Genomic DNA, 57044 nt, shown 5'->3' on the forward strand with positions numbered 1-57044 from the left:
GCGTCGCGCGCGGCGGTGGACGCCGGTTTCGTGCCCAACGACTACCAAGTCGGGCAGACGGGCAAGATCGTGGCGCCGGAGCTGTACATCGCCGTCGGCATCTCGGGCGCCATCCAGCACTTGGCCGGCATGAAGGACAGCAAGGTCATCGTCGCCATCAACAAGGACGAAGAAGCGCCGATCTTCCAGATCGCCGACTACGGCCTGGTCGCCGACCTGTTCAAGGCCGTGCCGGAACTGACGGCCGAAATCTGAGCCCTTTCAGGGTTCAAGGAATAACACCGTGAACTGGCCGGGCGCTCGCAAGGGCGTCCGGCCAAATTTTTATTCCGCAGCGTGGTGCAACACCTGCACGGCCGACAGGTCTACGCTCTGATGGGCGCGGGCCAGGTTGTGGGTGGTCTGCAGGTTCAGCCAGAACTGCGCCGTGGTGCCCAGCGCCTTGGCCAGACGCAGGGCGGTATCGGCCGTCATTTCCGTCTGTTCGCTCGCCACCCGTTCGATCCGTGTGCGGGGCACGCCGCAGGCCTTGGCGATCTTGCCCGCTGTCAGGCCCAGGGGCTCCATGAACTCCTCCCGTAGGACTTCGCCGGGATGGACGGGGCGCATGGCGATCAGGGGATCGATGGTCACAGGTGCCTCCGTTCAATGATAATCGACGATTTCAACATCATGGGCATCTTGGCCGTCCCAGCGGAAACACACGCGCCATTGATCGTTGATGCGGATGGAATGCTGGCCTTCACGGTCTCCCGACAGCTTTTCCAAGCGATTGCCGGGCGGAACGCGCAGATCGTCCATGGTGGTCGCCGCGTGAAGGATCGCCAATTTCCGCTGCGCCGCGCGCACCAAGTCCGCAGGAAAACCTTTCGTCAACGTGCCCGTGAGCACTGCCTCACTGATCTTGCCCTTGGTGCTTTTAATCATCGCAACCAGTCATTCATTGAGATTATTCACGTATCATGAAACGATACACATAACAAGTGGAACTGTGTCATGTTATGATACGCTATGCCCCGCCGCCCTCAGCAGGGACAGGGTGCGGTCCCGGTTCTCCGCCTGGATCATGAGATGGTCGGTGTTGAAGGTGGAGGTGACGAAGACGCCGATGCCATTCTCCGACAACGGGCGGATGACGGACAGCAGGATGCCCGCCTGGTCGAAGGCGAAGGGGCCGATGAACTTCAGGCACACCCAGTCGCGGTCGGCCTTCACGTCCTGCGGCACCCGCTCTTCCCGGCAGATCAGCGTCAGTTCCTCGTCGTCCCGGGCCAGGGCGGTGAAGCCGTCGCCCTCCCACCAGTTGGGGACGGGGGTATCGGGCGGGAATTGGACGAGGGCGTAGCGGCCGTCCAGGTGCCGCAGGGTGATGCCCATGGGGTGCTTTCCATAGAATGACGCCGTGGCGCCGATGACGGCGCCATCTTACCGGAAAGTTCCCCTATTGGCGCATGGTGGGGATCGCGGCGGCCAAGATCCGGCCGCCGCGATCCCCTGGGCCTTATTCCACCGTGTCCACCGGGGTGGCGGAAACCACCACCGGCGCTTCGGCCAGCAGGTCGCCCACGGCCGCGCGGAAGGCCGTGTAGTGCGGGCTGGTGCGGTGGGCCTCGACGGCCGCCTCGTCGGTGTAGATCTCGAACACGTGGAAGCGGACCGTGGCGTCGGTGCCGCGGAACAGGTCGTAGCGGCGGGCGCCCGGCTCGGCCCGCGAGTGGCCGGTCAGTTCGCGCATCAGCGCTTCGACCTTGTCCACGGCCTCGGGCTTAGGCGTGACGGTGGCGATCAATGCAATAGTCATTAAGAATTCTCCTTAAGCTTCGACGGCGTAGCGTTGCAGCCAATGGGCGTAGGGGGCGGCCAGCACCCAGGCGGGGCGCTCCACGCCCAGCTTCAGGGCGGCGGCGTAGGGCCAATGCGGGTTGGCCAGGTGATTGCGGCCGACCAGCACCTGGTCCAGCTGCCCCTCCCGCACCACGCGGTCGGCGACCTCGGGATTGGCGAAGCCCCAGGCGGAGGAGACGGGGATGCCGGCCTCCTTGCGCACGCGGGCGGCGACCGGCGCCAGGAAGGCGGGGCCCCAGGGCACTTTGCCCTTGGGCGTGGAGAAGCCGACGCTGACGCTCAGCAGATCCAGCCCTTCCTGGCGGAAACGGCGGGTCAGGGCGATGGATTCGGCCAGCGTCTCCTCATCCCGTCCGTCATACTCGATGACGCCGAAGCGGGCGGTCAGGGGCAGGTGCTCCGGCCACACCTGGCGCACGGCGGCCAGTGTTTCCACCAGGAAGCGGCCCCGGTTCTCCGCACTGCCGCCGTACTGGTCGGTGCGCTGGTTGGCGTCGCGGCTGAAGAAGCTTTGGCCCAGATAGCCGTGGGCGAAGTGCAGTTCCAGCCATTCGAAGCCCGCGTCGCGGGCGCGCTTGGCGGCGGCCACGAAGTCCTCGCGCACCCGGGCGATGTCGTCCAGGGTCATGGCCTTCGGCACCTTGGGCAGGGTGCCGCCGAAGGCGATGGCCGAGGGGGCGATGGTGTCCCAGCCGCGCGGATCGCCCTCGGCGATGTGATCGTCCCCTTCCCAGGGACGGTTGGCGCTGGCCTTGCGGCCGGCATGGCCGATCTGGATACCGGGCACGGCCCCGGCCGCCTTGATGGCGCGGACGATGGGCACGAAGGCCTGGGCCTGCGCGTCGTTCCACAGGCCGGTGCAGGCCGGGGTGATGCGGCCCTCCGGCGCGACGCCGGTGGCCTCCACCACCACCAAGCCGGCGCCGCCCCGGGCCAGGCCGGCATAATGGCTGAGGTGCCAGTCGTTGGGCAGGCCGTCGGTGGCGCTGTACTGGCACATCGGCGGCACGGCGATGCGGTTGCGCAACACGACGTCTTTGATCTTCAGCGGATCGAACAAGGTGGGCATGCGAAACTCCGAATGAACGGGAAGGGTATAGGATTGGTTGGGAAGGATCAGGGCAGGGTGGAATAGACCAGTCGTCTAGATGTTCGGTACGGCAATGCCGGCCTGGCCATGCGCGCCGACAGGCCGGCGGGTTGCGGTTGGGCCTTAAGAAGGGGTGCTGCAGGGCGTGTCGAGGTGCAGCATCATGCGGGTGGCGCGCATGGCGGCCTCCAGCGGGGCGGCGCTGCGGGAAATCTTGGCCATCAGGCTGGCGCCCAGCCAAGTCTGGTACAAAGTTTCCGCCGTGGGGCAGGCAGGGCCGGATACCTTCAGGGAACCGTCGGCCATGCCGTCCTCCAGCGCCTGGCCCAGGCGCCTGATGATGGCCTTGGTGCCGCGGTCCAGCACGGCGCGCATCGCCTCCGACAGATCGGCGACCTCGGCCCCCAGCTTCACCGCCAGGCACTTGCCCTCTGGATCGCAGCCACCCTGGGTATCGATCCAGTTCTGCCAGTAGGCCAGCATGCGGTCGACCACCGGCTTACCCGGCACCGACAACTGCCGGTCCAGATCCGTCAGGTAGTCCTCGAAATAGCTCTCCAGCAGCGCCGTGCCGAAGGCGTCCTTGGACTCGAAGTAGTGGTAGAACGACCCCTTGGGCACATTGGCGGCGCCCAGGATCTCGTTCAGCCCAACCGCGGCGAACCCCTTGCCGCCGATGATGCGCTGGGCGGTGTCGAGAATGTGCTGGCGCACGTCGATGCTGTGGGGCTTGGCAATCATGGGCGCGATATAGGCACAATTAGACCAGTCGTCTAGTGACGGTCGTCACCCGGTGCGGACTTTTGTTTGCGGGCGATCAGGTCCAAGACGTGGGGCCAAGGATAGGCCGCTGCCCGGTCCACGGGGCGGATACCCTCGGGATCCGGCCGGTTGAAATCGGCGCCGCGCTCAATCAGCAGCAGGGCGCTGTCCTCATCGCGCACGGTGTCCAGGGGCGCATAGCCTTGCTGGTTGGGCCGGTTGGGATCAGCGCCCCCATCCAACAAGGCGCGCTCCACCATCAGGTCGTCCGTCAATTGCAGCGGGTCCTCGTAACCGACGGCATTCATGCTGACATGGGCCGCGCTCAGGGCGTGGAGGATGTGAACGACATTGTCCGATGAAGCTGGATTCAAGGCTGGCGCTAATACCGCCGCCACTACGGGCGACCGCGTGCGTAACGTTTCCATTTCCGGAAGCGCTTGTGACAGCGATGACAGATCCGGGTGGTGGCGCAAAATCAGCTCGACCAGCTGGGGCTTGCCCGACCAGGCCGCCGCCGTGATTACAGGCCGGCCAGACCATTTCTGCACGCCCCCCGGGTCGGCGCCCGCATCAATAAGCCTGGCGGCGATGGTCACCCATCCATGCTCCGCCGCGGCATATAAGGCGTCCGTCCTGGCTTGGGCGTTGCCAGCCCCGACGCCGTGTGCCAGCAGATGTTCCACCACCTCAATTTGACCCTTGCCGGCGGCCCATCCCAGGGCCCATTGGCTGACCTTGTCATCACGCAGGGTCGCGCCGGCGGCCTCAAAAGCCAGGATGGTTTCGAGATTGGTGCTGCCAGCCAGCCGGGCGAGGAGTTGTGAGGCTTGGGGTGTCGTGAAATCATATCCTTGCTGTTGCAGGTTCCCGACATCCTCGGATGTGCCATTGAGCCACTTACTGGTATCGGCGACATGATCGATCATTTCTTCCAGCGCCGTCATGGACGGTGGCATGCCAACTTCCCTGCCGACATAGTCCACGACCGTCTTGCTTTGGCCGTTGATGGAGACGGTGACGGAATAACTGGGCATGTCCGTGACCGATCGCGCGTAGCGGTCGGCCAGATTGTAAAAGTCCATGGCTCGCAGCATGGACAGCAGTGTGTCGATGCCAGCCTGCGATGCCATGCCAGTTTGCAGTCCGAGAACTTTGGCGTAGACCTCTCCTTGGTAGCTCACCGTGCCGTCGCCCCGAATTTCGACCGTGTAGCTGGGGCAGTGGCCATAGCAGGCACCCCGCTTCAGGGTAATGGACAGGCCGGATCGGTCCTTTACCGTTGGGAAGGGACGTGCTTTGGCCGGCAGCGCTGGGGTGATGACGTAGTCCTCCAGGCGGGCCAGCGCCCATACCGGGGCACCGTCCTTGATGAAGGGTTTGAAGCGCAACTCGTCCAGGTTCTTCCGCGCCCTGTCGACGTATGCCGGCTCGCCGTCGATCGGTGTGACTGAGATCGCTTCGCCCCTAGGGTCGACAAGGACATCGAAGGAAACGGTGTGGATTTGGTCGCGGCTGAGGCCAACATCCGTCAACGGCTGTTTGGGCAGGGTCAACAGATGACGCATGGCCTGCCATCGCTCCACCTGAAGGGGCGGGCCATCAGGCTTTGAGACGCAGCCTGATAATAGGGCGCCAAACGATACACAAACGACGACCCCGCCTTGCCATACCCGAATCCCCATCCGCTTCCCCAACACTATTACAAGCGGTCAGCGGACGGTGGCGCCGGATTGTGGCGGCGGTGTGATAGCGCGCGCCGGTGAGGCCTCACCCCACCTCCACCACGATCTTGCCCACGGCCTGACGGGCGCCCAGTGCCACCAGACCTTCGGGCGCGCGGTCGAAGGGCAGGCGCAGGCCGATGTGGGGGCGGATGGTGCCGTCGGCGAGCCAGCCCATGATCTCCCGCAGGTAGGTCTGGTTCAGGGCCGGGTCACGGCGGGTGAACTCGCCGTAGAACACGCCCAGCACGGCGGCGTCCTTCAGCAGGGTCAGGTTTAGGGGCAGCTTGGGGATGCCGGCGGTGAAACCCACCACCAGATAGCGGCCCCGCCAGCCCAGGGCGCGGAAGGCGGGCTCGGCATAGGCGCCGCCCATGGGGTCGTAGATCACGTCGGCCTCGCCCTTGGGCGATACGGCCTGGCAGGCGGCGCGGATGTCGGCGGTCAGGGCCTTGGCGGCGGCCGGGTCGTCCAGGCGGGTGGGGTAGACCACCACGGCGTCGGCGCCGTTGTCCTTGGCGATGGCGGCCTTCTCCGGCGAGGATGCGGCCGCGATGACGGTGGCGCCCATGGCCTTGCCCAATTGCACCGCCGCCAGGCCCACGCCGCCAGCCGCGCCCAGCACCACCAGCATCTCCCCCGCCGCCAGCCTGGCGCGGTCGCGCAGGGCGTAGTGGCTGGTGCCGTAGGTCAGGCGCAGGGCGGCGCCGGCGTCGTCGTCCACGCCCTCCGGCAGGGGCAGGCAGTCCGATGCCGGTATGGCCAGTTGTTCCGACAGGCCGCCATGCGGCACCACGCCGATGACGCGGTCGCCGATGGCTAGGCCCTGGACGCCCTCGCCCACGGCCGTCACCCGGCCGGCCACCTCCAGCCCGGGGGCGAAAGGCCGGGGCGGGCGGGCCTGGTACAGGTCTTGAATGACCAGCAGGTCCGGATAGTTCAGCGCCGTGGCGCTGACGGCGACCACCACCTGGCCGGGGTCCGCCACCGGTGGGGCCAGGTCCGTATCCAGAACCAGGGTGTCCGGTCCACCCGCCTGATGGCTGCGCCAAGCCCGCATCGCTGTCCTCCCATGATCCTGTCGTTCATTGGGCACCAGAGTGGGGGAGGCGGCGGGGCCGGTCCATCATTCATATTGACCGGTCCCCGGACCCTTCCCAGGATCGCGGCCGTGCCGGGCGGCGCGCAGTGCGCTGGCGGGCCGGGTTTTCGAAAAGGGAGTGTCCACGCATGATCGGCCGTCTGAACCATGTCGGCATCGCCACACCGTCGATCGAGGACGCCATCGCCGTCTATCGCGACCTTTTGGGCGCCACGGTGATTCGCGAGCCCTTCGACCTGCCGGCCCAGGGTGTGCGCGTCTGCTTCATCGACACGCCCAACAGCCAGATCGAACTGATCGAGCCCCTGGGCGAGGCCTCACCCGTCCACGCCTTCCTGAAGAAGTTCCCCCAGGGCGGCCAGCACCATGTCTGCTTCGAGGTGCCGGACATCCACGCCGCCGCCGCCGACATGGCGGCCAAGGGCGCCACGGTGTTGGGCCAGCCCCGCATCGGCGCCCACGGCACGCCCGTCATCTTCGTGCACCCCAAGAGCATGGGTGGCGTGCTGGTGGAGTTGATGGAAACGCCGAAGGGCGACCACGCCTGAAGGACCGGCGGGGCCGGTTCATTATCCCCCGCTCAGGATGGTCTTGATGCGGTTGGCCAGGGCCTCCATGGCAAACGGCTTGGTCTGCACATGCATGCCCGGCGGCAGGCGTTCATTGCCGATGACGGCGTTCTCGGCATAGCCGGTGATGAACAGCACCTTCAGGCCCGGGCGCAGGGCCCGGGCGGCGTCGGCCAGCTCGCGCCCATTCATGCCCTGGGGCAGGCCGATGTCGGTCACCAGCAGGTCGATGGCCGCGTCCGATTCCAGGATGCGCACGGCCTCGGGACCGTCCATCGCCTCCAGCGTGGTGTAGCCCAGCTCATCCAGCACCTCCGTCACCAGCAGGCGCACGATGGGCTCGTCATCCACCACCAGCACGGTCTCGCCCCGCTTCGCGCGGGGTGCTGCCGGGGCGATGGCCAGCATTTCGGCCGCCCGCTCCTCGCCATCGTGGCGGGGCAGGTAGAGCGACACCGTGGTGCCGTGCCCGACCTCCGACCGGATGCGGACCTGGCCGCCCGACTGGCGGACGAAGCCGTAGATCATGGACAGGCCCAGGCCCGTGCCCTGGCCGATGGGCTTGGTGGTGAAGAAGGGGTCGAAGGCGCGGGCGATGACGTCGGGCGGCATGCCGATGCCGGTGTCGCTGACGCTCAGCAGGACGAACTGGCCGGCGGGTATGTCCTGGACATGGGCTGTTTCCTCATCGATCTCTCGGTTGCTGGCCTCGATGGTGATGTGGCCACCCTGGGGCATGGCGTCGCGCGCGTTGATGCACAGGTTCAGCAGGGCGCTTTCCAGCTGGTTGGGATCGATCAGCGTGGTCCACAGGTCGGGTGGCGTGTCCACCACCAGGGCGACGGCCGGCCCCGCCGTGCGCCGCACTAGGTCCTCCATGTCGCGCACCAGGCGGCCGACGTCGGTGGGCCGGGGGTCCAGGGTCTGCTGGCGGGAGAAGGCCAGCAGCCGGTGGGTGAGGGAGGCCGCCCGGTCCACGGCACCGCGCGCCGCGCTCATGTAGCGGTCCAGGGCCCCCAGCCGGCCCTGGCGGACGCGCTGGTCCAGCAATTCCAGGCTGCCGCTGATGGCGGTCAGCAGGTTGTTGAAGTCATGGGCCAGGCCGCCGGTCAGCTGGCCGACGGCCTCCATCTTCTGGGCCTGGCGCAGCTGCGCCTCCGCCAGGCGCAGGGCGTCGGCCTGCCGCTTCTCCGCCGTGATGTCGCGGCCGTAGCCGTAGACCACGTCCCCCTCGGCGAAGGAGTTCCAGGAGATCCAGCGGAAGCCGCCGTCCTTGTGGCGCAGGCGGTTCTCAAAGCCCAGCAGCTGGCCTTCGAGCAGCAGGCTTTCATGGGCGGCGGCCGTGGCGCGGGCGTCGTCCAGCCAGATGACCTCCAGGAAGCCGTGGCCGATGATGTCGTCGGGGTCGTGCCCCAGGATGGGCTTCCAGGCAGGGTTGGCGTCGCGGAACACGCCGTCCCGCCCCACCACCAGCAGCAGGTCGCGGGAAAAGCGCCAGACGCGGTCGCGCTCCGCCGTGCGCTCCGCCACACGCTCCTCCAACTCGGCGTTCAGGCGGGCCAGCTTCTCGGCGGTGACGCGCAAGGTCCGTTCCGCCCGCACCTTGGCCGTCGTTTCCACCACGATGGCGATGACCCCGGCGGGCTTGCCCGCCTCATCCAGGATGGGGGAGTAGTCCAGATTCATCCACACCTGTTCCGGCCGGCCGGACCGGTGCAGGGTCAGTTCCTGGTCCCGATAGGCCAGCGTGCCGCCGGCCAAGCCAACCTTCATGACATGGTCGTTGAAGTCGGCGACCTCGTGCCAGCCTTCACGGACCTTGGAGCCCAACAGCATCGGGTGGCGCCCGCCGGCGAAGACGGAATAGGCATCGTTGTAGATCATGATGCCGTCCGGCCCCCACAGCGTGACGATGGGGACGGGGGAGCGCAGGATGAGCGCCACGGTGGTCCGCAGGCTTTGCGGCCATCGGTCCAGCGGGCCCAGGGGCGTGGCAGCCCAGTCATAGGCGGCGATCAGGTCCGCCAGCTCGCCGCCGCCGTTCAGGAACACCGGTACCGCTTCCTGCGTCATCTGCCGCCGCGTCCCGTTCACCCGCATTCCCCGCCATCATGCCAATTTCCTAAGACTGTTGTTATGTCACGGCAGCGTTGAGGCCACATCGCCAACCAAAGCCCATGTCGCAGCGCGATATACCCCCCCAAAAGACAGAGGCCCGGGACGGACGGGTCAACGCTGGTGGTGCAGGTCCATCATCTCCAGCGGCATCATGTTGGCGCTGAGGTTGGCCATGATCCACAGCGAGCCCGCCACCACCAGGAAGACGATCAGCACGCCGAAGGCCAGGGCCAGCACGTTGTTGGTGTTGTCGGGGCCGGTGGTGATGTGCAGGAAGAACACCAGGTGCACGCCCATCTGCGCCACCGCCAGCACGGCCAGGCCGATGGGCACGCCCGGCTGCCACAGCACGTGCGTGCCGGCCGCCCAGAAGGAGGTGGCGGTCAGGATGATGGCCAGGGCCAGGCCGATGACATAGGCCTTGAGGCTGGACAGCAGCTCTTCCCGGCTATCGCCTGGGGCCGTATCGCCGCCATGGGTGTGTTCTTGCGTGGTGTCCGCCATGTCAGCGCGCTCCCATCAGGTAGACGATCGTGAACAGGGCCACCCAGATGATGTCCAGGGCGTGCCAGAACAGGCTGAAACACATCAGCCGGTGCAGGACGGTGGCGCGCCAGCCCTTATCCGCCACCTGGGCCACCATGACCGCCAGCCACAGCAGCCCCACCGCCACGTGGGCACCGTGGCAGCCCACCAGGGTGAAGAAGCCGGAGAGGAAGGCGCTGCGGTCGGCGGTGGCGCCCCGGGCGACCATGTCGGCGAACTCGCGCATCTCCAGGACCAGGAAGCCCAGCCCCAGGATGAAGGTGATGGCGGCGCCCAGATAGAAGGTGCCGCGATGCCGGGCGTCCATGGCCAGCGACATCATCCCGCAGCTGAAGCTGGAGAACAGCAGCAGCGCCGTCTCCACCGCCACGTTCCGGGCGTCGAACAGCTCCGCCCCCGTCGGGCCGCCCGCCGTCGCCTTCCCCAGCACCGCGAAGGTCGCGAAGAAGGCGGAGAACATGACGATGTCGCTCAGCAGGAACAGCCAGAAACCGTAGGCGATGATGATGCGCTTGGGCGCCGGGCCGGCGGCGCTGGCGCTGGCGGGCATGCCGTGGTGGGTGTGCGGGGGCTCATGGCCGCCGAGGGTGGTGGCGGTCATGGCGTGCCCCCCACCCAATAGGCCTGGTGGTGGGCGCGGTCGACCCGCGCCAGTTCATCCGCCGCGATCTCGAACTCGCTCTCATCCCGCCAGGCGAAGACCAGGGTGGTGATCAGCGCGCCCACCAGGCCCAGGATCACCAGCCACCAGATGTGCCAGATGAGGGCGAAGCCGGTGACGACGGCGAAGAAGGCGGTGACGAAGCCGGTGGGGCTGTTGAGCGGCATGTGGATGGGGGCGTAGGCCAGGGCCTCGGCGGCGGCGATCCGTTCCTCGCGCGCCCGGCGTTTCATGTGCCAATAGGCGTCCTCCCGCTCCACCTGGGGCAGGACGGCGAAGTTCCAGGCGGGCGGGGGTGAGGGCGTCGACCACTCCAGGGTGCGCCCCTGCCAAGGGTCGCCCGTGCGGTCGCGCCGCCGTTCCCGCGTGCGGATGGACACCACCAGCTGGATGATCAGGGCCAGGATGCCGGCCAGGATGAAGGCGACGCCCACGGCGGCCACGATCAGCCAGGGCTGCCAGCCCGGATTGTCGTAATGCTGCAGCCGGCGCGTCATGCCCAGCATGCCCAGGTAATAGAGGGGCATGAAGGCCAGGTAGAATCCGACGAACCAGCACCAGAACGAGACCTTGCCCCAGCCCTCATCCAGGGTGAAGCCGAAGGCCTTGGGGAACCAGTACATGTAGCCGGCCAGCACCCCGAACACGACGCCGCCGATGATGACGTTGTGGAAATGGGCGATCAGGAACAGACTGTTGTGCAGGATGAAATCGGCCGGCGGCACGGCCAGCAGCACCCCCGTCATGCCGCCGATGACGAAGGTCACCATGAAGCCGACGGACCACAGGATGGGGGCGTGGAAGCGCACCCGGCCGCCATACATGGTGAACAGCCAGTTGTAGACCTTCACGCCCGTGGGCACGGCGATGATCATGGTCATGACGCCGAAGAAGCCGTTGACGTTGGCCCCGGCGCCCATGGTGAAGAAGTGGTGCAGCCAGACGATGAAGGACAGGATGCAGATGGCCATGGTGGCCGCCACCATGGAGCGGTAGCCGAACAGCGGCTTGCCCGAGAAGGTGGACACCACCTCGGAAAACACACCGAAGCACGGCAGGATCAGGATGTAGACCTCCGGATGGCCCCAGACCCAGATGAGGTTCACGTACATCATCGGGTTGCCGTCGCCGTCGGCGGTGAAGAAATGCATGCCGAGGTAACGGTCCAGCAGCAGCATGGCGAAGGTGGCGGTCAGGACGGGAAAGGCCGCGATGATCAGCAGGTTGGACGCCAGCGAGGTCCAGCAGAACACCGGCATGCGCATGTAGCTCATTCCCGGCGCCCGCATCTTCAGGATGGTGGTCGCCAGGTTGATGCCCGACAGCAGCGTGCCGACGCCGGAGATCTGCAGCGCCCATAGGTAATAATCGACGCCCACGCCGGGGGAGTATTTCAGCTCGCTCAAGGGCGGGTAGGCCAGCCAGCCGGTGCGCGCGAATTCCCCCACCACCAGCGACATGTTGGTCAGCAGGATGCCCGAGGCGGTCAGCCACAGGCTGACGGAATTCAGCGTGGGGAAGGCGACGTCGCGGATGCCCAGCTGCAGGGGCACGGCGAAGTTCATCAGGCCGATGACGAAGGGCATGGCCATGAAGAAGATCATGATGGTGCCGTGGGCGGAGAAGATCTGGTTGTAATGCTCCGGCGGCAGATAGCCGGCGTCCGGACCCACCGAAACGGCCTGCTGCAGGCGCATCATCACCGCGTCGGTGAAGCCGCGCAGCAGCATGACCAGGGCCAGGGCCACATACATGACGCCGATGCGCTTGTGGTCCACGGAGGTCAGCCATTCCCGCCACAGGTAGGGCCAATAACCCTTCACCGTCACCCAGGCCAGCACGCCCAGCACCGCCAGGATCATGAGGCCCGAGGCGATCATGTCGATCGGCTCATTGATGGGGATGGCGCTCCAGCTCAGCTTGCCGAACATGCTCGATCCTTCTCGGGTCTTTGTTCAGGGGTGGCCGTCAAGGGGCGGATAATCGTGTCCGGGCCAGTGCGGGTTGGTTTGGGGCAGGGCGGGATTGTGGCCGGGGTTGGCGAGGGCATCGAACAGGCCCGGCATCACGCTGCGGAAGGTGCGGGGGCGGTCCGCGCGGCTGGACTGGGTCAGCCGGGCCCAGGCCGGGGCGTCCAGTGCCTCGCCCTGGGCGCGGGCGGTGGCGACCCAGCTGTCGAAGGCGTCGCGGGGCAGGGCCTCCAGCGTGAACAGCATGTCGGGGAAGCCGGCGCCGCTGAACTGGGCGGAGATGCCGGAATAGCGGCCGGGCCTGTCGGCCTGCAGGTTCAGCCGGGTGATCATGCCGGGCATAGTGTAGATCTGGCTGCCCAGCTGGGGCACGAAGAAGCTGTTCATGACCCCGTCGGATGTCAGCTGGAAGCTGACCGGCGTGCCGGCGGGCACCACCAGGTGGTTGATGCTGGCGATGTTCTGGTCGGGGTAGATGAACAGCCATTTCCAGTCCAGCGACACCACCTGCACCGTCACGGGCGGGGTGTCGGCGGGCAGGGGCTTGGGCGGGTCCAGGTCGCGTGAGCTGACCCAGCCGATGCCGCCCAGCAGCAGCACGGTCATGGCGGGAATGGCCCATACCACCATCTCGATGCGGCCGGAATATTCCCAGTCGGGACGGTAGCGGGCGCGGGTGTTGCCGGCGCGGAACCACCAGGCCACGCCCAGGGTTGCCAGGATGGTGGGGATGACGATGGCCAGCATGATGCCCATCGAGTCCCACAGGATGGTCAGTTCCTGCACGGCTACCGGCCCTTGCGGATCGAGGATGCCGCCGGAACAGCCGGCGAGGCCGAGCAGCATCAGGCCCAGGGCGGCGGCCAAGGCGATGGCTGTGGCGGGGCGGGCCATGGCTTTCCTTGGTTTGGCAGGGGTTGCTTTGACAGCGGGGTGCTTTGAGGCGGGGTGCGCGGTGGGTCAATGCCCCCCCGCCGCATTAGTTCCCGGGCCATGCGGGGAAAAAATGCCGCACCCTTCCCATATCGTATGAATGACCCTTTTCCCGGACCGTCGTTCCATGTCCATCCAGGCCAGCCTTTTCCCCGACGTCCCGCCGCCCGCCGCCCATCCGCCAGGCTTCCGCTACACCCCGGATCTGATCGATAGGGAGGATGAGCGCCGGCTGGCGGCCGGCATCGCCGCGCTGCCGCTGAAGCCATTCGAATTCCACGGCTACCTGGCCAACCGGCGGGTGGTGTCCTTCGGCTACCGCTATGACTACGCCCGGCGGGCGGTCGCGGCGGCGCCGGAGGTGCCGTCCTTCCTTTTGGATTTGCGTGCCCGGGTGGCTGCTTGGGCCGGCGTGGCACCCGATGATTTCCGCCAGCTGCTGATCAATGAATACGCGCCCGGCGCCGGCATAGGCTGGCACCGGGACAAGCCGCAGTTCGGCCTGGTGGCGGGCGTGTCGCTGCTGTCCCCGGCCACCCTGCGCTTCCGCCGGCGCGAGGCGGGTGATTGGCGCCGCGCCGCGGCCCCCGTGGCACCCCGCTCGGTCTACCTGCTGGCGGGGGAAGCGCGCTCGGAATGGGAACACAGCATCATCGAGGGCGACGCCCTGCGCTATTCCGTGACCTTCCGCACGCTTGCGTAAGCGTGGGGGGCGTGGATGTGGGCTGGCATCAATGGAACGGCGTTTGTACTGACATGAACCTTTAACCCCCATTTCGGCAAAGGCGGCGGAAAAAGACAAAACGCGACGTAGCCAGCCAAGCCAGGGGTCCGGCGTCCCCATAGTGTGGTGGGAAAACTGCGCCCAGGCGCGGCTTGTCTACCTTGGCCCGGATGCCGCGCCCGCGCGGACACCCGAGCCTGAGCCTGTGTTGGGGGGAGGATGCTGTCCACCATGCCGTCGCCGGTCCGCCGGTTGTATCCCTTGGTCTTTGCCCTGGCGCTGGCCGCCTGCGGCGACAAGCATCCGCCGGCCGCCAACGCCGGTCCGCCGCCGGTGACGGTGGCCCAGCCGCTGCCCCACAAGATCGTGGATTGGGACGAATTCACCGGCCGGTTCGAGGCGGTGCAGACGGTGGAGCTGCGCGCCCGCGTCTCCGGCTACCTGGACCAGATCAAGTTCCGCGACGGCCAGCTGGTGCAGAAGGGCGACCTGCTGTTCGTCATCGACCCGCGCCCCTTCCAGGCCACGCTCGACAAGGCCAACGCCGACCTGCAGCGGGAAAAGACCCGCCAGGCCCTAGCCGTTTCGGAACTGAAACGAGCGGCCCAGCTGCTGGCCGCCCGCGCCATCAGCCAGGAAGAGTACGACACCCGCGCCCAGGCGGAGCAGGAAAGCCAGGCGGCGGTGGCCTCGGCCACGGCCGCCGCGCGTTCGGCGGCGCTGGACCTGGAATTCACCCAGATCCGCTCCCCCATCTCCGGCCGCATCGGCGACCGCAAGATCGACATCGGCAACCTGGTCAGCGGCGGGTCGGCGCAATCCACCCTGCTGGCCACCGTGGTGACCCAGGACCCCATCTATTTCGTCTTCGACGGCAGCGAGGCGGACTACCTGCGCTACAACCGGCTGGCGCTGGAAGGCAAGCGCGCCTCGTCGCGCGACAAGGCCAATCCCGTCTTCGTCCGCCTGATGGATGAGACCGCCTGGACCCACAAGGGCGAGATGGATTTCGTCGACAACCGGCTGGACCCCAACTCCGGCACCATCCGGGGCCGCGCCGTCATTCCCAACACCGACAACTTCCTTCAGCCCGGCACCTTCGGCCGCATGCGGCTGCTGGGCTCCGGCGAGTACGACGCCCTGCTGGTCCCGGACGAGGCCATCGCCTCCGACCAGTCGCACAAGATCGTCCTGACCGTGGCCGAGGACGGCACGGTGACGCCCAAGCCGGTCGTGCTGGGCAACCTCGCCTACGGCCTGCGCGTCATCAAGTCCGGCCTGGCGCCCACCGACCGCGTCATCATCAGCGGCCTCATGCGGGCGCGGCCCGGCACCAAGGTCACGCCCCAGCCCGGGACTGTCACGCCCGCGGCCGAGCAGTAAGGGGCCGCGCCATGAAGTTCTCCCACTTCTTTATCGACCGGCCCATCTTCGCCTGCGTGATCTCCATCCTGATCACGCTGGTCGGCGGCCTGGCCTATTTCGCTCTGCCGGTGGCCCAGTATCCCGAGGTGGCGCCGCCCACGGTGGTGGTGACGGCCACATACCCCGGGGCCTCGGCCGAGACGGTGGCCAACACCGTGGCCGCACCGCTGGAGCAGGAGATCAACGGCGTCGACGACATGCTGTACATGGTCTCCCAGAACACGGGCGACGGCGGCCTGTCGCTGACCATTACCTTCAAGCTGGGCACCGACATCGACAAGGCCCAGGTGCTGGTGCAGAACCGCGTGTCGGTGGCGCAGCCGCACCTGCCGGACGAGGTGAACCGCCTGGGCGTCACCACGCGCAAGAATTCCCCCAACCTGATGATGGTCATCCACCTCTATTCCCCGGATGACAGCCTGGACCAGCTCTACATCTCCAATTACGCCACCTTGCAGGTGCGCGACCCGCTGGCCCGTCTGGACGGCGTGGGCGACGCCCGCATCCGCGGCGCCGGCGACTATTCCATGCGCGTCTGGCTGGATCCGGAGAAGGTGCAGGCCCGCGGCCTGACCACGGCGGAGGTGGTGCAGGCGCTGCAGGGCAACAACGTGCAGGTGGCCTCGGGCCAGCTGAACCACCCGCCCGTGCCCAAGCCCAGCGCTTTCGAGGTGCAGGTGCAGACCCTGGGCCGTCTGACCGACCCCAGCCAGTTCGCCGACATCGTCATCAAGTCCGACGCCCAGGGCCGCGTTACCCGCGTGCGCGACGTGGGCTGGGTGGAGCTGGGGGCGCAGGACTACAACACGTATTCCTACGTCGACGGCCAGCGGGCCGCCGCCATCCTGATCTACCAGCGGCCGGGATCCAACGCCCTGAAGACGGCAGCCAGCGTGCTGTCGTCCATGGAGACGATGAGCCACGACATGCCCAAGGGCATGGCCTACAAGGTGGTCTACAACCCCACCAACTACATCGCGGAATCGGTGAAGGAGGTCTACCACACCATCTTCGAGGCGGTGGTGCTGGTGGTCATCGTCGTCATCGTCTTCCTGCAATCGTGGCGGGCGGCCCTGATCCCCGTCATCGCCATCCCCATCTCGCTCATCGGCACCTTCGCCGTCATGGCGGCGGTGGGTTTCTCCCTCAACAACCTGTCCCTCTTCGGGCTGGTGCTGGCCATCGGCATCGTCGTCGACGACGCCATCGTGGTGGTGGAGAATGTGGAGCGCAACCTGGCCCAGGGCTTGTCCCCGCGCGAGGCCGCGCACCGCACCATGGACGAGGTCGGCGGCGCCCTGGTCGCCATCGCCCTGGTGCTGACCGCCGTCTTCCTGCCCACGGCCTTCCTCACCGGCATCGCGGGCGAGTTCTACCGCCAGTTCGGCGTCACCATCGCCGCCGCCACCGTCATCTCCATGCTGGTGTCGCAGACGCTGAGCCCGGCCCTGGCCGCCCTGCTGCTGAAGCCGCACGTGCAGGAGCATGCGGCGCCCCGGCGGGGCTTCCATCCCGTGGCGCGGTTCTTCGGCGGCTTCAATCGCGGCTTCGATTGGCTGTCGGACCGCTATGGCCGGCTGACCGGCCACCTGGTGCGCCTGGCCACCGTCGTGCTGGTGGTTTATGCCGGGCTGATCGTGCTGGGCGGCGGCCTTATTTCCCGCACGCCCACGGGCTTCATCCCGGCGCAGGACCAGGGCTATTTCATCACCGTCATCCAGCTGCCGCCAGGCTCCTCCCTCGCCCGGACGGACGCCATCCTGCGCCATGTCCAGGATTTGCTGAGCAAACGGCCGGGTGTCGCCCACACCGTGGGCTTCGCCGGCTTCGACGGCGCCACTTTCACCAACGCCCCCAACGCCGGTGCCGTCTTCGTGGCCACCACGCCGTTCGCGGAGCGCGGCAGCCTGACCACCCAGGGCATCTTCTCCGACCTGCAGAAGACGATACAGCAGGTCGATGGCGCCCTGATCCTGCTAATCCCGCCGCCCACGGTGCCGGGCATCGGCTCGTCGGGCGGGTTCAAGCTCTATATCGAGGACAGACGTTCGCGCGGCCTGCAGGCCCTGGCCGACGCCACGCAGGACATGATGCTGGCGGCCAACCAGACGCCGGGCCTGGCCAACGTCTTCAGCCTGTACAACACCCGCACGCCGCAGGTGTACGCCGACATCGACCGGGTGAAGGCCGACATGCTGGGCGTGCCGCCGTCCCGCATCTTCGACACCCTGAACGTCTATCTGGGGTCGGCCTTCGTCAACGACTTCAACCTGCTGGGCCGCACCTACCGGGTGACGGCGCAGGCTGACGGCGCCGACCGCACCAGTGTGCGCGACATCGCCTACCTGCGCACGCGCTCCAACAGCGGGGGGCTGGTGCCCCTGGGCTCCGTCGCCACCTTCCGCGACGTGACGGGGCCCTACCGCGTGCCGCGCTACAATCTGTATCCGGCGGCGGAACTGCAGGGGTCGCCCGCGCCGGGATATTCCACCGGCCAAGCCATCGCCGCCGTACAGCAGCTGGCGCAGCAACGCCTACCCGACGGTTTCGCCATCGAGTGGACGGAACTGACCTTCCAGCAGATCATCGCCGGCAACACCGCCCCCATCGCCTTTGGTCTGGCCGTGGTGTTCGTCTACCTGCTGCTGGCCGCCCTGTATGAAAGCTGGATGCTGCCGCTGTCGGTCATCCTGATCGTGCCCATGTGCCTGCTGACCGCCATCTCTGGCGTCAATCTGCGGGGCATGGACAACAACATCCTGACCCAGATCGGCCTCGTCGTGCTGGTGGGCCTGGCGGCCAAGAACGCCATTCTGATCGTGGAATTCGCCAAGCAGGATGAGGAGGAGGGGATGGACCGCTTCCAGGCGGCGGTGCGCGCGGCCCGCACGCGCCTGCGCCCCATCCTCATGACTTCCTTCGCCTTCATCCTGGGCGTGGTGCCTTTGGTGAACGCCTCGGGCGCCGGGTCGGAGATGCGGCAGGCCCTGGGCACCGCCGTCTTCTTCGGCATGCTGGGTGTCACCTTCTTCGGCCTGCTGTTCACGCCGGTGTTCTACGTCGTCTGCCGTTGGCTGGCGCTATGGGGCCAGCGGCGTTTCGGCAAGCGGGAAGAAACACCACCGCCGCATGTGGGGCCGCCGCATGCCGGGTCACCGGGCCATCATACGGCCTGACGGGGAAGGGGGATCAGTTCATGCGCACCTATCGCACCCTGTTGGCCCTGTCGGTCTGCCTGCTGCCGCTGGCCGGTTGCATCACCGTGGGGCCGGATTACCAGGCGCCGGCCAGCCCGGCCGCCGCCGGCACCTCCTTCACCCGCGCGGGTGCGGCGCCCGGCAGTGCGGAGGTGAAGGCGGCCGACATGCTGAAGGCGGAGGAACCGCTGGAGGAATGGTGGCGCCAGTTGGGCGACCCGGTGCTGGACCAGCTGGTGGCCGACGCCGTCAAGGCCAACCTGGACCTGAAGGCGGCCGACGCCGCCGTCCGCGCCGCCCGGGCGGAAGCGGAGGCGGTGGGCGCCCGCAACCTGCCCTCCCTGGGCGCCAGCGCCAGCTACAGCCGGGCGCGCGCCGCCGCGGCCACGCAACAAGGCCAGCCCAACGCGCAACTGCCCGACAGCAACGTCACCACGGCCGGCGGCAGCCTGTCGTGGGAGATCGACCTGTTCGGCCAGGTGCGGCGCGCCATCGAGGCGGCGGAGGCGGACAGCGCGCGGGCGGAGGCGCTGCGCCACCAGGTGCTGACCGTCATCATCGCCGACGTGGCCAGCACCTATGTCGACCTGCGCGGCGCCCAGCTGCGCCTGTCCGTCGCGCTGCGCAATGCGGAGAACCAGCGCGGCACCTTCGACCTGACCCACACCCTCAGCGATGCCGGCCGGGGCACGGACCTGGACATCGCCCGCGCCCAGGCGCAGCTGGAAACCACCGTGGCCTCCATTCCGCCCCTGCGCGCCACGGTGGCGGCGGATGAGCACATCCTGGCCACCCTGACGGGGCGGGAGCCGGGGGCGCTGCTGAGCCTGCTCGACGCGCCGGCCCCCCTGCCCGACCTGCCCGACAGCGTGGCCGTGGGCACGCCCGCCACCCTGCTGGGCCGACGGGCCGACGTGGCGGCGGCGGAACGTGCCCTGGCCGCGGCCACGGCCCGCATCGGTGTCGCCACCGCCGATCTCTATCCCAAGATCTCCCTCATCGGGTCGGTGGGGGTGCAGGCCCTGCAGCCGGGGGACCTGGGCGCGCGGGGCGCCTTCACCTACGGCATCGGGCCCAGCATTAGCCTGCCGCTGTTCGACGCCGCCCTCTATGCCCGCATCCGCGAGGCCAACGCCAACACCGACCAGGCGGCGGCCAATTTCCAGAAGGCGGTGCTGACCGCCTGGCAGGAGGCGGAGACGGCGCTGGCCCGCTATGCCCAGGAAAGGTCGCGGCGTGCCTCGCTGGACACCGCCGCCATGGCCAGCACCCGGGCCGCCAGCCTGGCGGCGACGCGCTACCGCTACGGTGCCGACAATTTCCTGACCGTGCTGGATGCCCAGCGCACCCAGCTGGAGGCGGAGGACCAGCTGGCCCAGAGCCGTATCCAGGTGGCGCAGGATCTGGTGGCCACATACCGCGCGCTGGGCGGCGGCTGGACCATCGCCAAGGACGTCGCGGACGCGCGGTGACGGCGTTTATCCGGCGGTCGCGAACAGGTCGCCCGTTATTGCCGGGCGGCGGGCGGGGCGGCGTCCTTCCAGCGTCAGCAGATAGTCCTTGGCCTCCAGGCCGCCGGCGAAGCCGGTCAGAGTGCCGTCCATGCCCACTACCCGGTGGCAGGGTGCGATGATGGAGATGGGGTTGCGTCCATTGGCGGCCCCCACCGCCCGCACTGCCGCAGGCTTGCCGATCTGCCGGGCGATGTCGCTGTAGCTGCGCACCTCGCCATAGGGGATGGTCAGCAGCGCCCGCCACACCTGTTTCTGGAAATCCGTGCCGGCGAAGGACACTGGCACGTCGAACACCGTCAGTTTCCTGGCGAAGTAGGCCCGCAGCTGTCGTTCGGCCTCAATCAATACCGGATGGTCGGGCGCCGGAACCAGCGGACCCAGCCGCACCCGGCCCGGCCTGTCATTCTCCCAGAGGATGGCTGCCAGACCCTCATTGCCGGCCACCAGGGTCAGCCGCCCGATGGGGGAGGGCAGGTATCTGAACGCAAACGTGGCAGTGCCGGTCATGGCGGCAAGCTCCTCATCCGGGAAGGGCACAGGGTGGCAAAACGATGAGGTCAGGGGCAAGGGCGGTCATCACAGGCCCCGGGCCTTTGCCTTTCCCGACTTGAGGGCCCGGTCTGGGGAAAGGTATCGTTATATCCATTTAAATATAGCGCATTAAAGCCCCGCGTTTCAGGTAGCGGACATGGAATACCTTTGGTTGGGTAATAAACTTTGCGCATGACGCAACCACTTTTCTGAATTTAGTTAATGAGAACGGTTATCAATAGGGTCGTCTTCATTCGCTGCCCGAGAAATTCACCGCCAATAACTTGACGGGCTGCGGCCGCGTCTTATGATGCGTGTATCCGTCTGCCGGCGTCTGCTTGCCCTTCCCGGGCGGCTTCGGCGTTTTGGCAGGGCCGATTTTCACGGGAGCGTGTGAGACATGGATCTCAGTCGTCGCGGCTTTATCAAGCTGACCGGCGCGGGACTGGCGGTCTCCAGCATGGGCGCGCTGGGCTTCGGCTCTGCGGGCACCGCGCTGGCGGCTTCGGTCCGGCCGTTCAAGCTGACCGCCGCCACCGAAACCCGCAACACCTGCACCTATTGCTCGGTGGCCTGCGGCATCCTCATCTACAGCCAGGGCGATCGCGCGAAGAACGTGAAGTCCTCGGTCATCCATATCGAGGGTGATCCGGACCATCCCGTCAACCGCGGCACGCTGTGCCCCAAGGGCGCCGGCCTGCTGGACATCGTGCGCGCGCCGGGCCGCCTGACCGTTCCGAAGTACCGTGCCGCCGGTGCCACGGAGTGGAAGGAAGTCTCCTGGGACTTCGCGCTCGACCGCATCGCTACGCTGATGAAGCAGGACCGCGACGCCAACTTCATCGCCAAGAACGGCGCCGGCACCACGGTGAACCGCTGGAACACCACGGGCATGCTGGCGGCCTCGGCGGCCTCGAACGAGGCGGCCTATGTGACGTTCAAGTGGGCCCGCGCGTTGGGCATGGTGACGTTCGACAACCAGGCGCGTGTCTGACACGGACCGACGGTGGCCAGTTTGGCCCCAACATTCGGTCGCGGTGCGATGACCAACACCTGGCAGGACATCAAGAACGCCAACGTCGTCATCGTCATGGGCGGCAATGCCGCCGAAGCGCACCCCTGCGGATTCAAATGGGTGGTCGAGGCCAAGATCGAGAACAAGGCCAAGCTCATCGTTGTCGATCCGCGTTTCACCCGCACGGCCTCCGTGGCGGATGTCTATGCCCCCATCCGGCCGGGCACCGACATCGCTTTCCTCAGCGGCCTCATGCGCTATTTGCTGACGAACGATGCCATCCAGCACGAGTATGTGCGGGCGTACACCAACGCCAGCCTGATCGTGAAGGACGGCTTCGCCTTCGAGGACGGCCTGTTCAGCGGCTATAACGAGGAAAAGCGCAGCTACGACAAGTCCAGCTGGGATTATGAGCTGGATGAGCAAGGCTACGCCAAGTCCGACGACACCTGGCAGAACCCGCGCTGCGTCATCAACCTGCTGAAAAGCCACGTCGATCGGTATACGCCGGAGATGGTGTCCCGCATCTGCGGCACGCCCCAGGACAAGTACCTGGAGATCTGCAAGCTGATCGCCACCACCTCGGCACCGGACAAGGCCCTGACCAGCCTGTTCGCGCTGGGCTGGACGCAGCATTCGGTGGGCGCGCAGAACATTCGCGCCATGGCCATGGTACAGCTGCTGCTGGGCAACATCGGTGTCGCCGGCGGCGGCATGAACGCCCTGCGCGGTCATTCCAACATCCAGGGACTGACCGACATTGGCCTGCTCTCGGCATCGCTGCCGGGCTACATGAACATGCCGAAGGACAGTGAAGTCACCTTCGACAAGTACATGGAGACCAAGCTGTTCAAGCCCCTGCGCCCGGGGCAGACCAGTTACTGGCAGAACTACCGCAAGTTCTTCGTCAGCTTCCAGAAGGCCATGTTCGGTAGCGCCGCCACGGCCGAGAACAATTGGGCCTACGACTACTTGCCCAAGCTGGACGTGGATGGCTACGACATCCTGCGCGCGTTCGAGATGATGAACAACAAGCAGATGAACGGCTACATCTGCCAGGGCTTCAACCCCATGCAGGCCTTCCCCGACCGGGGCAAGATCCGCCGGGGCCTGTCGAACCTGAAGTACCTTGTCGTCATGGACCCGCTGGATACCGAGACGGCCAATTTCTGGCAGGACTACGGTCCGCAGAATCCGTCCAAGCCGACGGAGATCCAGACCGAAGTATTCCAGCTGCCCACCACCTGCTTCGCGGAGGAGAACGGCACGCTGGTCAACTCCGCCCGCTGGCTGCAGTGGCACTGGAAGGCGGCCGACGCCCCCGGCCTGGCCAAGACCGACCTGTGGATCATCGCCGGCCTCTACAACCGCATGAAGGCGATGTACGCCAAGGACGGCGGGGCCTTCCCGGATGCGCTGCTGAACCTCACCTGGACCTACGCCGACCCGCACGAGCCGGAGCCGGAGGAAGTCGCCAAGGAGATGAACGGCCGCGCGCTGGCGGACGTCAACGACCCGGCCACGGGTGCCCCGCTGTTGAAGGCGGGGCAGCAGCTGGACGCCTTCGCCCAGCTGCGCGACGACGGCACCACCATGTCGGGCTGCTGGATCTTCGCCGGCAGCTTCACCGACAAGGGCAACATGACGGCCCGCCGTGACGCGACGGACCCGCGTGAGGCGGGCATCGCCCCCAACTGGGCCTGGGCGTGGCCGGCCAACCGGCGCATCCTGTACAACCGCGCCAGCGCCAACCCGGAGGGCAAGGCCTGGAACCCGGCTAAGCCCGTCATCGAGTGGAACGGGTCCAAGTGGGTGGGCGTGGACGTGCCCGACTACGGCCCGACGGTGAAGCCGTCGGACAGCGTGGGCCCCTTCATCATGAACCAGGAGGGGCAGGCGCGCCTGTTCGCCCGCGGCCTGATGAACGAGGGTCCGTTCCCCGAGCATTACGAGCCGTTCGAAAGCCCGTCGGAAAACGTGCTGCACCCCAAGGTGAAGAACAACCCGGCCGCCCGCGTGTTCGCCAGCGACAAGGAACACATGGGCGCGTCGGCCGACTTCCCCTACGTCGGCACCACCTACCGCCTGACCGAGCACTTCCACTATTGGACCAAGCATTCGCTGATCAACGCCATCCTCCAGCCGGAGGAATTCGTGGAGATCGGCGAGGCTCTGGCCAAGGAGAAGGGCATCGAGCAGGGCGGCTGGGTCAAGGTGTCGTCCAAGCGCGGCCAGGTGATCTGCAAGGCCTTCGTGACCAAGCGCATCAAGCCGCTGATGGTGGACGGCAAGCCGACCCACGTCATCGGCTGCCCCATCCACTGGGGCTTCACCGGCGTGGCCCGCAAGGGCTACGGCGCCAACACGCTGACGCCGTTCGTGGGGGACGCCAACACCAACACGCCGGAGTTCAAGGCCTTCCTGCTCAACATCGAGAAGACCAGCGCGCCCCCCGCGGTGGACGTGGCCCAGGGGCCGCGTGACGCCCAAGGGGTGCCGAAGTCGCTCACCAAGGTGGGGAGCCTGTGATGGCCGACCTGCAATCCCAAGACTACATCCGCCGGTCGGCCACCAACCTGACGCCGCCCTCGGCGCGCCACCATGAGCTTGAGGTGGCGAAGCTGATCGACGTCAGCCGCTGCATCGGCTGCAAGGCCTGCCAGTCCGCCTGCATGGAATGGAACAACCTGCGGCCGGAGATGGAGGAGTTCCAGGGCGCGTACGAGAACCCGCACGACCTCAACCCCGGCACATGGACCCTGATGCGGTTCGCCGAGTACGAGGACGAGCAGGGGAACCTGGAATGGCTGATCCGCAAGGACGGCTGCATGCACTGCGAGGATCCGGGCTGCCTCAAGGCCTGCCCGGCCCCGGGCGCCATCGTCCAGTACGCCAACGGCATCGTCGACTTCATCAGCGAGAACTGCATCGGCTGCGGCTATTGCGTGAAGGGCTGCCCCTTCAACATCCCGCGCATCAGCGCCCAGGACCACAAGTCGTACAAGTGCACCCTGTGTTCCGACCGCGTGGGCGTGGGGCTGGAGCCGGCCTGCGTGAAGACCTGCCCGACCGGCGCCATCATGTTCGGCTCCAAGGACGACATGAAGGACTGGGCGGGCGAGCGCATCGCCGAGCTGAAGGAACGCGGCTTCCAGAACGCCGGCCTCTATGACCCGCCGGAGGTGGGCGGCACGCACGTCATGTACGTGCTGCACCACGCCGACAAGCCCTCGCTCTACTCCGGCTTGCCGGACAAGCCCCACATCAGCGCGCTGGTGGGGGCGTGGAAGGGCTTCCTGAAGCCGGTGGCCCTGGCGGGCCTGGCCTTCGCCGCCGTGGGCGCCTTCGTACATTCCATCGTCGCCGGCCCCAATGAGACGACGGAGGAGGATGAAGCCCACGCCCGGCTGGAGATGGAGAAGGCCAAACGGGAAGGGAGTGCGAAGTCATGAGCTATCCCAAGGGAACCATCGTCCGCAATTCCACCCTGACCCGGGTGAACCACTGGATCACCGGCCTCTGCTTCGTGCTGCTGACCCTGTCGGGCCTGGCCATGTTCCATCCCGTGTTCTTCTGGCTGTCGAACCTGTTCGGCAGCGGACAATGGATGCGGGCGCTGCATCCCTGGCTGGGCGTGTGCCTGATCGTCAGCTTCCTGGGCCTGTTCATCCAGTTCTGGCGGGACAACCTGTGGAACCGCGACGACGTGGAATGGGCCAAGTCGCTGGACAAGGTGCTGGACAACCGGGAGGAGGAGGTGCCGCCCGTCGGCCGCTTCAACGCCGGCCAGAAGGCGGTGTTCTGGGGCATGGCCCTGATCATCCCGGTGCTGTTCGTCACCGGCATCCTGATCTGGGAGGTTTATTTCGGGGGCGCCACCTCCATCGAGACGCAGCGGGTCGCCGTGCTGATCCACAGCATGGCCGCCATCGGCGCCATCCTGATCTGGATCACGCATGTCTATGCCGCGCTGTGGGTGAAGGGCTCCATGCGGGCCATGCTGCACGGCTGGGTCACCCCCGGCTGGGCCCATCGGCATCACCGCAAATGGTTCCGCAGCCTGGTCGCCAGCGGCTCCCCCGGGCCGACGCCGGACAGCACGGCCAAATTCCGCGAGCACTGAGCGGCCTCAGGGCCTATGTATCAGGGGCGTGGTCCGTCGCCGGGCCGCGCCCCCATTCTTTCATGCTATGAGGGGTGGCGGAGCAGCCGCCCCAGGAGAGTCCGGTCATGAGACAGGGTGAAGTGGCGCCCAAGGCGCCGTGGATCGGCAACCCCCAGGGTGGGGTGACGGCGCCGGCCCCCATTATCCTGCCCGATCCGTCCACCCGCTTCGCCCGCACCTCCGGGCGGCTGGGCGTGCTGGCGGTCGACCATCCCATGGCCCAGTGGCTGGAGTTCCTGTGCGAGCTGTCGCAGGCCCAGCATGATGCGGCCGACATGATCGATGTGACCGCCCCGGACGCCGACGACGTGTCCACGGCCACCGACGCCGGTATGCCGCCCCTGGCCGCCGATGGCCATGAGCGCGACATCGTCTGGCGCGAGGCGCTGACTCTGATCCTGCGCCATTTCGACCGCCTGCCGGAGGTGCCGGACCTGGTGGCGTCCGTCATCGACAGCCTGAACGACATCGATGGCGACACGCTGGAATACCTGGCCAACGATTTCCTCAGCGGCAACGTCGCGCCTGAGGATGCCGGCCGCGCCGTCTTCATCGCGGCGGCCCTGCAGGTCTATTTCACCAAGCTGGCCGCCACCTTGGACGAGTCCCAGGTGCATCTGCTGCCGGAGCGCGGCCTGTGCCCCTGCTGCGGCTCCACCCCGGTGGCGGGCGTCATCACCGCTTCCGGCTCCACGCCCGGCGTGCGCTATCTCTATTGCTCCCTCTGCTCCACCGCTTGGAACCATGTACGGGCGGTGTGCATCACCTGCGGCCAGTCGGCCCACCTGTCGCTGAAAAGCGTGGAGGGGGAGAACGGTGCGGTTCAGGTGGAAACCTGCGACGACTGCCACACCTACGCGAAGATGCTGTACGTCGCCAAGGACCCCAAGCTGGACCCCTATGCCGACGATTTGGCCAGCCTGGGCCTGGACCTGATGGTGGCCGAGGTCGGCTGGCTGCGCCACGCGCCCAATCCGCTGCTGCTGGCGTAGGGAGAGACGGCCCCGGTTGATGAGATCGGGGCCGGTTCCCTCAGACCGTCACCACCAGCTTGCCGAACTGCTGGTTCGATTCCAGGTGGCGGTGGGCCGCCACGATGTCGTCGAAGCCGAAGCTGCGGTCGATGATGGGCTTCAGCGCGCCGGACTCCAGGCCATTGAGTACGAAGGCCTTCGCCGCCGCCAGCCGCGCGGGGTCGGTGGTGATCTCGTGGATCAGATATCCCCGCAGCGTCAGGCTCTTGCCCAGCACGGTGAACAGGGGGAAGGGCGTCGGCTCGGGGCTCAGGGCGCCGTACTCGATCAGGACGCCGCCCCGGGCCATGGCGGCGGTCAAAGGCGTGAAGATGGGGCCGCCGATGGGGTCGAACACCACGCGCACGCCCTCGGGCCCCGCGATCTCCGCCAGCCGCGCCTCCAAATCCTCCTCCGCCGATGCGACGACATGGGCGGCCCCGGCCTCCAGCAGGGCCTGGCGCTTGGCATGCGTGCGGGTGAAAGCGATGGGGGTGGCACCCACCATGCGGGCGATCTGGATGGCGGCCAGGCCCACGCTGCTGCTGGCCGCCGTGATGACGACGACATCGCCGGCCGCCAGCTTGGCCAAGTCGATCAGGGCGCCGTAGGCGGTGACGTACTGCATCCAGGTGGCGGCGGCCTCTTCCCAGCTGAGGGTGGCCGGGTGCTTCACCACCAGGTGCTGCGGGAAGTTCGCCAGTTCGGCATAAGCAGGCCATTCGATCTGCGAGGGCGGCGGCACCACGCTGACGGCATCGCCAACCTTGAGGCCTTCCACACCGGCGCCCAGGGCCGCCACCTCGCCGGCCGCCTCGAAGCCCAGGCCGCTGGGCCAGCTTTCCGGCGTCTCGATATAAGCGCCGGTGCGCAGCATGGACTCCGCCCGGTTCAGGCCCAGCGCCTTGACGCGGATCTGCACCTGCCCGACGCCGGGCGGCGGCACATCGGCCTCCTCGATACGCAGGACCTCGGGGCCGCCATGCTCATGAAAGCGGATAACGCGTGCCATGGTCATTCACTCCAAATCAATTGACAGGAATGAACATGAGCGTGACCGTCAGGCGGGATAAATGGGCTAGGATGCAGAACACTACGAACCAATGGTTTTCAATATGGACCGCTTGGGCAGCATGGCCGTCTTCGTCAAGGCGGTGGATCTGGGGTCTTTCGCCGCGGCCGCGTCGGCGCTGGGCCTGTCGGGCCCCATGGTGGGCAAGCACATCCGTTTCCTGGAGGAACGGCTGGGCGTGCGCCTGCTGAACCGCACCACGCGGCGACAGAGCCTGACGGATTTCGGCCGGGCTTATTACGAGCGCTGCCGCGTCGTGCTGGCGGAGGCGGACGCGGCCGACGCCCTGGCCGCCGACCAGTTAGGGGAGCCGCGCGGCCGTCTACGCGTGACCATGCCGGAACATTTCGGGCGCCGCTGCGTCGTGCCCGTGCTGCTGCAACTGGCGCGGCGCTATCCGGCGCTCGAGCTGGATTTGTCGCTGGGCGATCGCTTGGTCGATTTGGTGGAGGAGGGGTTCGATCTGGCCATCCGCACCGGCGGCCTGGCCGACCGCGCCGGCCTGATCGCCCGGCGCGTGGCGCGCCAGCGTATGGTGGTCTGCGCCGCCCCCGCCTATCTCTCGGCGCATGGCGCGCCGACGGATTTGGATGATTTGGCCCGGCATGAGGGCATCATCTACCGCCGCTCCGCCCGCATTCCGCAATGGCTGTTCCCGCGCGACGGGCGCCCGGCGGTGGAGGTGTTGCCCCGCCACCGCATCCAGCTGGACGATCTGGAGACCATCGCCGACTTGGCCGTGGCCGGCATGGGGCTGGCCTGGCTGCCCTCCTGGCTCATCCGCGAACAGCTGGCGTCAGGCGCGCTGGTGACGGTGCTGCCGGACCAGCCGGAGTATCTCTACGACGTCCATACCCTGTGGGTGCAGACGCCGCACCTGCCCCTGAAGGTGCGGGCGGCGGTGGATGCCCTGGCCGCCGCCCTGCCGGGTTACATGGGGCCGCGTTGCGACCCGGGGGGCGACCCGGGGGGCGAGGGCTAGAACAACGCCACCGCCAGATAGCCGCCGACGATGCCCAGCAGCACCACGCCGGCGATGACGGCGGCGAGCGCCTTCTGGGGGAAGGAGCGGTGCAGCATGGCAATGGAGGGCAGGCTGACGGGCGGCAGGGTCATCAGCAGGGCGCCGGCCGGCCCCACGCCCATGCCCAGCGACAGCATGGCCTGAATGATGGGAACCTCGCCCGCCGTGGGGATGACAAACAGCGTGCCGGCGATGGCGAAGGCGGCGATCCAGATGAACTGGTTGCCGATCTCCGGCCCGATGGCCGGGAACAGCCAGGCGCGGGCGGCGCCCAGGGCCAGGACGATGACGACGTATTCCGGGATCAGGCGCACGGCCATGCGGCCCAGGATTTTGAGCCAGCGGACGAAGGGGTTCTGCGCCTCCGCCTCCGCCTCCGCCTGCAGGGCCAGCAGGGCGGTCGCCTGATCGGGCATGGGGCTGACGCGGTTGGCCAGCAGGCCCAGGCCCAGCACCATCACCAGCCCCAGGGCCAGGCGCAGGCCCGTCCACTGCCAGCCCAGGACGAAGCCGATGAAGACCAGGGTGGCGGGGTTCAGCACGGTGTTGCCCAGCCAGAAGGCCATGGCCGCCCCCGGCGCCGCCTGCTGACGGCGCAGGCCCATGACCACCGGGGCGGCGCAGCAGGTGCACATCATGCCGGGCAGGGACAGCAGGCCGCCGGCCAGCACGCTGCCGAAGCCGGTGCGGCCCAGCAGGCGCGCCACCCAGGTGACGGGCAGTAGTGCCTGGATGGCGGAGCCCAGCAGCAGGCCCAGCACCATGGCCTGCCAGATGGCCTTGCCATAGGCCAGGGCATAGCCCACGGCCGCATCCCACGACGGGGCCGGGGCGGCTGCGTCGGTGCCCATCAGGATGGACTTGCCGATGGCGTGGTTGGCCGCCGCCGCGAAAGCGCGGGCGTAATAGGGCGACCATTTCACGTAGAACAGGCCGGCGATGGCGATCAGGGCGACGATGGCGATGCCCACCATGGGGTGGGGGCGTCCGGGGATGTGCGATGACTTCGCGGCGGTCAGGTCCATGGGGATGCGTCCGTGGCATAGGCTGGGGCACGCAGGGGGCGTGACGTCCCCCACGTCTTGGACCCGACCGGGCCACGGTTCGGCGTCGGGAGGCCGCTATCGCCACCCGATGGCGGGGGTCGCGGCGATAGGCATCCTCGATCGAACAACTGCGGTCTTAACGCCGCTTGCAAATAAGGGCAATGTCCTTATCTGCAATGCGGCCGGTTTGCCTGCAGACAATACAAAAATCGGTCTTCCATGCAATTGAAGGCGATAGAAATGTCCAATGACCCGATACGTTTGACCGATCTCGCCCATGGTGGGGGGTGCGGCTGCAAGCTGGCGCCGGCGGTGCTGCAGCAGCTGCTGGCGGGCCAACCGCAGACGGCCGGCTACGCCAACCTGCTGGTGGGGACGGAAACGGGGGACGACGCCGCCGTCTGGCAGCTGGACGATCGCCACTGCATCATCGCCACCACCGACTTTTTCATGCCGGTGGTGGACGATCCGCGCGACTTCGGCCGCATCGCCGCCACCAACGCCCTGTCCGACGTCTACGCCATGGGCGGCCGGCCCCTGTTCGCGCTGGCCATCCTGGGCATGCCGCTGGGCAAGCTGGCGCCCGAGGTGGTGCGGGAGATCTTGGCCGGCGGCGCCAGCATTTGCGCCGAGGCCGGCATTCCCGTGGCCGGCGGCCATTCGATCGATTCAGGGGAGCCCATCTACGGCCTGGCCGTCATCGGCGTCGCCCCGCCCCAGGCCATCCGCCGCAACGCCACGGCCAAGGCCGGCGACGCCCTGATCCTAACCAAGGGCCTGGGCGTGGGCGTCTATTCCGCCGCCTTCAAGAAGCAGAAGCTGGATGCCGCCGGCTACGCCGAGATGGTGGCCAGCACCACCTTGCTGAACCGCGTCGGCGCCACCCTGGCGCAAGATGCCGACGTGCACGCCATCACCGACGTCACCGGCTTCGGCTTGCTGGGCCACGGTCTGGAAATGGCGCGCGGCGCCGGGCTGACGCTGGCGCTGGAGTGGGACCGTCTGCCCTTCCTGTCGCAGGCGGTCCAGCTGGCGGAGGCGGGATTCATCACCGGCGCCTCCAACCGCAACTGGGCCAGCTATGGCGAGGAGACGCGCCTGCCCGCCGATCTCGCCCCCTGGCGCCGCGCCCTGCTGACCGACCCGCAGACCTCCGGCGGCCTGTTGGTCGCCGTGGCGCCGGGGCGGGCGGAGGAGATCTGCCGCCAGATCGTGGAGGCGGGGTATCCCATGGCGCGCATCATCGGGCGCGTGACGGAGGGGGAACCGGTGGTGCGGGTGGTGTAGGCCACGCCGTCACCAGCGCCCACTTCACCAACGCCAGCGGTCGATCTTCTCGATCGTGAACTCGCCCTCGCCGTTTTCGGAGCTGGTCTTCACGGCGTGGATGACATCGCCGTTGGCGCCGGTGATGCGCAGCTTCAACCAACCGGCCGGCCAGATGTGCTGAGGGCCCGGCACGATGACACGGCCGGGCCGGCTGCCGGCGCCATACGGGAAGATTGTGAACAGCCGGTCCTTCATGATCACCGGGTTTTCCGACTGGAACAGCACGGTGATGCCCACGCCATTTTCCTGGCGCATCGTGAACTGGAAACCGGGATTCGCGGTCAAGTCGGCAGGCGCCACATAGAATTGGGTAGGGTCGAAGATCGCCTCCACCTTGCGGACGCCGTTGGCCGACAGGCGCAAGTGCAGGCTGGCGTCGCCATCGATGCTGGGGCTGAAGGCGCCACCGCCGGCACCCGCTGGATTCTCGATGCGCGTGCCCGGCTGGCTGTTGCCCCGGCGGGGGAAGTCGGAGGTGAAGCGGGCGCTGTAGTCCTTCTCCACGGAACCGTAAATCTGAACCGGACCTTGTTCCTCGGGCGGCGGCACTGGCGTCTTGGATCGCATGATCATTGCTCCCCATGGTTTGGCGCCGGACGTGGGCGCCCTAAATGGGTATGCAATTTCCCGGGACGGCGCCATAGGGAACCACCTTATGGTGGTAAAAATTACCGACCGCTGACGGGAAAGCGGTGGCGGAAGGGAATGGGAGTCGAACCCACCCGGGACAGTCTCGCTGCCCCACCCGGATTTGAAGTCCGGACGCCCCACCAGGGGCGATTCCCTTCCATATAAACCAAACTCACAAAACCACAGGCGGCCCGAACAAGTCCAGCCGGTGCGGGTTGACGCGGCGCAGGTCACCCCGGCGCAGGGTGATGCCATGCCGGTCGAAGAAATCCAGGATCTGGATGGCGACCTTGCGGCCGTTGTCCATGCGGTCGCGGAAAGGGGCCACGACGAAGGCGCCGCCGGGGGCCTGCGCCGCCACGTCCACGGCGATGGCCACCATTTCGCGCACCGTGTCGCGCAGGAAGAAATGGTCGTGCGCCACCTGGTCGGCCCAGCCCATGCGACCGGCCAGCTTCAGGATGCGTCGCACCTCACCCTCATCCCGGCCGGTGTCGGCGGCGATGTCGCGCACCCGCGGCGGGCGGAAGCGTACCTCCCCGCTCAGCAGGGGGGCGAGGTCGGCCCACGCCGCCTCATCCGCCGGCGCCAGGCGTACGACATGCCCGGAGAGGCGGATGAAGGCGCCATCAAGCGCCACCAGGCACTGGGCCACGGCCTTGGCGATGGCGACGGCGAAGACGGGGGTGGGCAGGCGGGGCTGCACGGCCAGGCGCAGCTTCTCCCGCCCCATGCCCTGCAGGTCCGGGTTCTCGGCGTGATAGGCGGCCAGTGTTTCCGACAGATGAGCCAGGAAGGCGGCCCAGCGTTCCGCCGACAGGGCGGTGCGGGCCTCCCCGTGTTCCAGCACCACGAGGTCCAGCGCCGCGGCCAGCGCCTCCGCTGCGCCGTCGGGTAGGGCGTGGTCGCGGACGAAGGCGGTCAGGTCGGCATGGTGCGGCGGGATGGCCAGCAGGGCGGCGAGGGCGGCTTTGGGGTCCGGCAGGGCCAGGGCGATGCGCTGGGCCACACGCTCCGCCGTGCGCCGCCGGCGGGGCGGGGGGCGCAGGTCGATGAAGCGGCCGCCGCCAAGGGTGTGCTGGGCCGAGACGTCGCGGATGACGTAGCGGTCGCCCACGGCCGCCGCGATGGGCCGTTCCAGCACCAGTTGCACCTGCGTGGCTTCGCCACCCGCCAGCGCCTCTTCCGACAGCAGCACGACGCGGGCGCCCACCTCCGCCGCCGCGTGGTGCAGCCGTACCGGGAACCATTGCGGCAGCGGCTTGGCCCCCGCCTCGCGCGGCAGCAGGCGCAGGCTGGCGTCGATGCGGTCGGTGGGGGCGTGCAATGCTGGGGCCAGCACCATGTCGCCCCGGTGCAAGGCTTCCTTGGTGATGTCGGGGCCGGCCAGGTTCAGGGCGCAGCGGTCGCCGGCCCGGCCTTCCTCCGCCACTGCGTTCTGCGCGTGCAGCGAGCGAACCCGGGCCGGCAAGCCGGATGGGCTGACCGTCACGCTGTCGCCTACACGTACCCGGCCGGACAGCACCGTGCCCGTCACCACCACGCCCACGCCGGTCAGGGTGAAGGCGCGGTCGATGGCCAGGCGGAAGGCGCCGGGGTCAGCCGCCGTTTTCGCCATCGCCTGGGCGCGGGCCTCCCCCTCCAGCCGCTGGCGCAACGCATCGATGCCGGTGCCGCTGAGGGCGGAGACGGGCAGGATGTCGGCGCCGTCCAGGCTGGTGCCCGCCAGCGCCGCCCTGATTTCCGCCGTCACCGCCGCTAGGCGGTCGGGCGGGGCGAGGTCTGCCTTGGTCAGGGCCACCAGGCCGTGGCGGATACCCAGCAGGTCGATGATGGCCAGATGCTCGCGCGTCTGCGGCATGACGCCGTCGTCGGTCGCCACCACCAGCAGCGCGTAGTCGATGCCGCTGGCGCCGGCCACCATGGTGTGGACGAAGCGCTCATGCCCCGGCACATCGACGAAGCCCAGGGTGGGCCCGTCCTGAAGCGGCAGGTAGGCGAAGCCCAGGTCGATGGTGATGCCCCGGGCCTTCTCCTCCTTCAGCCGGTCGCCATCGACGCCCGTCAGCGCCCGGACCAGGGCTGTCTTGCCGTGGTCGATATGGCCGGCGGTGCCGATGATCATGGCAGCATGAGCCCTTGGAGCGTGGTGATGAAGGCGTCCTCATCACGCAGGCAGCGCAGGTCCAGGATCAGGCGCCCATCCTCGATGCGGCCAATTACCGGCTGATACAGGACGCGCAACGCCACCGCCAACTGGTTGAGGGCCGTCCCGGTGCCGCGTACCGCCAGGCCGGCGCTGCGCAAGGTGTCCAACGGCAAAGCGCCGGAGCCGATCTGACTGTCGCAGTCGCAGACCTCGACGGCGTAGTCTTCGGTCAGGACCGCAGCCAGCACGGGCGCCAGACGCCGGGCCTGCTCCGCAATCTCGCCTTGGGGGCGGGACAGCAGGGCCAGGGTGGGTAGGCGCTGGGCCAGGCGGTCGGGGTCGCGGTACAGCTTCAGCGTCGCCTCGATGGCGGCCAGCCGCACCTTGTCCACCCGCAGGGCCCGCTTCATGGGGTTGCGGTTGAGGGCCTGGATCAGGTCGCGGCGGCCGACGATGAAGCCGGCCTGCGGCCCGCCCAGCAGCTTGTCGCCGGAGAAGGTGACCAGATCCGCCCCCTCCGCCACCGCCTCGCGCACCGTGGGTTCGCGCTTCAGACCATAGGCGGACAGGTCCACCAAGGTGCCCGACCCGAGGTCGTTCACCAAGGGTACCCCGACGTCATGGGCGATGCCGGCCAGTTCGGGCGCCAACACCTCCTTGGTGAAGCCCTGGATGCGGTAGTTGCTGGTGTGGACCTTCAGAATAACGCCGGTCTCGGGCGACAGCGCACCCTTGTAGTCCTTGGCGTGGGTGCGGTTGGTGGTGCCGACCTCCACCAGGCGGGCGCCGGCCTGGGCCATGATGTCGGGCATGCGGAAGGCGCCGCCGATCTCGATCAGCTCTCCCCGCGACACGATGGCGTCGCGGCCGCGTGCCAGGGTGTTCAGCACCAGCAGCACGGCGGCGGCATTGTTGTTGACGACGGTAGCGTCCTCCGCCCCGGTGAGTTCGCACAACAGGGCGCGGACATGGTCGTCCCGCTCGCCGCGCTTGCCGTCTTCCAGGTCGAATTCCAGGGCCACCGGGTCGCCCATGGCGGCCAGGGCCGCGTCCATGGCCTCCCGCGCCAGCAGGGCGCGGCCCAGGTTGGTGTGCAGCACCGTGCCCGTCAGGTTGAACAGGGGGCGCAGGTTGGACCGGCCGGTATCCTCCAGCCGGGCCCCCGCCAGGGCGGCCACGGCGTCGGCATCCGGCACAGTGTCGCCGCCGGACAGCAGGGCGGCCCGGGCCTCGGCCAGCACGGCGCGGATGGCGTCCGTCGCCGCCGTCCGGCCGTGGCGGTCCAGCAGGGGGGATGCGGCGGGGTGGGAAAGGACGGCGCTGATGGACGGCAGATCGCGGAGGTGCACGGGGACAGGGCACTTTCGTTGGGGTGTTCCCCCTTTTGGCACATTTAAGAATTTGGTCAATCCCACCGAAAACAAGCGCGCCGCCAAGCCATACCTAGGTATGGGCGCCTTAGGCCCTAAAACGCCAGGCCCAGACCGATGGTCCAGCCGCGCACGCCGTTGCCGATGATGGCCGACCCGCGCAGCGTCACGCCCTCGATGCCATAGCCCAGGTGGGGCGTCACCACCTCCAGCCCGCCGCCCACTTCCAGGAACTTGTCGAAGCCTAGGAAATCCTGCTGCGACCCGATCAGGATGTTGCCCCGGCTGAAGGCGATCCAGCGGAGGTCGTCGGCGAACAGATGGCCCAGCGGGCCGTCCAGCTGGGCGTTGACGGTGGCGAAGCCGAAGCTGCCGGTGGATTTCAAGGACGGGTCGCTGACGCGGCTGGGGATGTCGGCGAACTCGCTGAAGCGGCCCATCAGGTGCAGGCGCAGGCCGTCGGCCAGGGCGCGCTCGTGCAGCACTTCCACCCCGCCGCCGGCCAGGAAGCTGTCGATGCGCATGCTGGTCAGGATGCCGCCCGTGCTCTCCCGCAACAGGTCGGCATTGGGGCCGGCGAATTCCCCGCTGCCGCGAATGCGGGTGTAGCCGCCCAGGGCGACCGGCCGGACGGAGGTGGAACCGCCGATCGGGATGTCCAGGCCGAAGCCGCCCAAGGCGGAATAGGACTTGTAGTTTTCCTTCACCACGTCCGGCGCGCCGGTATCGGCGCCCAAGGCCGTCTGATGCCAGGCCGTCTCATAGCCCAGCGTCACCTCCAGGTAGGGGGCGACGCTGTCGGTGTCGTCCTTGTCGCGGAAGCTGTGGGTGATGGGCAGCTTGTAGCCGTGCAGCGTGATCTCATTGCTGCTGTAGCGGGCGGCGCTGGCGTCGGGCGTGCCGCCGAAGACGCCCAGGGTTTCGAAGCCGTGGCCGATGTCCTCCGCCTTCAGCTGGTCGCGCACCGCGTCGCGTATGGCCTCGGCGCTGACGCCCGAGGTCGTGGTCTGCGCCCGCGCCGCGGGGGGAAATAAAGCGGGGACCAGGGCGGTCGTCAAGGCGGCCGCCAGGGTCGTGCGCCGCCAGGGTGAAAACAGTCCACGCCGATTTTCCATACGCATCGATCCCTGTCTGCCGCCATGCCTGCTAGGGAAATGCCACGCACCCGCCCGCCGGCAAGTTGCCAAGAGGAATAACTGTAAAATATTGTGAAATATATTTTATTGACGCAAACGACCGGCAATGTTTGAAATCATCCAACGGCGCGGGTTGGACGGATGAGGTTGGAAATGACGGCGATGGCGAAGGTCGAGCAACGGGCCCAGATGTGGGGTGAGGCGTGCCTGCCCTTGGTGGCGCTGCTGTATCTCATGCTGCTGGGCGTGCTGTATGGCGGCGCGCCGATGTGACGCCCGCGTGGACTTGATTGTCCGCGCCCAGCTTGTGGAATATGCCCGGATATGAAAACGGCGGCCTGGGATGACCCGGGCCGCCGTTTCAATTAAGGCTTAAGGCGCTGCGTCAGTTGGTCGCCGGGCGCAGCGAGGTGCGGTCCACCAGGCCGGCCCAGTTGCTGACCGAGATGAAGTGGGCGTAGGCCAAAGCCAGCCAGCCGCGCTCGCGCCAGCGCTGGAAGTCCTCGGCCGGCAGCTGGTTGAACCGGGCTTCATCGATGACCTTGAAGCCGGCCAGGCTCAGCTTCTGGCCGTCCTTCAGGGTGACGTCGGCGCGGTTCTCCACCAGCAGGTCGGCCTTGATCAGGGCCTCCACGAACTCGGTGGTGGCGTTGTAGTGGCCTTGGTAGTCGCTGCAGAAGGCCAGGGCGTTGCGGGTCACCTCGGTGGGCTGACCGCCCTCGAACAGCTTGTTGGGGCCGCCGTGGCTGAGGCTGGAGGCGGCCTCGTCGATGCACAGGGTGAATTCCGCCTTCTCGCGGTTTTCCAGGAAGATGAAGGGGTAGCGGCGGACATAGGCCGGGATGTAGGCACCGGATTCCCAGGTGCCGTCGGCGTCCACGAACAGGTTCTCGCCATTGCGCAAGCCCAGCAGCGCCACGGCCTGGGGCGGGGCACCGTCCAGGAACAGGATGGGGTAGTGCTTGCAGGCGAGCGTGAACTCCGCCGCGATCACGGGCACGGAGTTGGAGCCGGCAGCGAACTGGTAGCCGGCGGCGGGGGCCAGCGACAGGTCGCCGTCTCGCTCCGCGGCCAGGGGGCGGGGGCGCTGGTAGAAGGCGGGAAGGGTCTGCGTGCTCATCTCTGTTCCAAGTCCCGGATCAATTGGGGTTATGAGTTATGCTGCCGTTGCCTGCGCCGCTGGCGGCCAGAGCCTGGCAATCTTGAAGTTAGTGGTGCCGCGCCCGCCCGTGGTCAACGTCGGGGATGGGGTAATGCCCATCCCCGCACGCTACCACCGATGGCGGGGGGAAGGGCACCGCCATTCATTCCCCCAATTGGACATGGCTCGCCAGGCCTTATTCCGCCACCTGCGCCAGCCGTCCGCTGTACCGGTTGGCGGGGATGGGCAGGCCGAGGTGGCCGCGCAGGGTGCCGGCCGTATAATCGGCCCGGAACAGGCCCCGGCGTTGCAGGATGGGCACCACCTTGTCCGTGAACTGGGCAAAGGCCCCGGGCTTGGTGACATGGATGTTGAAGCCGTCGGCCGCGCGCCCGGTGAACCAGCGTTCGATCTCGTCGGCCACCGCCTCCGGCGTGCCGACGAAGCCGGAGCGCCAGCGGCCGAAACGCCACGCCGCCTCACGCAGGGTCAGGCTTTCCTCCCGTGCGGTCCTGATGATGCGCTCCGCATGGCCCTTGTAGCCGTTCAGGCTGACATGGCTGAGGTCGGGGAAGGGCGCGTCCAGGTCGTACTGCCGGAAATCATGGTAGTTGAAGGGCCGTCCCAGCTGGACCAGCAGCTTGTCCAAATCCAGTTCCGCCTCGTGCGCTGCGGCCAGGCGATCCGCCTCCTCCTGTGTGTCGGCGATGGTGACGGTCAGGCCGGGCAGGACGACGATATGGTCGGGGTTGCGCCCCTGGGCGGCGGCGCGCGCCTTCAGGTCGGCGTAATAGGCCTGGGCCGCCTCGAACCCGTCGGCGCTGGCGAAGGTGGCGTCGGCGATGGTGGCACCCAGGTTGCGGCCGGCGTCGCTGTCGCCCGCCTGGAAGATGACCGGCTGGCCCTGCGGGCTGCGGGTCAGGGCCAGAGGCCCGGCAACGGAGAAGAAGCGGCCCTTGTGGTTCAGCGCATGCTGCTTGGTCTTGTCCAGGAACACGCCCGCCGCCTTGTCGCGGGGGAAGGCGTCGTCCTCATAGCTGTCCCACAGGCCCTGGACGACCGATACGAACTCCCGGGCGCGCTGGTAGCGTTCCGCATGGTCGAGGTGGTGGTCCCGGCCGTAGTTGCGGGCGGCGCCTTCCAGCCCGGTGGTCACCACGTTCCAGCCGGCGCGTCCGCGGCTGATGGTGTCCAGGGAGCCGAACTGGCGGGCGACGTTGTACGGCTCCCAGTATGAGGTGGTCAGCGTGCCCACCAGCCCGATGTGGCTGGTGGAGACGGCCAGGGCCGACAGCAGGGTTAGCGGCTCCAGCCGGTTCAGGAAATGGGGGGCGCTGTCGGGCGTGATGTAGGGGCTGTCGACGATGAAGACCAGGTCGAACTTGGCGGCCTCCGCCTTGCGGGCGGCGTTGATATACCAGTTGATGTCGATGCTGGCGTCGCCGGGCAGGTCGGGGTCGCGCCAATCGTCGTGGCTGGTGCCGACGCCGGCCAGGATGGCGCCCAGGTGCAGGGAATGGGTCATGGTGCGTGTCTCCAGTCGGCGGCCGGGCTGGCCGCCGGTTGATCGGTTCGGGATGGGGCTATCTCAGGGAAAGTCTAGCGCCGCCAGGCCGCCGGGAAATTTTGGAAATCGTGCAGCGACTGTTTGGCGGCGCTGAAGGATGGCTCAGAACTTCACCGACACGCGGCTGTAGTAATAACCGCCGGTGATGCCGAAGGGCGAGAACAGGCCGTACTTGTTCAGGCCGGTCTTGGCGTCGACGATGCCGATGGCGTCGGGATAGACGTCGAACAGGTTGTTGGCGCCCAGGCTGACGCTGATGCGGTCGGTCAGGTCCACGCCCACGTCCAGGTCGGTGATCCATTTGGCGCCGAAGGTGCGGTCGTTGGCGGCCACCGTGCCGGCCTCGGTATAGCTGCCGTAGCGGGTGAGGCGCGTGTCGACATGCAGGCGGTCCCAGTGCCAGTTGGCGGACAGGATGGCCTTGCCGCGCGGCGTGCCGTCGGTCAGGTCCGCCTGGCGCTGCCGGTCGAACAGGGCATAGCCCAGGCTGGACAGCTGGGTCGGTGTCGGCTTGATGTGGGTGATATAGGTGCGCGTCCAGCTGTAGGCGGCACCCAGCCGGACGTCGCCGGCGTCGCCCAGATCGACCAGGTAGTTGGCCACGGCGTCCACCCCCTCCGTCCGGGTATCGACGGCATTGGTGTAGTACTGCGCCGACAGGCCGGGGGCGAAGCCGGCCCGCTGCAGGATGGCGGAGACGGCGTTGCCGGTCAGCAACCCGGTCTCGACGATGCGATCCTTGATGTCGATGCGGTAGGCGTCCAGCGTCAGCTGCAGGTTATGCACCGGCTCCGCGGTCACGCCGACGCTGTAGTTGGTGGACGTCTCGGGCGTCAGCGGCGTGGCGCCCAGGGCCTTGGCCTCGCCCGAGGTCGCCGGCAGCACCTTGATGGGCAGGGTGATGTAATTGCCGGCGGCGTCCACCGTGCCGGTGAAGGTGGAGGAGGCGTAGATGGTCTGTGCCAGCGAGGGCGCGCGGAAGCCGTTGCTGATCGTGCCGCGCAAGGCGTAGCCGGGCGCCAGTTCATAGCGCGTGGCGAGCTTGCCGCTGGCGGTGTCGCCCACGGCGCCGGTGTAATGCTCCACCCGGCCGGCGGCGTCCAGCGACCAGGCGGGCGTCAGGTTGGTGGCCAGGTCGATGTAGGCCGCACCGTTGTTCCGGGCGATGGCCCCGCTGTCGGCGGGCGAGGTGCCGGTGTAGGACGCCAGGCCCGGCTGCGGATGCTGTCCGGCGTAGTAGCCGCTGGGAATGACGTAGCTTCCGATGATGTAGCTGGCCGGATCGCCGGGATCGATCTCGTAACGCTCATACCGATGTTCCAGGCCCCAGGCCACGGTCACGGGGGCGGGCAGGCCCAGATTCAGGGCCCGGCTGACGTCCAGGTCGGTGGTCACCTGGTCGAAGATCTGGTCGGCCAGGTGGAAATAGGTGGGGCTGGTGGGCCCCAAGGTGGCGTTCAGCGTGTTTTCGCCATCCAGCTTGGCATTGTCGCGGCCGTAGGTGGTGCTGAGGTCCCAGGACCAGGACGCGATCTCGCCCCGCCCGCCGACCGTGGTCTGGAAGTCCGTTTCCCAAATGCGGCGCAGGGCGTTGAAACCGTTGGGATAAACCTCGGCCAGGGAGTTGATGTTGTTGGGCAGGAAGCTGCCGGTGTTCTTGCGTGAGCGGCGCTTTGACACGGTGCTGAAGGAATAGAGCGTGACGTCGTCACCAACCGGAAGCTCGGCGTTGTACGATCCGCTGTAGATCGTCTCCTGCCCTGGGCCATAGCTGTTGCCGTAGAAGGTGCGGTCGGCCGTGGCCTCGCGCGGGTCGCGGGCGCCATTGGCCAGGGGATTGTACAGGTTGGCCACGCTGGTGGGCGCGGCGCGGCTGGCCGACTGGTTGTCCTTGTAGTCGGCGGACAGGTTGAGAAAGCCTTGCCGGGGCAGGTCCAGCCCGTAATTGGCGGCGACGTGCTTGGTGAAGCCGTCACCGCCATAGTTCTGGCCCAGGCTGCTTTCCACACTACCGCCCTCAGGTGCCTTCTTCAGGATGACGTTGATGACGCCGGCGATGGCGTCGGAGCCGTACTGGGCGGCGGCGCCGTCGCGCAGCACCTCGATATGGTCGATGGCCCCCACGGGGATGAGGTCCAGGTCCACCGGTACGCCGCCGTTGGCGATACGTGCCAGATTGTTGATCAGCGCCGTATTGTGCCGGCGCTTTCCGTTGACCAGCACCAGCGCCTGGTCGCCGTTCAGGCCGCGCATGGTGGTGGAGCGCACGGTCCAGCTGGTGCCGCCGCCGTTCACGCCCGGCAGGTTGAAGGACGGCACCAACTGGTTCAGCAGTTCCTTCAGGCCGACCTTGCCCGTTTCCGCCAAAGCCGCCGAGCCGACGACATCGATGGGGGAGGGGCTGTCGATGGCCGCCCGGCTGCCGCCGCGCAGGCCGGTCACCACCGTTTCCTGCACCGCGTCCAATTCCACACTATCGCTGGCCGGGGCTCCGGTGGTTGTGGTCGCCGGGCCGGCCGGTTCCGCCGCGTGCACCGTGGTGGCCACGGCGGGCAGGGCCAGCGCGGTGGCCAGCAGCAGAATCTTGTGACGGCTCAGAATAGCGGCGGCATGCATGTAAAACCCCCTTGGGCCCGACTTGGCACGCCTGCCGGGCTTCCCCGATGTTGAATAAAGCGTTGGGTTTTTAGACAGGCCGCCGCCCTGGCCCGTAAATCGACTTATCCTTGAGGATTTGATGAGGGCACTAAATTGGTAGTCAGGCCGCGCATCATTGCGACGGGCTGCACAGGGTGAAGCCTTGGAAAGGCTGGATTCTTATAACACGGTAAATAAGTGTTAAATTCAGAGCTATGCGATATATTGTACATCGCCATGCTGCGGACTCGGCTTGCTGTCTTGCGTTCCGGCATGTGTAATTGGGATCAATGAGAACCCATGGACAGTGAGGACCGTGCCCCATGCCCCCCAATCTGCCCACTGAGCTGCTGCGCACCTTCGTCGCCATCGTTGACGCCGGCACCCTGCAGAAGGCGACGGAGCGCATCTTCCTGACGCAGTCCGCCCTCAGCCTGCAGATCAAGCGGCTGGAGGACCTGTTGCAGACGCAGCTGTTCCTGCGCGAGGGGCGGCGCCTGACGCTGGCGCCGGCGGGGGTGACCTTGCTGGGTTTCGCCCGCAAGATCCTGGAAATGAACGAGCAGGCGGTCAGCGCCGTCACCGCCGGCGCCTTCGCCGGGCCGGTGCGGGTGGGCATGGTGCAGGACATGACCGATACGCTGCTGACCGGGGTGCTGGCCAGCTACGCCCAGATCCATCCCCAGGCGCAATTGCATGCCCGCATCGCCGGGACGGCCGAGCTGCTGGAGCAGATGACGGCCGACCGGCTGGATGTGGTGGCGGGCTTCGGCCCCGCGGGGGACCCCAACGGAGTGCTGACGGTGCCGGTGCGCTGGATGGGCAATCCGGAACTGTTGAGCGCCGACGTGCTGCCCTTGGTGGTGCTGGAAACGCCCTGCCGCTTCCGCGAAGCGGCGCTGGCGGCCCTGGACCGCATTGGCCGGCCCCACCGCATCGTGGTGGAAACGCCCAACCTGTCCAGCCTGCGTGCCGCCGTGCGCGCCGGCCTGGGCCTGACCTGCCGCGCCATGGCTTTCGACCCGCTGCCGCCCCTGCCGCTGGGCGTGCTGCCGCCCCTGGCCCCCGTCAGCGTCGTCCTGGCCCACCGCCCCAATCCGTCCGAGTCCATCACCAGCCTGATCAGCCTGGTGCATCAGGCGATCAGCGCCCAGGGCGCCGGGGACGACGGCGGTGAGGAGGGTGAGCCGCGGGCCAACGCGGCGTGAGGATGGGTGTGCGCTTATGGGAGAAAGCCGCGCTGCAGCAGCCAGTCCTGAAACAGGCGGGGCCACGCCTCCTCTCCGGTGACGCCCGTCGCCAGCCCCACCCCGTGGGGGCCATGGTCGAACAAATGGATGTCGTTGGGCACCCCCGCGTCGCGCAGGGCCTGCGCCAGCAAAAGGCTGTTCTTGGCGCTGACGCGCTGGTCATCCAGCCCGTCGAATAGGAAAACCGGCGGCGCGTCCGGGCCAATCTGCGTCTGGGCGGAAAGTTGTTGTTCCAGGGGGGCCCGCTCCGCGCCGCGGTAGCCGGCCAACAGGTGCCTGACACTGCCGGACGGCGGCACTACGGTGGGATCAAGGCTGACCACGGGATAACCCAACCCCAGGACGGCCACCCTGTCGTCCGCGGCATCGATGACGTCCCCAGGGGCGAAGCCGAAATCGTCCTTGGGCCGGAAGGCGATCAAGGCGGCCAAGTGGCCGCCGGCTGAAAATCCAAACACGCCGATCCGATTGGGGTCGACCCCATAGCGGGACGACAGGGCGCGTACGAGCCGCACCGCGCGGCGGCCATCCCAGAGCGGCACGGGGTAGCGGTACGTCCCGTCCGGCTGCACCAGCCGATAGGACAGCAAAAAAGTGGTGATCTTGAGGTGTTCGGCAAAATAGGCCGCGACCGTCGCCTGCTCGCGCTCATTGGACAGGTGATCGTAACCGCCGCCGGGAATCAGCACCAGGGCCGGGCCATGATCCACCCCGCGCGCCCGGAAAACTTGGACGAAAGGGATGTCGCGACAGGGATCATCCCCCACCGCCCCCGGCGCACGCCCAGGCCACAGGCGAAGATCGTCGGGATTGGCCGCCTCATAACAGGGGTAGGCGGCCCAGGCCGTCGTGGGCGCCGTCTGGCCCCATGCTCCAGGTCCCTCCGTCAGGACGCCGATCAGAAGACCGGCGCCGGCCACACAGTACGACCACCTGGACCGCCGCATGCTTTTCCCCGTCGAGGACTGGTGCGCCTCGCCATCCGCACCGGCGCGCGAACCGATAGTGGCGATGTCCTGGACGGGGTGCAATGCGGGGCTGGATCGCCCATGCGGAAGGGTCAGCTATCGTACCCCGGCGACTCCCGGGCCAGGCGGCGCAGCAGGCCGGCCCACGGCAGTTTGGCGTGGTCGGGGCGGTGGTTGGCGACCTGCTGGCGCACCTCGGCCTGGGCATGCTCGGGCGCCAGCAGGATGCCGTCGCGGCCGGCGCTGAGGGTGCGCACCTGTAGGGTGGCGGAGCGTTCCAGGGCGTGGATGCCCAGGAAGGCGTGGGCGGCGGTGGGGCCCAGGGCCAGGGTGCCGTGGTTGCGCAGCAGCATCAGGCTCTTGTCGCCCAGATCGGCCACCAGCCGCTCCCGCTCATCCAGGTGCAGCGCGATGCCTTCATAGTCGTGATAGGCCAGGCGCGGGATGACGGTCAGGGAATGCTGGTTCAGGGGCAGCAGCCCCTCCTTGTGCGCCGAGACGGCGATGCCGTCGGCGGTATGCAGATGGATGACGAACTTGGCGTCATGCCGGGCGCCGTGGATGGCGGAATGGATGGTGAAGCCCGCCGGGTTGATGCCGTATTCCGTATCCTCCCAGACCGGCGCCTGCAGGATGTTCCCGTCCAGGTCCACCTTCACCAGGCTGCTGGCCGTGATCTCGTCGAAAAACAGCCCGTAGGGATTGATCAGGAAATGCTCCTCCGGCCCCGGCACGCGGGCGGAGATGTGGGTGTAGATCAGGTCGGTCCAGCCGAACAGCGCCACCAGGCGGTACAGCGCCGCCAGTTCCACCCGCGTCTGCCACTCCGCCTCATCCACCCGCCCCTTCAGGGACTGGATGCCCAGGTAGGATCCGTCCGCCATCCTCATTCTCCATCGCGTCGATTGGCCTTCAGCGTCGATCCACGCGGCCGGGACGTCAAATTGGGGATTTTAAAGCATCCCTTGAGCGGCCCTGCGAGCGGCGCTGCGGCCGGTGCCGCTCAAGGGACTGTTGAAACTTATCAAACAGTCGGCGGCGTGCCCGTCCGTTAGCCTGGGTTCTCGCTGCAATGGCATGGGTTCGGGTGCAACATGGCGTGGGTTCGGGATTGGTCGCGGCGCGGTTTTCTGCGGGCGGGGGCGGGTTTGGGCGCAATCATCGCCGCCCCGGCGCTGCTGACGGCCTGCGACGACAAGAAGGCGCCAAGCGTCCTGAAGGTGGGGGACCAGCGCGGCGGGCTGCAGGCCCTGCTCAGTGCCTATCCCGATGACAAGCCCGCTCTGAACTATCAGGTGGAATGGGCGCAATTCCCCAATGCCGCCCCGGTGATCGAGGCCTTGAACGCCCAGGCCATCGACGTGGGCGCGGTGGGCGACGCGCCCTTCGGCTTCGGCCTGGCGAGCAAGGCCCAGATCAAGGCGGTTTCCGCCTATCGCTCCAGCGGTGAGGGTACCGCCGTGCTGGTGAAGCCGGACGGCCCGGTCCAGGCGGTGGCCGATCTCGCCGGCCGCACCGTCGCCACCAGCAAGGGCTCCATCGGTCATTTCCTGGTGCTGCGCGCGCTGGCGGAGGCGGGCGTGCCGGTGGACAAGGTCACCATCGCCTTCCTGGCGCCCAACGACGCCAAGGCCGCCTTGCTGGCCGGCAGCATCGACGCCTGGGCCACCTGGGACCCCTATACCGCCCTGGGGGAATTGCACGATGGGCTGAAGGTGCTGGTGAACGCGCAGGGGCGCATGCCCGGCCTTTCCTATCTGCTGTCCACACCGGCGGCGCTGTCCGCCCGCCGCGCCCTGGTGCGGGACTTCGTGGCCCGCATCGACCGGGCACGGGAGTATTCCGCCGCCAAGCCCGACGCCTACGCCGCGGTCTTCGCCCAGCAGACGGGCGTGCCGGCGGAGGTGGCGTCGCTCATGATCCGCCGCACCAACTTCCACCCCGTGGCCCTGGACGACGGTATCATCGCCGACCAGCAAAGCATCGTGGACCAGTTCGCCAAGGTGGGTCTGGGTGGCGACGGCCTGGACGTGCGGCCGGCCTTCGAGCGGGTGCTGTAGGGGCCGCCTGTATCAGGAGGGCTGGTCGTCCGGCTGCTCATCCACCAGCAGCGTCTCCACCTCCGACGCGCGGGTCAGGGTGATGTCCACCGGGCAGCGGTTGGCTATGGACAGCAGCTTGGCGCGCTGCTCCGCATCCAGGGGGCCTTCCAGGGTGATGGTGCGGGTGAACAGGTCGGCGGGCGTCTGGTCCGGCCGCTTGGTATGCACCACCCGCGTCTGGGCGCGTACCAGGGGCAGGCCCTTGCGCTCCGCATACATGCGCATGGTCATGGTGGTGCAGGCGGCCAAGCCCGCCGACACGAAGTCGTAGGGGGCGAGGCCGCTGTTCAGGCCGCCCACGTCCACCGGCTCGTCCGCCAGAAACTGATGCGGTCCGCTGCGCATGGCCAGTTGATAACGGCCGTGACCCGTCTCCGTTGCCAGCACGCCTTCCGCCTCGCCATGCGGGTCCGGCGTCTCGCCCTGCTGCGGCAGGTAGCGGCTGGCCCAGGCGGCGATGACGGCCGCCGCGTAGTCGGCGTCCGCCGGGCGGGTCAGCAGATGGTCGGCGTCGTCCAGCGAGACGAAGCTCTTGGGATGTTTCGCGGCCACGAAGATGCGGGTGGCGTTGTCAATGCCCACCGTCATGTCGCCCGGGGCGTGCAGGATCAGCAACGGGCGGCGCAGGCGGGCGATGCGCGCTGCCAGATCCTGTTCGCGGGCGTCATCGACGAAGCTCTGGCGGATCACGAAGGGCCGGCCGGCCAGATCAACCTCGGCCTCACCCTGCGCCTCGATGCGATTCAGCGCTTCCGGCCCGAAGGTCTGCAGCACGTGGGCCACGTCGGACGGGGCGGCGATGGTCCCGACGGCCTTGACCGTGGGCATGTCGCCGGCGGCCGCCAGGGCCGCGGCCCCTCCGAAGCTGTGGCCCACCAGCAGGCTGGGCGGCATGCCCGCCTGGGTCATGGCCGCATAGGCCGCCATCAGGTCATCGACATCGGCCGCGAAACCGCCGCCGGTGAAGTCACCGCCGCTTTTGCCCAGCCCGGCGAAGTCGAAGCGCAGCACGCCGATGCCGGCCATGGCCAGGGCCCGGGCCAGCCGCGTGGTGGCCAGGCTGTCCTTTCCGCAGGTGAAGCAGTGGGCGAAGATGGCCCAGCCGCGCGGCGTACCCTCCGCCGGCTCGATCCGGCCGGACAACCGGTACCCCTTGGCGCTATCGAAATCGAACTGCTGGCTGGCCATGGCGGCCTCCCTTCCCTCTGCCTGCCGTTCTTGTAGCACCGCCAGCGGGGCAATGGCCAAGCCGTCCACCGCCACGCAACGAAATCTCCATGCTTGAGAATTTTCAAACATTCACAGCATGAGAAGTCCATTGTCGGATTAAAATCCACGACATTTAATGGAGTTTACCGATCGGAGATCGCCATATTTCACATGTAGAATGAGGTGCGGCCTTGTCCCTGACCCTCGACGCTCCGCAAGACGCGGCACTGTCCGCCGTCCCCCGCCCCGCCCCCCGGCTCGCTGGCGTTCCGCTGATCCGGCGCCTCCTGGCCCGGCTGGGCAATTCGCGCTGGACCGTGCCCCTGGCTCTGATCCTGGCGTGGGAACTGGGGTCGCGGGTGGGTTTGGTGCCCTCCCGCGTGCTGGCCGCCCCCAGCGCCGTGCTGGCCACCTTCTGGACCCTGCTGGCCTCGGGCGAGCTGGTGTCCAACCTGCTGGTGTCGCTGGTCCGCGTGGCCACGGGCCTGGGCATCGGGGTCGGTGTCGGCACGGTGCTGGCCGTCCTGGCGGGCCTGTTCCGCCGAGGGGAGACGCTGGTCGACCCTCTGATGCAGATGCTGCGCACCTTGCCATTCCTGGCGCTGGTGCCCCTGTTCATCGTGTGGTTCGGCATTGGCGAGGTGCCCAAGGTGGCGCTGATCGCCCTGGGCGCCGCCTTCCCCACCTACCTCACCCTGTTCTCCGGCATCCGCGCCATCGAGGCCAAGCTGGTGGAGGCGGGACGCAGCTTCGGCCTGTCGCGGCTGGAGCTGATCACCAACGTGGTGCTGCCGGGGGCCACCCCGTCCTTCCTGGTCGGCCTGCGCTACGCCCTGGGCCATGCCTGGCTGAGCTTGGTGGTGGCGGAGCAGATCAACGCCTCCGCCGGCCTGGGCTACCTCATCAACAACGCCCGCGACTTCATGCGCACCGACATCATCGTCGTCTGCCTGGGCGTCTATGCCGTGCTGGGCCTGGGCACCGACTTCCTCGTCCGCCTTCTGGAGCGCCGCCTGCTGGCCTGGCGTCCCACCTTCCTGGAGCGCTGAACCATGGCTTCCAACACCGCCCCTCTCAAAGCCGCCCCCTTGACCGCCAACAGCTCCACCGCGTCCAGCGACGCCGCGGTTCGCGTGCGTGGCTTCACCCGCCGCTTTGGCGACGTCACCGTGCTGCGCGACCTGGACCTGGACATCGCCCCGGGTGAGTTCGTGGCCCTGCTGGGCCGCAGCGGCTCGGGCAAGACCACCCTGCTGCGCACCCTGGCTGGCTTGGACGCCGCCCCGGCGGAGCAGGTGTCCACCCCCGGCGCCCGCGCCGTGGTGTTCCAGGAACCGCGCCTGCTGCCGTGGAAGAAGGTTTGGCGCAACGTCACCCTGGGCCTGAAGGGCGGCCGCACCCGCCTGCAGGCCACGGCGGCGCTAGAGGAGGTAGGCCTGGGCCATCGCGTCGACGCCTGGCCCGTCACACTGTCGGGCGGTGAGGCGCAACGCGCCGCCCTGGCCCGCGCCCTGGTGCGGGAACCGCAACTGTTGCTGCTGGACGAACCCTTCGCCGCCCTGGACGCCCTGACCCGTTTGCGCATGCATCAGCTGGTGCTGTCGCTGTGGCGGGCGCACCGTCCGGCCGTGCTGCTGGTCACCCATGACGTGGATGAGGCGATTGCCTTGGCCGATCGCATCCTGGTGCTAGCCGACGGCCGGCTGGCGGTGGAGGAGAAGGTGACCCTGGCCCGCCCGCGTGAGGCGGGGCCGGAGTTCCAGGCCCTGCGTCGCCGTCTGCTGGGCCATCTGGGGGTGGAGCAGCCGGCGCCGCGCGACACGGCGCCCCTGACCTTCATTCCGCCCGCCGCCGGCTTGCGCCCCGGCTGGAACCGGCCGGGCGCCGTCAACGGTCACGCTGTCAACGGTCACGCTGTCAACGGTCACAATGGCCATAATGGTGCGCTTAATGGCGGCGCCCATCATGGCGCCCAGGTGGGCGGGGGCCTGTCATGACGGCGGCCCTGCGCTGCGTGGAAGCGGTGGAGGAGGGGCGCTTCGACGGCCCGGCCCTGGACGCCGTGCTGGCCGAGCTGACGGCCGAGTTCGCCGCCGGCGCCGCCGCGCATGACCGCGACGGCAGCTTTCCCTTCGAAAATTTCAGCAGCCTGCACGCCAAGGGCCTGTTGGGCCTGACGGTGGGCCCCGCCTGGGGCGGTGCCGGTGCCGACCTCGCCACCACGCTGAAAGTGGTGCGGGCGGTGGCCAAGGGCGACCCCGCCACCGCCCTGGTGCTGGTCATGCAGTACCTGTTTCATGCCTCGGTTGATCAACGCGCCGTACCTGATGCGCTCTATGCCCGGGTGGCGCGGGACGCGGTGGAGAACGGCGCCCTGATCAACGCCCTGCGGGTGGAGCCCGACCTGGGCACGCCGGCGCGCGGCGGCCTGCCGGCCACGGTGGCGCGGCGCACCGCCGATGGCTGGTCCATCAGCGGCCACAAGCTTTATTCCACCGGCATCCCGGCGCTGACCTGGCTGGTGGTCTGGGCCCGCACCGATGAGGCGGAGCCGCGCGTCGGCGGCTTCCTGGTGCATCGCGACAGCCCCGGCATCCAGGTGGTGGAAACCTGGGACCATCTGGGCCTGCGCGCCAGCGGTAGCCACGACGTCATCCTGACCGACGTGCCCACGCCGCTGGACCACGCCCTGGACCTGCGCAAGCCGGGCGAACTCAGCCCGCGCGACGCCGTGTTCGGCGCCTGGCCAGCTGTGCTGACCGCCGGCATTTATGACGCGGTGGCGGAGGCGGCGCGCGACTGGTTGATCGATTTCGCCCGCCGGCGGGTGCCCAGCAACCTGGGCGCCGCCCTGTCCACCCTGCCGCGCTTCCAAGAGGCGGTGGGGACCATCAACGGCCTGCTGCTGTCCAACCGCGCCCTGCTGGCCGCCGCCACACGCGGTGAGACCACCACCGCGGAAGCCGGCCTGGTCAAGCACTTGGTGACCGAGAACGCCATCCAGGCGGTGGAGACGGCGGTGCGCCTGACCGGCAACCCCGGCATCACCCGCCACAACTCGCTGGAGCGGCATTACCGCGACGTGTTGTGCGGCCGCATCCATACCCCCCAGGCCGATGTGGTGCTGGTCGGCGCCGGCCGCGCCGCCTTCGCCGCCGCCACCCCGTCCTGAAGCCCCCATCCTGAAAGGGTTCCGCCATGTCCAACACCTTGCAGTTCATCGGCTTCATCGGGCCGCAGGACGGGTCCGAGACCCGGCCCGGCAGCGGCCCCATCATCGACCGTGATTACATCGGCACCGTGGCGCGGGCCCAGGAGTATGCCGGCTTCGACCGCGTGCTGATCGCGCACTCCAGCGCCTCGCCGGATGGCTTCCAGATCGCGGCCTACGCCGTGCAGCAGACGGAGCGGCTGAAGATTCTGTTGGCCCACCGCCCGGGCTTCGTGGCGCCCACGCTGGCCGCCCGCCAGCTGGCCTCGCTGGATCAATTCAGCCAGGGACGCCTGGCCGTGCACATCATCACCGGCGGGTCGGACGAAGAGCAGCAGCGCGACGGCGATTTCCTGAACAAGACGGAACGCTATGCCCGCACCGACGACTATCTGGAGGTGGTGCGCAAGGTGTGGACCAGCACGGCGCCCTTCGACCATGACGGTCCCTACTACAAGTCGCGCGGATCGCAATCGTACGTGAAGCCCGTCAACGGCACGCTGCCCATCTACTTCGGCGGATCGTCGGACGAGGCCATCGCCGTGGCCGGCCGCCATGCCGACGTCTACGCCCTGTGGGGCGAGCCGCTGGACGACGTGCGCGAGACCATCGCCAAGGTGCGCGCCGCCGCAGCCCTGCACGGGCGTCAGGACCATGTCCAGTTCAGCCTGTCGCTGCGCCCCATCCTGGGGCGGACGGAGGAGGAGGCCTGGGCCAAGGCTGACCGCATCCTGGAGCAGGCCAAGCAGCTGCGCGCCACCCAGTCGACCTTCCGGCCCGTGCGCACGGGCGAACCGCAGAACGTGGGCTCGCAGCGCCTGCTGGCGGCGGCTGCCGCCGGCAAGGTGCGGGACAAGCGCCTGTGGACGGAGATCGCCGCCTTGACCGGCGCCCAGGGCAATTCCACCAGCCTGGTGGGCACGCCGGAGCAGGTCACGGAATCGCTGCTGGATTATTATGACCTTGGCGTGCGCACCTTCCTCATCCGGGGTTTCGATCCGCTGGTGGACGCCATCGAGTATGGCCGTGACCTCATTCCCCTGGTGCGCCAGGCGGTCGCGGCAAGGGAGGCCGGACACGCCACGGCGGTGGCCGCCGAATGAGCCCCATCCGCGTGGCCAGCCAACTGGCCGAGCCCATCAATGCCGAGGTGGCGCGGCGGGTCATCGCCGCGACGGGGGAGGGGGCGGTCGAGCTGATCACCCTGCCCCGGGGGGTGCCGGCCGAGTGGCCGTGCGACGCCGACGTCTTCGTGGCCGCGCCCTTCCGCCGCGCCGGTGGCGACCTGCCGGCACAGCCGCCGGGCTGGCCTTTCAACCTGCGCTGGGTGCAGCTGGTTTCCGTCGGCATCGACTTCTATCCCGGCTGGCTGTTCGAGGGGCCGGTGGTGACGGCGGCCAAGCGCACCTCCGCCACGGCTCTGGCCGAGTTCTCGCTGGCCGCCATCTTCGCCGCCGCCAAGCGCTTCCCCGATATCTGGGTCAGCCGGGCGGCCGACTGGCAACCATCGCCCCTGGGCCTGGTGGAAGGCGCCACCCTGGGCATTGTCGGCTTCGGCGGCATTGGCCAGGCCTTGGCGCCCAAGGCCCTGGCGCTGGGCATGACGGTGCTGGCCACGCGGCGTGGCGCCGGTCACTTGGGCGTGCCCGGCGTGGAGCGGGTGGATGACGTGGCGGCGCTGTTCGCCCGCGCCGATCATGTGGTGCTGGCCGCACCCGCGACGGCGGAAACCCACCATCTGGTGAACGCCCGGGTGCTGGCCACCGCCAAGCCCGGCCTGCACCTGGTCAACGTGGCGCGCGGCGCGCTGATCGACGATCAGGCGCTGCTGGCCGCGCTGGCGGAGGGGCGGGTTTCGCTGGCCACCCTGGACGTGACGCATCCGGAACCACTGCCGGACGGCCACCCCTATTACAGCCACCCCCGCGTGCGCCTGTCGCCGCACACCTCCGTCTTCACGCCGGATACCCATGCCAACCTGGCGGCCCAGCTGGCCCATAACCTGATCCGTTTCCGCCGTGGAGAGCCGCTGCAGGACGTGGTCGACCTGTCGCGCGGCTATTAGCGGCTACTAAAAGAAAGACCGAACCCATGATGCTGATTTCGCGCCGGTCCGCCTTGCAGGGGCTGGCGGCGGGGGCGTTGGGCCTGGGCGCCCTGAACCTGGCCAGCTGCGGCCGCAAGAAGGATGCGGACCTTGCCGGCGTCACCCTGCGGGCGGCGACATACCGGGGCAACCCGGACTCCTTCTTCGAGCAGGCGGGCGTGGCCGACACGCCCTACACGCTTGAAACGGCGCAGTTCGCGGGCGGCAATTTGATCGCGGAGGCGATCAACGCCCATTCCCTGGACGTGGGCGGCATGAGCGAGATCCCGCCCATCTTCATCGCCGCCGCCAACCCCCTGGTGCGCATCATCGCCGTGCTGCAGGGCGACGTGAACAACCAGGTGGTGCTGGTGCCCAAGGACAGCCCGCTGCAGACCACGGCGGATCTCAAGGGCAAGCGCGTGGGCTATGTCCGCGCCACCACCTCGCAATACATGCTGCTGAAGATCCTGAAGGAACAGGGGCTGACCTTCGCCGACATCACGCCGGTGGCGCTGTCGCCGCAGGACGGCCTGGCGGCCTTCAACCAGGGCAGCCTGGACGCCTGGGTCATCTATGGCGTGGTGGTGCAACTGGCGCGCGAGGCCGGGGCCCGGGTGCTGACCACCGGCCTGCACCGCCTGTCCGGCAACTATCTGGTGGCCGCATCCAAGGACGCGCTGGCCGACCCGCTTAAGAGGCGTGCTATCGGCGACTACCTGCAGCGCTACGCCAAGACCTTGGCCTGGATCGAGGCGGACTACACCCGCTGGGCCCGCATCCGGGCGCAGCTGACCAGCATTCCCGAGGCCGCCTACATCCAGGAATACCGGGAGCGCAGCGCCGGCTATCGCCTGCTGCCGATAAGCGACGCGGCCATCGCCTCGCAACAGGACGTGGCCGACACCTTCGCCGCCGCCGGCGTCATTCCCGCCCCGGTGGATGTGCGCCCGCTGTGGGACGACAGCCTGCATGAGGTGCTGGCGAAACTGTAACGGCGTAGAAGAATGCGTTTCGCGGTACGCCGCGATACGCGACTTTATAGAATGACATTAGCGCTACGCGGCGGGCATTGCGCTACGGGCATTGCGCTACGGTTAGCGATACGAGCAATTCGCGCCGTGTCGCGAGGCGCTACGTTTTGTGATTTTCCAAGATCGCAGAACGCGGTATTTTCTGAGGGCAACCGGGGAGAGCGGCTACTCTCCCCGGCGCCCTTCACCTCCCGATTTTCAGTTCCACGGCCATGCCGAAGAACCGGAAACGGAGATGAAGGAAGAAGGCCCGGATAAGCATCTGGTATCCCTCTTCCTGTGGCGGGGAGGCGGCCGATCCGCTCCCTGACCACAGGGGGAATCTTCCGTCAATCTGATCAAGCACCACGGCCTGATAGGAATGAAATGCGTGGGGCCGGAATTTTTTCAGGCCCCATGTCACACGGCCATGACGCCATCTCGTCTTTGGGGCATGCGATGACGCATGACCTGATGGAGATGACGATGAGCACCCACACCCCCCGCATCAATGACGCATTCAAGCTGGCGCCCGAGACCATCAAGGGGCTGCTGGCGGCCAGCAACGCCCTCAAGGCCAGCGGGCTGGAGCCGGCGCTGCTGGAACTGGTGAAGATCCGGGCGTCGCAGATCAATGGCTGCGCCTTCTGCCTGCACATGCACGTCACCGACGCCCGCAAGATGGGGGAGACGGAGATGCGCCTGCATCTGCTGAACGCCTGGCGGGATTCCTCCCTGTACACCGATCGTGAGCGTGCGGCGCTGGCCTGGACGGAGGCGTTGACCCGCGTGGCCGACACCGGTGCGCCGGATGAGGATTACGCCCTGGTGCAGGCCAACTTCACCGAGGCGGAGCAGGTGCAGCTGTCGCTGGCCATCGGCATCATCAACCTGTGGAACCGCCTGCAGGTAGGCTTCCGCGCCGCCCATCCGCCGGTGGCGCCCATCCAAGGGGCGGCCGCCTGATGAACGGCGGGGACACCACCGCGATCTTTCAGGCGCACCGGCCCCGGCTGGTGCGCCTGGCCTACCGCATGCTGGGCTCCCTGGCGGAAGCCGAGGACGTGGTGCAGGAGGCTTACCTGCGCTGGCGGCAGGCGGATCACGCCGCGGTGGAGGTCCCCGCCGCCTTCCTGTCGCGCATCGTCACCCGCCTGTGCCTGGACACGCTGAAATCGGCCCGGGTGCGGCGGGAGACGTATGTCGGCGCCTGGCTGCCGGAGCCCTTGGCCGGCAGTGACGAGGAAGCGGGGGAGGATGACCTGACCCTGACCCTGATGATGGCGCTGGAGCGGTTGTCGCCCCTGGAACGGGCGGCCTTCCTGCTGCATGACGTGTTTGGCGTGGCGTTGGACGAGGTGGCGGGCACCCTGCACCGCGATGCCGCCGCCGTGCGCCAGCTGGCCGTGCGCGCCCGCCGTCATGTGCAGGAGGCGCGCCCCCGCTATCCCGTGGCGCCGGAGGAGGGGGAGCGCATCGCCCAGGCCTTCTACGCTGCATCCCACCTGGGTGATGTGGACACGCTGCGGGGCCTGTTGGCGCAGGACGTGGTGCTGCGGGCTGACGGCGGCGGCAAGGTGCACGCTTTCCGCAACCCCATCGTCGGGGTGGAGCGTATGGTCCGCCTGTTCGCCAGCCTGTATGCCAAGGGGGAATTCCAGTCGGCCGCCTTCATCCGGTCCATGCGCATCGACGGCCTGCCGGGCTATGTCAGTGTGGAGCGGGGCACAGCGCTGCAGACCACCGCCTTCGAGATCGAAGACGGCCGCATCACCGCCATTTACATCACCCGCAACCCCGACAAGCTGGTCCGGATTGCGCAGGCGCTGGGGCTGGCCGGCGTGACCCCATGAATGGGCGAACCTGGGCACGACGGGAATTGTGAAGGTCTGAATCTGACCTGCCCTGTGCTTGCGTCGTGGTCGCTTTCATTGCATCCTCCCGTCGCAAATCTGGGGGAGTTTTGCGCTATGACTCATCGCATCCTGATCGTCGGGCAGGATCCCGACACCGTGGACTTCACGGCACCGGGGATCATCCCGGGCATGACGGCTGACAAGGTTCGCGCGGGCGTGACTGCGTCCAAGCAGTCGCTGGAGGACCAGGGCTACATCTGCGACAACCTGTATGTTCAGCCCGCCCCCGCCGTGGCGGAGACGGAAGTCACCGCCGCCTTGTCCCGCGCGACCTATGACGTGGTGGTGATCGGTGCCGGCATCCGCAACCCGCCGGCCAACCTCATCCTGCTGGAAACCGTCCTGAACACCATCCACCGCGTGGCCCCACACTCCCGTATCGCCTTCAACACCCGGCCGGATGACACCGACGCGGCGGCGGTAAGGTGGCTTGGGCGATAGGGCCCATCCGGTTCCAAGGGGCGGCCGCGTCGCCGTCTGCCCTAACGGCAATGACTGTGATATTGGAAAATATCACAGTCATTTGACGGGCAATCACTAATCACATAAGCAAATCTCGTTTTTATGGAACTGTGAAATACGCGAAACGAATGCTTCCCCATTCGTTTCGCGGAGCACTCTTCCATGGTTCGCCGGGCCTCGTTTTCCCCCGTTGCCGTTTCTTCGTTGCTGCTGGGGATTGCCCTGTGCGCGCTGACGGCATCCGCGTCAGCCCAGACGGTCCCGGCGCCGGTGGCCGAGGTGGCGCCGGACCTGGACACCAGCGGCGGCGGCATCGCCGATATCGTGGTCACGGCGGAAAAGCGCCAGACGCGGCTGCAGGAAACGCCCATCGCGCTGTCGGCCTACACCGGCGACGCCATCGCCGATCAGCACATCAGCACGGTGCGCGACCTGGCGGGCCTGGTGCCCGGCCTGACGGTGCCGCGCGGCGGCATCACCCCGACGACGCAGCTGTTCTTCCTGCGCGGCATCGGTGAGACCGACCCCATCTTCGACCCCGCCATCGCCCAGTACGTGGACGACGTCTACATCCCGCGCTCCATTGCCGCCTCCCCCCTGTTGGCGGAACTGGAGCGGGTGGAGGTCTTGCGCGGGCCGCAGGGCACGCTCTACGGCCGCAACACCAGCGCCGGCGCCATCCGCTACATCACCCGCGACCCGAATGACGAGGTGCGGCTGTCGGTGGACGCCGGGGTCGGCACCTGGGGTGCGTTCGAGACTCACGGCTACGTCTCCGGCCCCCTGATCGCCAACAAGCTCTACGCCAGCCTGGCCTATGGG

Annotated in this window: 51 protein-coding genes and 1 tRNA gene (1 of these 52 running past the window's edge); 25 read left to right on the plus strand and 27 right to left on the minus strand. The window is 67.9% G+C overall.

Annotated features, from left to right (window positions below):
* The coding region (locus FBZ87_RS28000) for an FAD-binding protein (RefSeq protein WP_211107264.1) at window positions 1-255 on the plus strand (255 nt) is incomplete at its 5' end.
* Between the two features lie 69 nt (window positions 256-324).
* Here FBZ87_RS28000 and FBZ87_RS28005 read toward each other — a convergent pair.
* From FBZ87_RS28005 to FBZ87_RS28040, 8 genes are all read right to left on the minus strand, one after another.
* Complete coding sequence (locus tag FBZ87_RS28005; RefSeq protein ID WP_246134646.1) at window positions 325-633, minus strand: HigA family addiction module antitoxin; 309 nt, start codon at window positions 631-633, stop codon at window positions 325-327.
* A 12-nt stretch (window positions 634-645) separates the two neighbouring features.
* A complete protein-coding gene (locus FBZ87_RS28010; RefSeq protein ID WP_145613866.1) occupies window positions 646-927 on the minus strand; it encodes a type II toxin-antitoxin system RelE/ParE family toxin in 282 nt (93 codons plus the stop codon).
* Window positions 928-999: 72 nt separating this feature from the next.
* Complete coding sequence (locus FBZ87_RS28015) at window positions 1000-1377, minus strand: ACT domain-containing protein (protein WP_145613867.1); 378 nt, start codon at window positions 1375-1377, stop codon at window positions 1000-1002.
* Window positions 1378-1501: 124 nt separating this feature from the next.
* Window positions 1502-1801 (minus strand): putative quinol monooxygenase, encoded by a 300-nt coding sequence (locus FBZ87_RS28020; RefSeq protein ID WP_145613868.1) that lies wholly within the window; start codon window positions 1799-1801, stop codon window positions 1502-1504.
* Window positions 1802-1813: 12 nt separating this feature from the next.
* Complete coding sequence (locus tag FBZ87_RS28025) at window positions 1814-2914, minus strand: NADH:flavin oxidoreductase/NADH oxidase (protein WP_145613869.1); 1101 nt, start codon at window positions 2912-2914, stop codon at window positions 1814-1816.
* Window positions 2915-3058: 144 nt separating this feature from the next.
* Window positions 3059-3676: a TetR/AcrR family transcriptional regulator gene (locus FBZ87_RS28030; protein ID WP_145613870.1), complete on the minus strand. Its 618-nt coding sequence runs from the start codon at window positions 3674-3676 to the stop codon at window positions 3059-3061.
* Between the two features lie 32 nt (window positions 3677-3708).
* Window positions 3709-5265, minus strand: coding sequence for a DUF6438 domain-containing protein (locus FBZ87_RS28035; RefSeq protein ID WP_145613871.1), 1557 nt, complete (start codon window positions 5263-5265; stop codon window positions 3709-3711).
* 202 nt (window positions 5266-5467) lie between these two features.
* Window positions 5468-6481 (minus strand): NADPH:quinone oxidoreductase family protein, encoded by a 1014-nt coding sequence (locus FBZ87_RS28040; protein WP_145613872.1) that lies wholly within the window; start codon window positions 6479-6481, stop codon window positions 5468-5470.
* 170 nt (window positions 6482-6651) lie between these two features.
* Here FBZ87_RS28040 and mce point away from each other — a divergent pair, with 170 nt between their 5' ends.
* Entirely contained in the window at window positions 6652-7071 is a 420-nt protein-coding gene (gene mce / locus FBZ87_RS28045) for a methylmalonyl-CoA epimerase (RefSeq protein ID WP_145613873.1), read from the plus strand.
* Between the two features lie 21 nt (window positions 7072-7092).
* Here mce and FBZ87_RS28050 read toward each other — a convergent pair whose 3' ends face one another.
* From FBZ87_RS28050 to cyoA, 5 genes are all read right to left on the minus strand, one after another.
* Window positions 7093-9165, minus strand: coding sequence for a hybrid sensor histidine kinase/response regulator (locus FBZ87_RS28050; protein ID WP_145613874.1), 2073 nt, complete (start codon window positions 9163-9165; stop codon window positions 7093-7095).
* 156 nt (window positions 9166-9321) lie between these two features.
* Window positions 9322-9714 (minus strand): cytochrome o ubiquinol oxidase subunit IV, encoded by a 393-nt coding sequence (cyoD, locus tag FBZ87_RS28055; protein WP_145613875.1) that lies wholly within the window; start codon window positions 9712-9714, stop codon window positions 9322-9324.
* A gap of 1 nt (window position 9715) precedes the next feature.
* Window positions 9716-10357 carry a cytochrome (ubi)quinol oxidase subunit III gene (locus tag FBZ87_RS28060; RefSeq protein ID WP_246134647.1) on the minus strand — a complete coding sequence of 214 codons (642 nt, stop codon included), beginning with the start codon at window positions 10355-10357 and terminating at the stop codon, window positions 9716-9718.
* Window positions 10354-12348, minus strand: coding sequence for a cytochrome o ubiquinol oxidase subunit I (gene cyoB / locus FBZ87_RS28065; RefSeq protein ID WP_145613876.1), 1995 nt, complete (start codon window positions 12346-12348; stop codon window positions 10354-10356). The genes FBZ87_RS28060 and cyoB overlap by 4 nt, the downstream gene beginning before the upstream one ends.
* 24 nt (window positions 12349-12372) lie before the next feature.
* Window positions 12373-13281 carry a ubiquinol oxidase subunit II gene (gene cyoA, locus FBZ87_RS28070; protein WP_211107268.1) on the minus strand — a complete coding sequence of 303 codons (909 nt, stop codon included), beginning with the start codon at window positions 13279-13281 and terminating at the stop codon, window positions 12373-12375.
* 166 nt (window positions 13282-13447) lie between these two features.
* Here cyoA and FBZ87_RS28075 point away from each other — a divergent pair, with 166 nt between their 5' ends.
* From FBZ87_RS28075 to FBZ87_RS28090, 4 genes are all read left to right on the plus strand, one after another.
* A complete protein-coding gene (locus FBZ87_RS28075) occupies window positions 13448-14023 on the plus strand; it encodes an alpha-ketoglutarate-dependent dioxygenase AlkB (RefSeq protein WP_145613877.1) in 576 nt (191 codons plus the stop codon).
* Between the two features lie 252 nt (window positions 14024-14275).
* Window positions 14276-15427, plus strand: coding sequence for an efflux RND transporter periplasmic adaptor subunit (locus FBZ87_RS28080; RefSeq protein WP_246134648.1), 1152 nt, complete (start codon window positions 14276-14278; stop codon window positions 15425-15427).
* A gap of 11 nt (window positions 15428-15438) precedes the next feature.
* Window positions 15439-18645, plus strand: a complete 3207-nt coding sequence (locus tag FBZ87_RS28085) for an efflux RND transporter permease subunit (protein ID WP_145613878.1) — start codon at window positions 15439-15441, stop codon at window positions 18643-18645.
* A 20-nt stretch (window positions 18646-18665) separates the two neighbouring features.
* Window positions 18666-20138, plus strand: a complete 1473-nt coding sequence (locus FBZ87_RS28090; RefSeq protein ID WP_186455035.1) for an efflux transporter outer membrane subunit — start codon at window positions 18666-18668, stop codon at window positions 20136-20138.
* A gap of 6 nt (window positions 20139-20144) precedes the next feature.
* Here the strand turns inward: FBZ87_RS28090 and FBZ87_RS28095 are convergent, their stop codons facing one another.
* Window positions 20145-20687: a methylated-DNA--[protein]-cysteine S-methyltransferase gene (locus tag FBZ87_RS28095; RefSeq protein WP_145613880.1), complete on the minus strand. Its 543-nt coding sequence runs from the start codon at window positions 20685-20687 to the stop codon at window positions 20145-20147.
* Between the two features lie 424 nt (window positions 20688-21111).
* On the opposite strand from FBZ87_RS28095, the gene FBZ87_RS30275 reads away from it, so the two are divergent.
* From FBZ87_RS30275 to fdhE, 5 genes are all read left to right on the plus strand, one after another.
* Window positions 21112-21705, plus strand: a complete 594-nt coding sequence (locus FBZ87_RS30275) for a hypothetical protein (protein ID WP_479684994.1) — start codon at window positions 21112-21114, stop codon at window positions 21703-21705.
* 12 nt (window positions 21706-21717) lie between these two features.
* Window positions 21718-24255: a formate dehydrogenase-N subunit alpha gene (gene fdnG / locus FBZ87_RS28100; RefSeq protein WP_479684995.1), complete on the plus strand. Its 2538-nt coding sequence runs from the start codon at window positions 21718-21720 to the stop codon at window positions 24253-24255.
* Window positions 24255-25178: a formate dehydrogenase subunit beta gene (gene fdxH, locus FBZ87_RS28105; RefSeq protein WP_145613882.1), complete on the plus strand. Its 924-nt coding sequence runs from the start codon at window positions 24255-24257 to the stop codon at window positions 25176-25178. The genes fdnG and fdxH overlap by 1 nt, the downstream gene beginning before the upstream one ends.
* Window positions 25175-25849: a formate dehydrogenase subunit gamma gene (locus FBZ87_RS28110; RefSeq protein ID WP_145613883.1), complete on the plus strand. Its 675-nt coding sequence runs from the start codon at window positions 25175-25177 to the stop codon at window positions 25847-25849. Before fdxH ends, FBZ87_RS28110 begins: the two co-directional genes overlap by 4 nt.
* 107 nt (window positions 25850-25956) lie before the next feature.
* Window positions 25957-26883, plus strand: coding sequence for a formate dehydrogenase accessory protein FdhE (fdhE, locus tag FBZ87_RS28115; RefSeq protein ID WP_145613884.1), 927 nt, complete (start codon window positions 25957-25959; stop codon window positions 26881-26883).
* 40 nt (window positions 26884-26923) lie between these two features.
* On the opposite strand, the gene FBZ87_RS28120 is transcribed toward fdhE, so the two are convergent.
* Window positions 26924-27916 (minus strand): zinc-dependent alcohol dehydrogenase family protein, encoded by a 993-nt coding sequence (locus FBZ87_RS28120; protein WP_145613885.1) that lies wholly within the window; start codon window positions 27914-27916, stop codon window positions 26924-26926.
* A 121-nt stretch (window positions 27917-28037) separates the two neighbouring features.
* Here FBZ87_RS28120 and FBZ87_RS28125 point away from each other — a divergent pair, with 121 nt between their 5' ends.
* The gene (locus FBZ87_RS28125; protein WP_246134649.1) at window positions 28038-28958 is read left to right on the plus strand and encodes a LysR family transcriptional regulator; all 921 of its coding nucleotides are present in this window, start codon (window positions 28038-28040) and stop codon (window positions 28956-28958) included.
* Here the strand turns inward: FBZ87_RS28125 and FBZ87_RS28130 are convergent.
* On the minus strand, window positions 28955-30025 hold the full coding sequence (locus tag FBZ87_RS28130; RefSeq protein WP_211107272.1) for a permease: 1071 nt from the start codon (window positions 30023-30025) through the stop codon (window positions 28955-28957). The genes FBZ87_RS28125 and FBZ87_RS28130 overlap by 4 nt on opposite strands.
* Window positions 30026-30286: 261 nt before the next feature.
* Here FBZ87_RS28130 and selD point away from each other — a divergent pair, with 261 nt between their 5' ends.
* A complete protein-coding gene (gene selD / locus FBZ87_RS28135; protein ID WP_145613887.1) occupies window positions 30287-31333 on the plus strand; it encodes a selenide, water dikinase SelD in 1047 nt (348 codons plus the stop codon).
* A 24-nt stretch (window positions 31334-31357) separates the two neighbouring features.
* Here selD and FBZ87_RS28140 read toward each other — a convergent pair whose 3' ends face one another.
* The 8 genes from FBZ87_RS28140 to FBZ87_RS28175 all read right to left on the minus strand — a co-directional run bounded on the left by FBZ87_RS28140 (window position 31358) and on the right by FBZ87_RS28175 (window position 41984).
* Complete coding sequence (locus FBZ87_RS28140) at window positions 31358-31942, minus strand: hypothetical protein (protein ID WP_145613888.1); 585 nt, start codon at window positions 31940-31942, stop codon at window positions 31358-31360.
* A 126-nt stretch (window positions 31943-32068) separates the two neighbouring features.
* Window positions 32069-32164, minus strand: a tRNA-Sec gene (locus tag FBZ87_RS28145).
* 13 nt (window positions 32165-32177) lie between these two features.
* Complete coding sequence (selB, locus tag FBZ87_RS28150; protein ID WP_145613889.1) at window positions 32178-34130, minus strand: selenocysteine-specific translation elongation factor; 1953 nt, start codon at window positions 34128-34130, stop codon at window positions 32178-32180.
* Complete coding sequence (selA, locus tag FBZ87_RS28155; RefSeq protein WP_211107274.1) at window positions 34127-35503, minus strand: L-seryl-tRNA(Sec) selenium transferase; 1377 nt, start codon at window positions 35501-35503, stop codon at window positions 34127-34129. The genes selB and selA overlap by 4 nt, the downstream gene beginning before the upstream one ends.
* 116 nt (window positions 35504-35619) lie before the next feature.
* Window positions 35620-36639: a hypothetical protein gene (locus FBZ87_RS28160; RefSeq protein WP_145613890.1), complete on the minus strand. Its 1020-nt coding sequence runs from the start codon at window positions 36637-36639 to the stop codon at window positions 35620-35622.
* Between the two features lie 406 nt (window positions 36640-37045).
* Window positions 37046-37780 carry a SapC family protein gene (locus FBZ87_RS28165; RefSeq protein ID WP_145613891.1) on the minus strand — a complete coding sequence of 245 codons (735 nt, stop codon included), beginning with the start codon at window positions 37778-37780 and terminating at the stop codon, window positions 37046-37048.
* A 217-nt stretch (window positions 37781-37997) separates the two neighbouring features.
* The gene (locus FBZ87_RS28170; protein WP_145613892.1) at window positions 37998-39326 is read right to left on the minus strand and encodes an LLM class flavin-dependent oxidoreductase; all 1329 of its coding nucleotides are present in this window, start codon (window positions 39324-39326) and stop codon (window positions 37998-38000) included.
* A 144-nt stretch (window positions 39327-39470) separates the two neighbouring features.
* On the minus strand, window positions 39471-41984 hold the full coding sequence (locus FBZ87_RS28175; protein WP_246134651.1) for a TonB-dependent receptor plug domain-containing protein: 2514 nt from the start codon (window positions 41982-41984) through the stop codon (window positions 39471-39473).
* A 344-nt stretch (window positions 41985-42328) separates the two neighbouring features.
* On the opposite strand from FBZ87_RS28175, the gene FBZ87_RS28180 reads away from it, so the two are divergent.
* Complete coding sequence (locus tag FBZ87_RS28180; RefSeq protein ID WP_145613893.1) at window positions 42329-43213, plus strand: LysR substrate-binding domain-containing protein; 885 nt, start codon at window positions 42329-42331, stop codon at window positions 43211-43213.
* 14 nt (window positions 43214-43227) lie between these two features.
* Here FBZ87_RS28180 and FBZ87_RS28185 read toward each other — a convergent pair whose 3' ends face one another.
* Both FBZ87_RS28185 and FBZ87_RS28190 read right to left on the minus strand, forming a co-directional pair.
* Window positions 43228-43944, minus strand: coding sequence for an alpha/beta hydrolase (locus FBZ87_RS28185; protein ID WP_211107276.1), 717 nt, complete (start codon window positions 43942-43944; stop codon window positions 43228-43230).
* A gap of 371 nt (window positions 43945-44315) precedes the next feature.
* Window positions 44316-45107: a class II aldolase/adducin family protein gene (locus FBZ87_RS28190; RefSeq protein WP_145613895.1), complete on the minus strand. Its 792-nt coding sequence runs from the start codon at window positions 45105-45107 to the stop codon at window positions 44316-44318.
* A gap of 264 nt (window positions 45108-45371) precedes the next feature.
* Between FBZ87_RS28190 and FBZ87_RS28195 the strand changes: the two genes are divergently transcribed.
* Window positions 45372-46283: an ABC transporter substrate-binding protein gene (locus FBZ87_RS28195; protein ID WP_186455036.1), complete on the plus strand. Its 912-nt coding sequence runs from the start codon at window positions 45372-45374 to the stop codon at window positions 46281-46283.
* A 12-nt stretch (window positions 46284-46295) separates the two neighbouring features.
* On the opposite strand, the gene FBZ87_RS28200 is transcribed toward FBZ87_RS28195, so the two are convergent.
* On the minus strand, window positions 46296-47513 hold the full coding sequence (locus FBZ87_RS28200; protein WP_145613897.1) for a bifunctional alpha/beta hydrolase/OsmC family protein: 1218 nt from the start codon (window positions 47511-47513) through the stop codon (window positions 46296-46298).
* Window positions 47514-47725: 212 nt separating this feature from the next.
* On the opposite strand from FBZ87_RS28200, the gene FBZ87_RS28205 reads away from it, so the two are divergent.
* The 10 genes from FBZ87_RS28205 to FBZ87_RS28250 form a co-directional block, all read left to right on the plus strand.
* A complete protein-coding gene (locus tag FBZ87_RS28205) occupies window positions 47726-48583 on the plus strand; it encodes an ABC transporter permease (RefSeq protein ID WP_246134652.1) in 858 nt (285 codons plus the stop codon).
* A gap of 3 nt (window positions 48584-48586) precedes the next feature.
* Entirely contained in the window at window positions 48587-49531 is a 945-nt protein-coding gene (locus FBZ87_RS28210) for an ABC transporter ATP-binding protein (protein WP_145613898.1), read from the plus strand.
* A complete protein-coding gene (locus FBZ87_RS28215; protein ID WP_145613899.1) occupies window positions 49528-50706 on the plus strand; it encodes an acyl-CoA dehydrogenase family protein in 1179 nt (392 codons plus the stop codon). Before FBZ87_RS28210 ends, FBZ87_RS28215 begins: the two co-directional genes overlap by 4 nt.
* A gap of 26 nt (window positions 50707-50732) precedes the next feature.
* Complete coding sequence (locus FBZ87_RS28220; protein ID WP_145613900.1) at window positions 50733-51848, plus strand: LLM class flavin-dependent oxidoreductase; 1116 nt, start codon at window positions 50733-50735, stop codon at window positions 51846-51848.
* Window positions 51845-52810, plus strand: coding sequence for a D-isomer specific 2-hydroxyacid dehydrogenase family protein (locus FBZ87_RS28225; RefSeq protein WP_145613901.1), 966 nt, complete (start codon window positions 51845-51847; stop codon window positions 52808-52810). The genes FBZ87_RS28220 and FBZ87_RS28225 overlap by 4 nt, the downstream gene beginning before the upstream one ends.
* Window positions 52811-52836: 26 nt before the next feature.
* Window positions 52837-53826, plus strand: a complete 990-nt coding sequence (locus FBZ87_RS28230; protein ID WP_145613902.1) for an ABC transporter substrate-binding protein — start codon at window positions 52837-52839, stop codon at window positions 53824-53826.
* A gap of 504 nt (window positions 53827-54330) precedes the next feature.
* The gene (locus FBZ87_RS28235; RefSeq protein WP_145613903.1) at window positions 54331-54810 is read left to right on the plus strand and encodes a carboxymuconolactone decarboxylase family protein; all 480 of its coding nucleotides are present in this window, start codon (window positions 54331-54333) and stop codon (window positions 54808-54810) included.
* A complete protein-coding gene (locus tag FBZ87_RS28240) occupies window positions 54810-55697 on the plus strand; it encodes a sigma-70 family RNA polymerase sigma factor (protein WP_145613904.1) in 888 nt (295 codons plus the stop codon). The genes FBZ87_RS28235 and FBZ87_RS28240 overlap by 1 nt, the downstream gene beginning before the upstream one ends.
* 117 nt (window positions 55698-55814) lie before the next feature.
* Window positions 55815-56201 (plus strand): hypothetical protein, encoded by a 387-nt coding sequence (locus FBZ87_RS28245; protein WP_145613905.1) that lies wholly within the window; start codon window positions 55815-55817, stop codon window positions 56199-56201.
* Between the two features lie 183 nt (window positions 56202-56384).
* Window positions 56385-57044, plus strand: the start of a protein-coding gene (locus FBZ87_RS28250; protein WP_145613906.1) for a TonB-dependent receptor. The gene runs 1575 nt beyond the window's last position; 660 of the gene's 2235 nt are visible here — the first part of the coding sequence; its start codon is at window positions 56385-56387; its stop codon lies off the right edge, out of view.

Source organism: Nitrospirillum amazonense (genome assembly GCF_007828035.1).
Taxonomy (GTDB): Bacteria; Pseudomonadota; Alphaproteobacteria; order Azospirillales; family Azospirillaceae; genus Nitrospirillum; species Nitrospirillum amazonense.

Excerpts from the sequence above, each read along its gene's own strand:
- FBZ87_RS28020 (WP_145613868.1), bottom strand. The coding sequence starts at position 1,801 with ATGACTATTGCATTGATCGCCACCGTCACGCCTAAGCCCGAGGCCGTG.
- FBZ87_RS28230 (WP_145613902.1), top strand. The coding sequence starts at position 52,837 with ATGATGCTGATTTCGCGCCGGTCCGCCTTGCAGGGGCTGGCGGCGGGG.
- FBZ87_RS28245 (WP_145613905.1), top strand. The coding sequence starts at position 55,815 with ATGACTCATCGCATCCTGATCGTCGGGCAGGATCCCGACACCGTGGAC.
- fdxH (WP_145613882.1), top strand. The coding sequence starts at position 24,255 with ATGGCCGACCTGCAATCCCAAGACTACATCCGCCGGTCGGCCACCAAC.
- FBZ87_RS28225 (WP_145613901.1), top strand. The coding sequence starts at position 51,845 with ATGAGCCCCATCCGCGTGGCCAGCCAACTGGCCGAGCCCATCAATGCC.
- FBZ87_RS30275 (WP_479684994.1), top strand. The coding sequence starts at position 21,112 with ATGGATCTCAGTCGTCGCGGCTTTATCAAGCTGACCGGCGCGGGACTG.
- FBZ87_RS28180 (WP_145613893.1), top strand. The coding sequence starts at position 42,329 with ATGCCCCCCAATCTGCCCACTGAGCTGCTGCGCACCTTCGTCGCCATC.
- FBZ87_RS28200 (WP_145613897.1), bottom strand. The coding sequence starts at position 47,513 with ATGGCCAGCCAGCAGTTCGATTTCGATAGCGCCAAGGGGTACCGGTTG.
- FBZ87_RS28090 (WP_186455035.1), top strand. The coding sequence starts at position 18,666 with ATGCGCACCTATCGCACCCTGTTGGCCCTGTCGGTCTGCCTGCTGCCG.
- FBZ87_RS28075 (WP_145613877.1), top strand. The coding sequence starts at position 13,448 with ATGTCCATCCAGGCCAGCCTTTTCCCCGACGTCCCGCCGCCCGCCGCC.
- FBZ87_RS28015 (WP_145613867.1), bottom strand. The coding sequence starts at position 1,377 with ATGGGCATCACCCTGCGGCACCTGGACGGCCGCTACGCCCTCGTCCAA.
- FBZ87_RS28210 (WP_145613898.1), top strand. The coding sequence starts at position 48,587 with ATGGCTTCCAACACCGCCCCTCTCAAAGCCGCCCCCTTGACCGCCAAC.
- FBZ87_RS28110 (WP_145613883.1), top strand. The coding sequence starts at position 25,175 with ATGAGCTATCCCAAGGGAACCATCGTCCGCAATTCCACCCTGACCCGG.
- FBZ87_RS28220 (WP_145613900.1), top strand. The coding sequence starts at position 50,733 with ATGTCCAACACCTTGCAGTTCATCGGCTTCATCGGGCCGCAGGACGGG.
- cyoB (WP_145613876.1), bottom strand. The coding sequence starts at position 12,348 with ATGTTCGGCAAGCTGAGCTGGAGCGCCATCCCCATCAATGAGCCGATC.
- FBZ87_RS28140 (WP_145613888.1), bottom strand. The coding sequence starts at position 31,942 with ATGCGATCCAAGACGCCAGTGCCGCCGCCCGAGGAACAAGGTCCGGTT.
- selD (WP_145613887.1), top strand. The coding sequence starts at position 30,287 with ATGTCCAATGACCCGATACGTTTGACCGATCTCGCCCATGGTGGGGGG.
- FBZ87_RS28010 (WP_145613866.1), bottom strand. The coding sequence starts at position 927 with ATGATTAAAAGCACCAAGGGCAAGATCAGTGAGGCAGTGCTCACGGGC.
- FBZ87_RS28190 (WP_145613895.1), bottom strand. The coding sequence starts at position 45,107 with ATGGCGGACGGATCCTACCTGGGCATCCAGTCCCTGAAGGGGCGGGTG.
- FBZ87_RS28040 (WP_145613872.1), bottom strand. The coding sequence starts at position 6,481 with ATGCGGGCTTGGCGCAGCCATCAGGCGGGTGGACCGGACACCCTGGTT.
- fdhE (WP_145613884.1), top strand. The coding sequence starts at position 25,957 with ATGAGACAGGGTGAAGTGGCGCCCAAGGCGCCGTGGATCGGCAACCCC.
- FBZ87_RS28175 (WP_246134651.1), bottom strand. The coding sequence starts at position 41,984 with ATGCATGCCGCCGCTATTCTGAGCCGTCACAAGATTCTGCTGCTGGCC.
- FBZ87_RS28240 (WP_145613904.1), top strand. The coding sequence starts at position 54,810 with ATGAACGGCGGGGACACCACCGCGATCTTTCAGGCGCACCGGCCCCGG.
- FBZ87_RS28235 (WP_145613903.1), top strand. The coding sequence starts at position 54,331 with ATGAGCACCCACACCCCCCGCATCAATGACGCATTCAAGCTGGCGCCC.
- FBZ87_RS28160 (WP_145613890.1), bottom strand. The coding sequence starts at position 36,639 with ATGGAAAATCGGCGTGGACTGTTTTCACCCTGGCGGCGCACGACCCTG.
- FBZ87_RS28165 (WP_145613891.1), bottom strand. The coding sequence starts at position 37,780 with ATGAGCACGCAGACCCTTCCCGCCTTCTACCAGCGCCCCCGCCCCCTG.
- mce (WP_145613873.1), top strand. The coding sequence starts at position 6,652 with ATGATCGGCCGTCTGAACCATGTCGGCATCGCCACACCGTCGATCGAG.
- cyoA (WP_211107268.1), bottom strand. The coding sequence starts at position 13,281 with ATGGCCCGCCCCGCCACAGCCATCGCCTTGGCCGCCGCCCTGGGCCTG.
- FBZ87_RS28095 (WP_145613880.1), bottom strand. The coding sequence starts at position 20,687 with ATGACCGGCACTGCCACGTTTGCGTTCAGATACCTGCCCTCCCCCATC.
- FBZ87_RS28215 (WP_145613899.1), top strand. The coding sequence starts at position 49,528 with ATGACGGCGGCCCTGCGCTGCGTGGAAGCGGTGGAGGAGGGGCGCTTC.
- selB (WP_145613889.1), bottom strand. The coding sequence starts at position 34,130 with ATGATCATCGGCACCGCCGGCCATATCGACCACGGCAAGACAGCCCTG.
- FBZ87_RS28030 (WP_145613870.1), bottom strand. The coding sequence starts at position 3,676 with ATGATTGCCAAGCCCCACAGCATCGACGTGCGCCAGCACATTCTCGAC.
- FBZ87_RS28125 (WP_246134649.1), top strand. The coding sequence starts at position 28,038 with ATGGCCGTCTTCGTCAAGGCGGTGGATCTGGGGTCTTTCGCCGCGGCC.
- FBZ87_RS28120 (WP_145613885.1), bottom strand. The coding sequence starts at position 27,916 with ATGGCACGCGTTATCCGCTTTCATGAGCATGGCGGCCCCGAGGTCCTG.
- FBZ87_RS28035 (WP_145613871.1), bottom strand. The coding sequence starts at position 5,265 with ATGCGTCATCTGTTGACCCTGCCCAAACAGCCGTTGACGGATGTTGGC.
- FBZ87_RS28050 (WP_145613874.1), bottom strand. The coding sequence starts at position 9,165 with ATGACGCAGGAAGCGGTACCGGTGTTCCTGAACGGCGGCGGCGAGCTG.
- FBZ87_RS28025 (WP_145613869.1), bottom strand. The coding sequence starts at position 2,914 with ATGCCCACCTTGTTCGATCCGCTGAAGATCAAAGACGTCGTGTTGCGC.
- cyoD (WP_145613875.1), bottom strand. The coding sequence starts at position 9,714 with ATGGCGGACACCACGCAAGAACACACCCATGGCGGCGATACGGCCCCA.
- FBZ87_RS28060 (WP_246134647.1), bottom strand. The coding sequence starts at position 10,357 with ATGACCGCCACCACCCTCGGCGGCCATGAGCCCCCGCACACCCACCAC.
- FBZ87_RS28130 (WP_211107272.1), bottom strand. The coding sequence starts at position 30,025 with ATGGACCTGACCGCCGCGAAGTCATCGCACATCCCCGGACGCCCCCAC.
- FBZ87_RS28085 (WP_145613878.1), top strand. The coding sequence starts at position 15,439 with ATGAAGTTCTCCCACTTCTTTATCGACCGGCCCATCTTCGCCTGCGTG.
- FBZ87_RS28170 (WP_145613892.1), bottom strand. The coding sequence starts at position 39,326 with ATGACCCATTCCCTGCACCTGGGCGCCATCCTGGCCGGCGTCGGCACC.
- FBZ87_RS28080 (WP_246134648.1), top strand. The coding sequence starts at position 14,276 with ATGCCGTCGCCGGTCCGCCGGTTGTATCCCTTGGTCTTTGCCCTGGCG.